This is a genomic window from Enterobacter wuhouensis (genome assembly GCF_035835995.1).
GTDB lineage: Bacteria > Pseudomonadota > Gammaproteobacteria > Enterobacterales > Enterobacteriaceae > Enterobacter > Enterobacter wuhouensis.
This window is the reverse complement of the sequence record NZ_CP142124.1, coordinates 2746403-2803038: the sequence shown is the minus strand read 5'-3', so window position 1 is coordinate 2803038 and position 56636 is coordinate 2746403. Positions and strand designations below refer to the sequence as shown.

The following is a 56636-nucleotide window of genomic DNA, read 5'->3' as shown; positions in this document are numbered from 1 at the left end:
AAACTTCCGCCAAAACAACGTGATAAAGCGCGTTTGATCGGCCTCTCGCTGGCGCTGATCATGCGACTGGGCTTGCTGTCCGTAATTTCGTGGATGGTCACGCTGACCAAACCGCTCTTCTCCGTCATGGATTACACCTTCTCCGGCCGCGATTTGATCATGCTGATCGGGGGGATATTCCTGCTCTTTAAAGCGACAACGGAGCTACACGAGCGGCTGGAAAACCGTCAGCACGATGACGGCCACGGTAAGGGCTACGCCAGCTTCTGGGTCGTTGTCCTGCAGATTGTGGTGCTAGACGCCGTATTCTCGCTGGACGCGGTGATCACGGCAGTGGGTATGGTGAACCATCTTCCGGTGATGATGGCGGCTGTTGTCATTGCGATGGCGGTTATGCTGCTGGCCTCGAAGCCGCTGACGCGTTTCGTCAACCAGCACCCGACGGTCGTTGTGCTGTGTCTGAGCTTCCTGCTGATGATTGGCCTCAGCCTGGTGGCGGAAGGCTTTGGCTTCCATATTCCGAAAGGCTACCTGTACGCCGCGATTGGCTTCTCGATTCTGATCGAACTGTTCAACCAGATTGCGCGCCGTAACTTTATCAAGCAGCAGTCTAATCAGCCGCTGCGTGCCCGTACCGCAGATGCGATTTTGCGTTTGATGGGCGGTCGCCGTCAGGTGAACGTGCAGTCCGATACCGAAAACCGTAATCCGGTTCCTGTGCCTGAAGGCGCGTTTGTGGAAGAAGAGCGCTACATGATTAACGGCGTGCTGTCGCTGGCCTCCCGCTCCCTGCGCGGCATCATGACCCCGCGCGGCGAAATCAGCTGGGTAGATGCTAACCTGAGCGTCGACGAAATTCGCCTGCAGCTGCTCTCTTCACCGCACAGCCTGTTCCCGGTCTGCCGCGGCGAGCTGGATGAAATCATCGGCGTGGTGCGCGCGAAAGAGATGCTCGTGGCGCTGGAAGAGGGCGAAAACGTAGAGGCGATTGCCGCCGCATCGCCTGCAATCGTGGTACCGGAAACGCTGGACCCGATTAATCTCCTGGGCGTACTGCGCCGTGCTCGCGGCAGCTTTGTTATCGTAACCAACGAGTTTGGCGTGGTGCAGGGGCTCGTTACGCCGCTGGACGTGCTGGAAGCGATTGCCGGTGAGTTCCCGGATGCGGACGAAACGCCGGAAATCGTGGCCGACGGTGATGGCTGGCTGGTGAAGGGAGCCACCGACCTGCATGCGCTTTCACATACGCTGGGGCTGGAAAACGTCATCAACGATGAAGAAGACATTGCCACCGTTGCCGGTCTGGTGATTTCCGTTAACGGTCAAATCCCGCGCGTCGGGGACGTTATCGAGCTGCCGCCGCTGCACATTACGATCGTCGAAGCCAACGACTACCGCGTTGATATGGTGCGTATTGTTAAAGAGCAATCAACGCATGACGAAGACGAATAAGCGTTGCTAACGTAACGGCATTAAGGGCACGATGTGCCCGCTGTGATGCGCTGGCGGGGGAGTATTCCCCGCCAGCCATACTGGAAAATCCCTCAGCGGCATTGGCCGCGCATAGAAATACCCCTGCAGAACATGCACGCCGTGAAGGCGTAAATATCGCGACTGCTCCTCCGTTTCGACACCTTCCGCCACAAGCTCAATGTTCAACCGCTGGCCCAGCGCAATGATGATGTCCGTCACCGTTGAGTTCACGGCGTCCGTACCGATAGCGGTGGTAAAGGACTGGTCGATTTTCAGCACGTCCGGGTGGAGTTTCTCAAGCCAGGAGAGCGAGCTGTTCCCGGTGCCAAAATCATCAATGGCAATCTTCACCCCTTTGTGATGAAGCTCGCGCACGATACGATAATCCACATCCAGCAATGCATCGCGTTCCGTCAGCTCAATAATCAGCTGCTGGACGGGACTGGCGCTGAACCAAAGGCGGTTAAGATCCTGTAAAAGCACCGCACGACGGAAATGGCTGGCAGCGACGTTAATACCAATATGAAAATCAGAGTGGGAGGGGAAATAGCCAATCTGACGCACCGTTTCAGCGATGACATACCGGGTTAAAGAGACGATCAGGTTATGCTCCTCGGCCAGCGGGATAAAGACTTCTGGCGATATCCAGCCCTGACGCGGGTTATTCCAGCGGAGCAAAATCTCAACGCCGATACACTCCTGACTGCGCGCGTTCACCAGCGGCTGGCAGAAAAGCTCAAACTCCCGCGCCGCGATCCCCATATTGATTTCCCAGGTAAAGCTCATGCGCTTTGCCGTGGCAAGCCACGCAATGTAGCCCAGCAGCAGGCTGAGCATCAGGGCAAGCGGCATCTGGGCAGGCAGGCTCTTCAATGCCACTTCGCCCGGGCCCGGGCCTCTCAGGGTGATGCTGAACGGGAAGCGCGTCGACGTCTGCACCAGCGAAACGTCATCGTCGTCAACGTTCAGGGTAGGAGTGACCTGCTGCCCGTAACGCAGGGAGTTGTCTCCTACGGTGAGGACGACGTCGGTGATCAGCGGGCGCTGCGGCTCAAGGATCATCCTGGTAATTAAATCGATATTGACGATTTCCATCACGCCATCCTCACCGGCTGGCGAGACGGGGTTCCACTGGATGAGGATTGGGCTGCCTTTCAGGAGAGAGTGGTCGGTAGATAAGAGCAGTTTAGGTTCGGCAGCGGGTAAAAATGGCTGTAAATTATTGACCGGAACGTCGCGGCTGCCGAAGATGCTCGAACAGTAGAGAATACCGTCTTTGACCAGGGCAATGGAGCGGACGGTTTGCAGGATCGCCGCCTGTTTACGCAGCAGGAGATGGGCCTGTTGGCAGGGCTGACCAACAAGCGGCTGCAGAACGCCGCGGTGGTTTTCCAGCGAGAGCAGAACCTTATCCAGCGATCGTACGGTGTGGTTAGCGAAGCCGAGGATGCTTTCCTGGTTCACATTTCTCTGGGAAATAAAGCGAATGCCCAACGTCAGGATGAGCGTAAGGAGCGCAACCGTTAAGCAGACGATAACGCGTTTTCGGCGATAGTCTTTAATGATCGTTTGTGCATTTTGCATGAACGCTTGCCCGATAAGCACCCGCGCCAAAAGCTGGACGCAACAGGAAAAGTGTAGTGGGGAATGCGTAATGAGACGAGACGTGAGGAGAAAATTCGCCCATCCGTTGCAGATGGGCGAAAGGAACTACTAGTCGCACTGCACCTTAATTGCCAGACCGCCGCGTGACGTTTCACGATATTTGGCGTTCATGTCTTTGCCGGTTTCGTACATGGTTTCAATAACCTTATCCAGAGAAACGCGCGGTTCGCTGGTGCGGCGCATTGCCATACGGGAGGCGTTGATCGCTTTCACGGAGGCGATGGCGTTACGCTCGATGCACGGCACCTGAACCTGGCCAGCAACCGGGTCACAGGTGAGGCCAAGGTTGTGTTCCATACCGATTTCTGCAGCCACACACACCTGCTCAGGGCTTGCACCCAGCAGCTCTGCAAGACCCGCTGCCGCCATAGAGCAGGCCACGCCGACTTCACCCTGACAGCCGACTTCTGCGCCAGAGATTGACGCGTTCATCTTGTACAGCGCGCCAATCGCGCCCGCTGCCAGGAAGTAACGAATGTAGATGTCTGGGGTAACGGGTTCGATAAAGTGGTCGTAATAGGCCAGCACCGCCGGGACAATGCCGCAGGCACCGTTGGTCGGTGCTGTGACAACGCGGCCACCCGCGGCGTTTTCTTCGTTAACCGCCAGGGCGAACATGTTTACCCAGTCAACCACGTTCATCGGATCGTTAGAGAACTTGTCGGTCGTCACCAGCATACGGCGCAGCGCGGAGGCGCGGCGCGGCACGCGCAGCGGACCCGGCAATACGCCTTCGGTATTCATCCCACGATCGATACAGGCGCGCATGGTTTGCCACACGTTTGCAAAATAGTCTTCAATCTCTTTTTTGCTGTGCAGCGCCAGTTCGTTCTGCATCACCATGCCCGAAAGCGACAGGCCGGTCTCTTTGCAAAATGCCAGCATTTCGGCGGCAGACTTAAACGCGTAGGGTACGTTTACGTCGTCTGCGCTGTCTTTGCCAAAATGCTCCTCATCAACGATAAAGCCACCGCCGATGGAGTAGTAGGTTTTGCTGTAAATCTCTTTTTCGCCGTTCCAGGCGTGAATGGTCATGCCATTTTCGTGCAGCGGCAGGTTGTCGCTGCGAAAACGCATGCCGTCATCCTGTGGGAAATCCACTTCGCGCTGGCCGTTAGCCAGCAGCAGGCGACCGCGTGTTTCTACGTCGCGGATGAATGCCGGAATGGCATCAATATCAACGGTGTCCGGCATGTTGCCCGCCAGACCCATAATAATGGCGATATCGGTGTGGTGGCCTTTACCCGTTAATGACAGCGAGCCGTAGACATCCACGGCAACGCGGGTAACGCTTTCCAGTAATCCTTTTTCGACCAGATCATCGACGAACTGTTTACCGGCCTTCATCGGCCCTACAGTGTGGGAAGAAGAAGGACCAATCCCCACTTTGAACATGTCGAATATACTAATCACTTTCACACTCCTGACAGGGTTACCGGGGTTCCAGTAACGATGTTATAACTGCGCATAGTGTAAGAGGGAACACCAACCTCGGCTTAACTATTCACATGAATTAAACTAATGGTTAACGATGGTTTTGCTAATAGCGCGACAGCGATCGCAAACCTGACAGAAGAGGGCGGAATGTAAAGTATAGTCAAGGCTTCAGGCCGATTTGCAGAGCCAGCTCACGAATGATGCCCGCCGTCATGCCCCAGACAAAATAATGCTGATACCAGGAAAGCCACACCCGATGATCGTGTCCGCGGCGATGAATATCCAGAGGGTGATAGCGGCTCAGTCGAAGCGCTTCTTCCAGCGGCATTTCAAATACCGCCGACACTTCATCGACGCTGGCGTGATAGTGAAGATCGGGCGGGATAATTCCGACGACGGGCGTAACCTGAAATCCGGTCACGCTGTCGACCGGCGGCAGCACGCCGACGATCTCGACGGATTCAGGTGGGATGGCAACTTCTTCCTGCGCTTCCCGCAGCGCGGCGGCAATCAGCGAGGCGTCGGTGCTGTCCACCGCGCCGCCCGGAAAGGCGACCTGGCCCGCGTGTTTGCGCATATGCGGCGATCGCTGCGTGAGCAGCAGGCCCGGCTGTTCGCGCCGCACCACGGGGATTAGCACCGCCGCCTGCCGCTGATTCAGGGCTTCACGGTTCACCTGTGGACGTAAAAGCTGGAAGCGCGACAGAAAATCATCCAGCGTCAGGTTCTCTTTTTCCACCCGTTAGTTCTCCAGCTGTTGAAGGATACGGTTAACTTTATCAAAGGTTTCCTGATATTCCGCCTCGACCTGACTATCGGCCACGATGCCGCCGCCCGCTGAGCAGTATAGATTGCCGCCGCTGGCCGTCAGGGTGCGGATGGTGATACTGGTATCCATGGTGCCGCACAGGCTCACGTAGCCGATGCTGCCGCACCAGGCGTTGCGGCGGTGCGGCTCCAGCTCATCGATGATCGCCATCGCCCGCACTTTTGGCGCCCCGGTGATAGAGCCGCCCGGGAACGCGGCGCGCAGCAGATCGCAGGCGGTGCGGGACGCAGGCAGACGGGCGGTAATGGTGCTCACCAGATGATGCACCGCCGGGAAGGGCTCCACAACGAACAGCTCGGGAACGCGCACGCTGCCCGGTTCAGCAACGCGTCCGATATCATTGCGCATCAGATCGACAATCATCAAATTCTCCGCGCGGTCTTTCGGTGAGGCCGCCAGCCTTTCAGCCTGCTGCCGATCGGCAGCCGGGTCGGCAAGACGCGGCAGGGTGCCTTTGATAGGGCGCGTCTGAATGGTGCCGTCGGCCAGATGGATAAAACGCTCCGGTGACAGGCTCAGAATGGCGCCCTGTTCCAGACGTAAGAATGCGCTGAACGGTGCCTTATTGCTTGCGTTGAGGCGGGTAAACGCCTGCCACTCGTCTCCCCGATAGGCTGCCTGGAAACGCTGGGCAAGGTTCACCTGATAACAGTCGCCGCTTTGCAGGTACGCCTGAACGCGCGAGAATTTTTCTGCATACTCCTGCGCCGTCATGTTGGAGCGCCAGCCTGAGGTTAGCGTGAACGTCTGTGTCGGCGCAGGCTGTTGCGCCTTAAGCCACGCTAGTCGCGCCTGCACGTCATGATGGCTCAGCAGGGAAACCGTTTTTTTCTGGTGATCGACAATTAACGCCCAGTCATACAGCCCCACGGCCATGTCTGGCAGGGAAATATCAGCCTGCGCATGCTCCGGCAGCGTTTCGAAACGACGCCCGAGATCGTAGCCAAACAGGCCAAGCGCGCCGCCCTGAAAAGGCAGATCGGGATTTGGCGTTGCCGCTAAGCCTAACCCGTCGATCGCCTGCTGCAGCAAGGCCAGCGGATCTTGCGCTGAAGACATGTTTTCGGTGGTCAACGTTTGCACCGGATCGGCGACCAGAATATCAAACCGGCTGTAGGGGTGATCCGCATGGCCGGAGTGGAGCAGCATCGCAAACGGAAGATGGCTCAGGCGAGCAAACCAGAATTCAGCGGCGCCAGCGCGCCAGGGCAAGGTAATAACAGTGGGGAAGCGTAGGTTCATGTGTGGCATACTACCGGGCAGCGTGAAATAATTAGCGCGAATAATTTAGCAGGAGTTGACGATGTTTGCAGGTTTACCTTCTCTCAGCCATGAACAGCAGCAGAAAGCCGTTGAACGTATCCAGGAGCTGATGTCCCAGGGGATGAGCAGCGGACAGGCGATTACGGTTGTCGCTCAGGAGATTCGCGCCAGTCATTCCGGCGAGCGGATCGTGGCGCGATTCGAAGATGAAGATGAAGATCCGGAAGAGTAATCGGGCCTACACCGCCGCGATAATCTTGATCTCAACCTTATACTCCGGCTTCATCAGCGTGGCCTGTACGGTGCAACGTACAGGCGCGTGACCCGCCACCACCCATGCATCCCAGGCTTTGTTCATCGCCGCAAAATCGTCTTTATTGGCCAGGAAAATCGTTGCATCCAGAATGCGGGATTTGTCGCTGCCCTGTTTTTCCAGCACGGCATCAATTTGCGCCAGGGTATTCGCCGTCTGTTCGAACGCATCCGCGTCCAGGTTTGACGGTACACCGGTGTAGTAAAGCGTCTGATTGTGGATCACAACATCAGACCAGCGGGCCTCGGCGTCAATGCGCACAATTGTCATAAAGGTTTCCTCGTTATTTTGCGTAATCAGGCGGCAAGACTGCCATATTGTTCTCCCGTCGTCACTATTTGGGCTGGCACAGGACGGGTTGGGCTGACATAATCCCTGTGCAAAAATACAGTGAGAGAGCAAAGTGGCAGACGATTTTTCCCCTGAAGGTCAATTAGCGCAGGCGATCCCCGGCTTTAAGCCCCGCGAGCCCCAGCGGCAGATGGCGCACGCCGTCGCCGACGCCATCGAAAAGGCGCAGCCGCTGGTGGTCGAAGCCGGCACCGGCACGGGTAAAACGTACGCCTACCTTGCTCCGGCCCTGCGCGCGAAAAAGAAGGTCATCATTTCGACCGGGTCAAAAGCGCTGCAGGACCAGCTCTACAGTCGCGATTTGCCCACGGTGGCAAAGGCGCTGAAGTACAAGGGGCGTCTGGCATTGCTGAAAGGGCGCTCTAACTATCTCTGCCTGGAGCGCCTTGAGCAGCAGGCGCTGGCGGGGGGTGACCTGCCGGTACAAACCCTGAGCGACGTCATCGTCCTTCGGGCCTGGGCGAACCAGACCGAAGAGGGCGATATCAGCACCTGCGCGAGCGTGCCGGAAGACTCTCCCGCCTGGCCGCTGGTCACCAGCACCAACGACAACTGCCTCGGCAGCGACTGCCCGCTGTATAAAGACTGCTTTGTGGTGAAGGCGCGTAAAACCGCCATGGACGCTGACGTCGTGGTGGTTAACCACCACCTGTTCCTCGCCGACATGGTGGTCAAGGACAGCGGCTTCGGCGAGCTGATCCCCGAAGCGGAGGTGATGATCTTCGATGAAGCGCACCAGCTGCCGGATATCGCCAGCCAGTATTTCGGCCAGTCGCTCTCCAGCCGCCAGCTGCAGGACCTGGCGAAAGATTTCACCATTGCCTATCGCACCGAATTAAAAGATACCCAGCAGCTGCAGAAGTGCGCCGACCGCCTGGCGCAAAGCGCGCAGGATTTCCGCCTGCAGCTCGGCGAGCCGGGCTATCGCGGCAACCTGCGCGAGCTGCTGGCAGATAAAAATATCCAGCGCGCGCTGCTGCTGCTCGATGATGCGCTTGAGCTTTGCTACGACGTGGCAAAGCTGTCACTCGGACGCTCCGCGCTGCTGGATGCGGCTTTCGAGCGCGCCACGCTCTACCGCGGGCGGCTCAAGCGGCTGAAAGAAATTAACCAGCCGGGCTTCAGCTACTGGTATGAATGTACCTCCCGCCACTTTACGCTGGCGCTGACGCCGCTCACCGTAGCGGATAAGTTCAAAGAGGTGATGGCGCAAAAGCCCGGCAGCTGGGTCTTTACCTCAGCCACGCTGTCGGTGAATGACGATCTGCACCATTTTACGGAACGTCTGGGCATTGAGCAGGCCGAGTCGCTGCTTCTGCCAAGCCCGTTCGATTATGAAAAACAGGCGCTGCTCTGCGTGCCGCGCAATCTGCCGCTGCCGAACCAGCCGGGCGCGGCGCGGCATCTCGCCGCAATGCTGAAACCGATGATTGAGGCCAACAACGGCCGCTGCTTCATGCTCTGCACCTCCCACGCCATGATGCGCGATCTGGCCGAGCAGTTTCGCGCCACCATGACCCTGCCGGTGCTGCTGCAGGGCGAAACCAGCAAAGGACAGCTGTTACAGCAGTTTGTCTCCGCCGGTAACGCTCTGCTGGTGGCGACCAGCAGCTTCTGGGAAGGCGTAGACGTGCGCGGCGATGCGCTCTCACTGGTCATTATCGACAAACTGCCCTTTACCTCTCCGGACGATCCGCTCCTGAAAGCGCGAATGGAAGACTGCCGCCTGCGCGGGGGCGATCCTTTCGATGAGGTCCAGCTGCCGGATGCGGTGATTACGCTCAAGCAGGGCGTTGGGCGCCTGATCCGCGACGTTACCGATCGCGGCGTGCTGGTAATTTGCGACAACCGTCTGGTGATGCGCCCCTATGGCGCTACCTTCCTGGCAAGCCTGCCGCCGGCCCCCCGCACGCGGGACATTAAACGCGCGGTTCGTTTCCTGGCAAACCCAACGGCGGAGTAATTTGCACCGGAGTGTGCTAAGATGCGCGCCATTTTGTGACTGACCATTGCGAGAGCGCGACAACTGATGCGAATTCTGGCTATTGATACCGCAACAGAGGCCTGTTCCGTTGCCCTGTTGAACGACGGTGCTATCTCTGCTCATTTCGAAGAGTGCCCACGGGAACACACCCAGCGCATTCTGCCGCTGGTGAAAGACATTTTAACCCGCGGCAACGCCTCCTTAACCGATCTCGACGCGCTGGCCTATGGCCGCGGCCCGGGCAGCTTCACGGGCGTCCGCATCGGCATTGGCATTGCGCAGGGGCTGGCGCTGGGCGCTGAGTTGCCGATGATCGGCGTCTCCACCCTGGCGACCATGGCGCAGGGGGCGTGGCGTATGACCGGCGCCACCCGCGTGCTGGCAGCCATTGACGCCCGCATGGGCGAAGTGTACTGGGCCGAATATACCCGTGACGAGCAGGGCGTCTGGCACGGTGAGGAGACCGAAGCGGTGCTCAAACCTGAAGCCGTTACCGAGCGTCTGAAAGCGCTGACTGGCGAATGGGCGACGGTAGGCACGGGCTGGCCTGCCTGGCCGGAGATGGGGAACGACACCGGGCTAACGCTGGTGGACGGCAACATGCTTCTGCCCGCTGCGGAAGATATGCTCCCGATCGCCTGTCAGCTGCTTGCGGCAGGAAAAACCGTTGCAGTTGAACAGGCTGAGCCAGTTTATTTGCGAAACACGGTCGCCTGGAAGAAACTTCCGGGCCGCGAGTGAATCTCAGTAACAGGAACTGAGAAAAAGGAGTCGCATCATGGCGGTTCAGACTAAAGTTGTACGCCTTTTCATGGCAGGCGTTGTTGCCATAGCGTTGAGCGGGTGCGTCACCGTTCCTGATGCGATAAAGGGCAGTAGCCCTGCGCCACAGCAGGATCTGGTGCGCGTAATGAATGCGCCTGAGCTGTACGTCGGCCAGGAGGCGCGCTTCGGCGGCAAGGTGATCGAGGTGCAAAACCTGCAGGGGAAAACCCGTCTGGAGATTGCAACCGTACCGCTGGACAGCGGCGCGCGGCCTGCTTTGGGTGAAGCCTCCCGCGGACGCATTTATGCGGACGTCAGCGGTTTCCTCGATCCGGTCGATTTTCGCGGACAGCTGGTCACCGTCGTTGGCCCCATTACCGGTTCGGTACAGGGTAAAATCGGCAGTACCCCATACAAATTCATGACCATGCAGGTTAACGGCTACAAGCGCTGGCGTATTGCGCAGCAGATTGTGATGCCGCCGCAGCCGATCGATCCGTGGATGTGGGGCCCACACCCCTACCGCTATGGTTATCCGGGCTGGGGCTGGTATAACCCGGGTCCGGCACAGGTTCAAACGATCGTAACTGAGTAACTTACTGTTATTATTAAGAAAGAGACAGCGGCTCAGCCGCTGTCTCTGTTTTTTTACGGATAAAATGAAAAAAAAGAGTGACGCGCTTCGCAACCTGCAATCTGAACAATTAATAAACTGGTACGCTGAGTTAATATAATGTTAACAAACTGTTTATTAACGGGGCTGTGATGACGACGAACACTCATTTCAGAGGTGATGCATTGAAAAAGGTTTGGCTTAACCGTTATCCCGCAGATGTACCTGCAGAGATCAATCCTGACCGTTATCAATCCCTGGTTGAATTATTTGAACACTCGGTTCGGCGCTATGCTGACCAGCCCGCCTTCGTGAATATGGGCGAGGTGATGACCTTCCGCAAGCTGGAAGAGCGTAGCCGGGCGTTTGCTGCGTATTTACAGGAAGGGCTGGGGCTGCAGAAAGGGGACCGCGTCGCGCTGATGATGCCGAACCTGCTGCAATATCCGGTGGCGCTGTTCGGGATACTGCGCGCGGGCATGATCGTCGTTAACGTCAACCCGCTCTATACCCCGCGCGAGCTGGAGCACCAGCTGAATGATAGCGGCGCGGCGGCGATTGTCATCGTCTCTAACTTTGCCCACACGCTGGAAAAAGTGGTCGACAAAACCCAGGTGAAGCACGTCATCCTGACGCGCATGGGCGATCAGCTTTCCACGGCCAAGGGCACGCTGGTGAACTTCGTCGTCAAATACGTAAAGCGCCTGGTGCCAAAATATCACTTGCCGGATGCCATCTCCTTCCGCCGCGCGCTGCATGCCGGCTACCGCATGCAGTATGTCAAACCGGAGGTGGTTTGTGAGGATCTGGCGTTCCTGCAGTACACCGGCGGAACGACGGGCGTCGCCAAAGGCGCGATGCTTACCCACCGCAACATGCTGGCAAACCTTGAGCAGGTGAACGCCACTTACGGGCCGCTGCTGCATCCGGGCAAAGAGGTGGTGATCACCGCGCTTCCGCTGTACCACATTTTCGCGCTGACCATGAACTGCCTGCTGTTTATCGAGCTGGGCGGTCAAAACGTGCTGATCACCAACCCGCGCGATATTCCGGGGCTGGTTAAAGAGCTGGCGAAATACCCGTTCACCGCGATGACGGGAGTCAATACCCTGTTCAACGCGTTGCTGAACAACAAAGAGTTCCAGCAGCTTGATTTCTCCACGCTGCACCTCTCCGCAGGGGGCGGGATGCCGGTTCAGCAGGCCGTTGCCGAACGCTGGGTCAAGCTCACGGGGCAGTACCTGCTGGAGGGCTATGGCCTGACCGAATGTGCGCCGCTGGTGAGCGTTAACCCGCACGACATCGACTACCACAGCGGCAGCATTGGCCTGCCGGTGCCGTCCACGGAAGCCAAATTGGTGGATGATGACGATAACGAGGTCGCACCGGGCGAGCCCGGCGAACTGTGCGTTAAAGGGCCGCAGGTGATGCTGGGCTACTGGCAGCGTCCTGACGCGACGGACGAGATCGTCAAAGACGGCTGGCTCCACACCGGCGATATCGCGGTGATGGATGAAGAAGGCTTCCTGCGCATCGTTGACCGCAAGAAAGACATGATCCTTGTCTCCGGCTTTAACGTCTATCCGAATGAGATCGAAGACGTGGTCATGCAGCACAGCGGCGTGCTTGAGGTCGCGGCAGTGGGCGTGCCTTCCGGAAGCAGCGGTGAGGCCGTGAAGATTTTTGTGGTCAAGAAAGATCCTTCACTCACCGAAGAAGAGCTGGTAACGTTTTGCCGACGCCAGCTGACGGGCTACAAGGTGCCAAAGCTGGTGGAATTCCGCGATGAGCTGCCGAAATCCAACGTCGGTAAGATATTACGACGAGAATTACGTGACGAAGCCCGTGGCAAAGTAGACAATAAGGCCTAAGTTGCACGTTAATCGCCCAGACGCCGGTTAAGCCGGCGTTTTTTATGGGCGCAAACAAAAGAGAAAACGATTTGAATTACCAGATGATCACGACCAACGACGAGCTGGCTTCGCTGTGCGAGGTGACGCGCGACTATCCTGCCATCGCCCTGGACACCGAGTTTGTCCGTACGAGAACGTATTACCCGCAGCTGGGCCTGATTCAGATGTTCGACGGTAAGCATGTCTCGCTGATCGACCCCCTCGGCATTACCGACTGGACGCCAATGCGTGAACTGCTGCTGGATACGAGCGTCACCAAATACCTGCACGCGGGCAGTGAAGATCTGGAAGTGTTTCTGAATACCTTTGGCATCATGCCGCAGCCGCTGATTGACACGCAGATCCTCGCCGCGTTTAGCGGACGCCCGCTCTCATGGGGCTTTGCCGCCATGGTGGAGGAGTATACCGGCCTGACGCTGGATAAAAGCGAATCCCGTACCGACTGGCTGGCGCGCCCGCTCACGGAGCGTCAGCTCGACTATGCGGCGGCCGACGTCTTCTACCTGTTGCCAATTGCCGGTCAGCTAATGAAAGAAGCGGAAGCGTCCGGCTGGCTGGCTGCCGCGCTGGACGAGTGCCGAATGACCCAGCAGCGCCGTCAGGAACTGGTCGATCCAAAAGACGCCTGGCGCGACATCACTAATGCCTGGCAGCTGCGCACGCGTCAGCTGGCCTGCCTGCAGCTGCTGGCCGACTGGCGGCTGCGTAAGGCCCGCGAGCGCGACCTGGCGGTGAACTTTGTGGTGCGTGAAGAGCACCTTTGGGCCGTTGCGCGCTACATGCCGGGCAGCATGGGTGAGCTGGACAGCATTGGCCTCTCCGGGAGCGAAATCCGTTTCCACGGCAAAACGCTGCTCGCGCTGGTGGCGAAGGCGCAGCAAACCGCAGATGAAGACCTGCCGGAACCGCTGCTGAACCTGATGGATATGCCGGGCTATCGCAAGGCATTTAAAGATATTAAAGCGCTGGTGCAGGAAGTGGCTGCTGAAAGCAAGCTGAGCGCGGAGTTACTGGCCTCGCGTCGCCAGATTAACCAGCTGCTGAACTGGCACTGGAAGCTGAAGCCGCAGAATGGCTTGCCGGAGATGGTGGCGGGGTGGCGCGGCGAACTGATGACTGAACGTCTGAATAAATTACTCGAATCCTACCCGCGTTAAGAAACTGTAGCCCCGGTAAGCGCAGCGCCACCGGGGGATTGCCGGGCGGCGCGATGCTTGCCCGGCCTACAAAATCACAAACGATTAACGCGACTCTTCCGCCTCTGGCAACGTAACGTTCAGCTCCAGAATCGAAATATCCCCGTCTTTTTGCTCCAGCTGCACGGTGACCATCTCCGGATCGATCTGCACGTACTTACAGATCACTTCCAGAATGTCCTTGCGCAGCTGCGGCAGGTAATGCGGCTCGGCGTCGCTGCGACGACGCTCCGCAACGATAATTTGCAGACGCTCTTTTGCGATGTTGGCGGTGCTTTTTTTCCGCGAGAGAAAAAAGTCCAGTAATGCCATAACTTATCCTCCGAACAGGCGTTTGAGGAAACCTTTCTTCTCTTCTTCAATGAAGCGGAAAGGACGTTCTTCTCCCAGCAGACGGTCAACGGTATCGGCGTAAGCTTTACCTGCATCTGCCATTGTATCCAGAATCACTGGCTCACCCTGGTTAGAGGCGCGCAACACGGACTGATCTTCCGGGATAACGCCAACCAGCTTGATGCGCAGGATTTCGAGCACGTCTTCCATGCTCAACATGTCACCTTTGTTCACGCGACCCGGGTTGTAGCGGGTCAGCAGCAGGTGCTCTTTAATCGGCTCCTGACCATTTTCCGCACGGCGGGATTTGGAGGCGAGGATACCGAGAATGCGGTCTGAGTCACGTACGGACGAGACTTCTGGGTTGGTAGTGATGATTGCTTCATCTGCGAAGTAGAGCGCCATTAGCGCACCGGTTTCGATACCGGCAGGGGAGTCACAGACGATGAAGTCGAATTCCATCTTCTTCAGCTCGTCGAGGACCTTTTCTACGCCTTCGCGGGTCAGGGCATCTTTATCACGCGTCTGAGAGGCCGGAAGAATGAAGAGGTTCTCGGTGCGTTTGTCTTTAATCAGCGCCTGATTAAGCGTAGCATCGCCCTGAATGACGTTAACGAAGTCATACACGACGCGACGTTCACAACCCATGATCAGGTCGAGGTTACGCAGGCCGATATCAAAATCGATAACGACGGTTTTCTTTCCCTTCTGGGCCAAACCAGTAGCGATGGCCGCGCTGGAGGTGGTCTTGCCAACGCCTCCTTTACCCGAAGTAACAACAATAATGCGTGCCATAGAAATTCCTTGTTAAAAAGGGATCAATTCAACGGTTGAACGGTCAACGCGTCATCTGCCAGCAGCAGACGAGCCGCCTTGCCATAAAATTCGGCTGGGATCTTGTCGCTCAGCCAATATTCACCTGCGATGGACACCAGTTCCGCCGTCAGATGAGTACAAAATATTTGTGCTTCCCGATCGCCACTTGCGCCTGCGAGCGCTCGCCCACGCATCATACCGTAAACGTGAATGTTGCCATCCGCAATCAGCTCAGCGCCTGCGCTGACGTGGCTTGTAACAATCAGATCACAGTTTGGCGCATAAATACGCTGACCGGAACGAACCGGCACATCAATCATTCGCGTTTTTGTGACCGACGTAACGTTCTGCACCGGAGGAGGGGGCGTTGGCACGGCTGCAGGCGCCGGACGCGGGGCTTTTTCTTTTCCCTCGGTCAGAAGCGGTAACCCTGCGCGGTCAATTTCTGCTTTCAGCTCAGCATCTTTGCAGCCGCTGATGCCCACAATGCGCAGCCCGGTTGATGACACCGCCTGCTGGAGACGCGTCCAGTTAACCGGAGCATCCAGACCGCTCACATTGACGACAACGGGGGCATGTTTCAGAAAGGCGGGAGCCTGGGCGATTTTGTCTTCTAACGCCTGACGAATAACCTCGGGTTTTGCATCATGCAAATGAACCACTGATAAGGTGAAGCTACTGCCTTTAAGCTCGATGGGCGTGTTTGACATCCTGGCCTTACTCAATTTGCTATTAACCGCAACAAGTCGATGCGATATTCCGAAGAGTATCAGGCATGTTATAGTCAGGAGTATATTGAGGCAAGCAACCACCCATTAATTCAGAGTAAAAACATGTTTTGTGTGATCTACAGAAGTACAAGCCGCGACCAGACCTACCTTTATGTCGAAAAGAAAGACGATTTTTCCCGCGTGCCTGAAGAATTAATGAAAAGTTTTGGCCGTCCTCAGCTGGCGATGCTGCTGCCGCTGGACGGACGTAAGAAACTGGTCAGTGCCGATCTGGATAAAGTGAAAACCGCATTAACCGAACAGGGCTATTATTTACAGCTTCCACCACCACCCGAGAATTTATTAAAACAGCATCTTGAGGTGAACGGGAAAAAATAGCTCCGGACACAACACATCAACCGTTTAGGGGTCGACCATGTATCAACATCATAACTGGCAGGGTGCATTACTGGATTATCCCGTGAGTAAAGTGGTTTGCGTCGGCAGCAACTACGCAAAACATATTCAGGAAATGGGCAGCGCGACGCCAGAAGAGCCTGTGCTGTTCATTAAGCCTGAAACCGCGCTGTGCGATATTCGACAGCCGCTGGCGCTGCCGCAAGGGCTGGGCTCCGTTCATCATGAGGTTGAGCTTGCGGTACTGATTGGTGCGACGCTGCGTCAGGCCTCTGAAGAGCATGTGCAGAAAGCCATTGCCGGCTACGGCGTTGCGCTGGATCTCACGCTGCGCGACGTGCAGGCTAAGATGAAAAAAGCCGGACAGCCGTGGGAAAAAGCCAAGGGCTTCGATAACGCCTGTCCGATTTCTGGTTTTGTGCCGGTAGGCGAGTTTACCGCCGATCCACAGGACACGCCGCTTGCGCTCAAGGTGAACGGTGAGATCCGCCAGCAGGGGACGACTGCCGATATGATCCACAAGATCGTGCCGCTGATCGCCTACATGAGCCGCTTCTTTACCCTTAAGCCGGGTGATGTGATCCTCACCGGTACGCCCGAGGGCGTTGGCCCGCTCAGCGGCGGCGACGAGCTGGAGGTCAGTTTTAACGGCCTGTCGCTGAAAACCCGCGTGCTGTAAAAGCAACTTGCCGCCTGATATGGGCGGCAAAACTTGCATCAACGTGCCAGACTCGTTATAAGGTGCGCTTTCTTTTGACGTGTGGACATCCTGATGAACGACATTCCTTTCTGGCAAAGCAAAACTCTCGACGAAATGACCGACGCGGAGTGGGAATCGTTGTGCGACGGCTGCGGGCAGTGCTGCCTGCATAAGCTGATGGATGAAGATTCCGACGAGATCTATTTCACCAACGTCGCCTGCAAGCAGCTGAACATCAAAACCTGCCAGTGCCGCAACTATGAGCGTCGCTTTGAATATGAGCCGGACTGTATAAAGCTGACCCGCGAAAACCTGCCGACCTTTGAGTGGTTACCGCACACCTGCGCGTATCGCCTGCTGGCGGAAGGGAACGATCTGCCGACATGGCATCCGCTGCTGACGGGATCTAAAGCGGCGATGCACGGTGAGCGTATCTCCGTGCGCCACATCGCTGTGAAAGAGTCCGAGGTGCGGGACTGGGAAGACCACATCATGAATCACCCTAACCGCTGATAATAAAAAACCCGCCGAGGCGGGTTTTTTATTATGCGCTGTTGTGTCGGGTGGCGCTGCGCTTACCCGACCTACAAAACCGTAGGCCCGCGCAAGCGAAGCGCCGCCGGGCAACTTAGCGCCCAAACAGATCGCGTTTCTTCGGCTTAAACGGCTGGGCAATCAGCACCAGCAGCGCCACGACGAAGTAGGCGACAAAAATGCCCACCAGCCACTGCGGCATCTCCAGCGTCAGGAATTCCCACTGGCGCACGGAGCAGTCGCCGGAGGCGACGAACACCTGCGGCAGCCATTTGTCCAGCGGCAGCCAGCTCGGGAAGCGGGCGGCAAAATCGCAGGTCATAAACGGTGACGGATGCAGCTGCATCATGGTGTGCTGCCAGGACAGCTCAATACCTTTCCAGGCGCTGTACAGCCAGATGGCAATACCGACATAGCGTAACGGTGATTTCGGGGCAATCGCGCCCACCAGACCCGCACCCATGATGCCGAACAGCGCACAGCGTTCGTAGATACACAGCACGCAGGGCTTCAGCCCCATGACGTGCTGGAACCACAGTGCGACCATTTCCAGCGCAAAGGCGGTTAGCGCCATTAACAACCACGCTCCACGACCGCGGGAGCACTGGTTCAAAAATCTCAACATAATCATTTCCCTGGAACATGCTTGGAAAGCGCAGTGTAAACCAATTCTTTTTTCGCGCCAGCGCTACCTGACGAAATAAAACGTAATCGGATGTTTATCATGCGAAAAGGCAAACGGGCAGCGAACTGCCCAATTTACCGGGTTCAATGCGCCGCAAGTATACCCGCTTGCATTAACCAGTGCGTATAAGGAATGAGGGTAAATTTGACGCACAACAAGCCAACGATCGTCAGCACCAGCGTATAGGGCAGCGCCATCCACACCATTCTTCCATAAGAAAGCCGTATGAGCGGCGCAAGGGCGGAGGTGAGCAGGAACAGGAACGCGGCCTGGCCGTTTGGCGTCGCGACCGACGGCAGGTTGGTTCCGGTGTTGATCGCGACCGCCAGCAGCTCAAACTGTTGGATGCTGATAACGCCTTGCTCCATTGCCGCCTTCGCCTCGTTGATATACACCGTGCCCACGAAAACGTTATCCGAAATGGACGACAGCAAGCCGTTGAACAGATAAAACAGAGAGAGCTGTGCGTCGGGCGCGGCCTGCAGAACATAGGCAATAATCGGCGCAAACAGGTGCTGATCGATAATTACCGCGACCACGGCAAAAAACACCGCCAGCAGCGCGGTAAACGGCAGGGCTTCGGTAAACGCTTTGCCGATGGCGTGCTCGTCCGTCACGCCGCTAAAGGTGGTGGCGAGAATAATGACCGACAGGCCAATTAGCCCCACCTCAGCCAGATGAAAAGCCAGGGCGGCGATAAGCCAGACGCCAATGATCCCCTGAGCAATCAGGCGCAGCGTATCCTGACGGGTGCGCTGACGGCGACTTTGCTCGTCGAATTTGTGCAGCTCCTGCCGCACCGTTTCGGGCAGCGTTGTTCCGTAGCCAAAGGCGCTGAATTTCTCGACCAGAATACAGGTAGTCAGGCCGCAGAGCAGCACGGGTAGGCTGACAGGCGCCATGCGGAGGAAAAACTCGCCGAAATTCCATTCCGCCGCTTTCGCAATGATCAGGTTCTGCGGTTCCCCGACCATCGTCATCACGCCGCCCAGCGCCGTGCCCACGCCCGCGTGCATCATCAGGCTACGGAGGAAGGCGCGGAACTGCTCCAGCACGTCACGGTTATGTGCATCGACATGGCTGTCATCCTGCAAATCCTCACCGGGGCGAGAAGAGGCTACGCGATGATAAATCCCGTAAAAACCGACGGCGACGCTGATCACCACGGCCACCACCGTCAGGGCATCCAGGAAAGCCGAGAGAAATGCGGCCGCGAGGCAAAAGGCCAGCGACAGGATCGTTTTCGACGGGATGCTCAACAGCAGGCGGGTGAAGATAAACAGCAGCAACTGCTTCATAAAGTAGATGCCGGCGACCATAAACATCAGCAGCAGGAGCACTTCGAGATTAGACGCCAGCTCGTGCTTAACATGCTCGGCGCTGGTCATACCTATTACCACGGCTTCAAAGGCCAGCAGGCCACCGGGGAGTAACGGGTAGCACTTCAGCGCCATCGCCAGAGTGAAGATAAACTCCGCCACCAGCAGCCATCCGGCAATAAACGGGTCCACGAAAAAAAGGATGGGGTTAACGACCAGGAATACCAGAAGTACCAGTTTGTACCAGTCAGGCGACTGGCCTAAAAAATTGCGCCACAGCGCGCGCCCAAATGAAATTTCCACGACAGACGTCCTTCCCCGTCAGGTGAGACAAAACATCAGTATACGCAAAATCTGGCGGGAGAGGGGCACAAAGCCCGTTTGTAAATTTCACAGAAATGAAACGGCGATCCCTCTTTTCTCTCTCTGCTGCGCTACCTGCGTCTGCACGCCTCTGGTATGATGAGTCCAATTTGCTAAAGCTGTGTAATGGAAATCTCACTATGGTCATTAAGGCGCAGAGCCCGGCGGGTTTCGCGGAAGAGTACATCATTGAAAGCATCTGGAATAATCGTTTCCCTGCGGGGTCCATTCTTCCGGCTGAACGCGAACTCTCTGAACTGATTGGCGTCACTCGCACCACGCTGCGAGAAGTTCTCCAGCGACTGGCGCGCGATGGCTGGTTGACGATTCAGCACGGCAAGCCAACGAAGGTGAACAACTTCTGGGAAACGTCCGGGCTGAATATTCTTGAAACGCTCGCCCGTCTCGACCACGAAAGCGTGCCGCAGCTGATTGATAATCTGCTCTCGGTGCGTACCAACATCGCGACTATCTTTATCCGTACCGCGTTCCGCCAGCATCCGGAAGATGCGCTTGCGGTGCTTGCCAGTGCGAACGAAGTGGAAGATCACGCCGATGCGTTCGCCACCCTCGACTACAACGTTTTTCGCGGTCTGGCGTTTGCCTCCGGCAACCCGATTTATGGCCTGATCCTGAACGGCATGAAAGGGCTGTATACCCGAATTGGTCGTCACTACTTTGCCAATCCGGAGGCCCGCAGCCTGGCGCTCGGTTTTTACCATAAGCTGAGCAAGCTCTGCACCGAAGGTTTACACGACCAGGTCTATGAAACGGTTCGTCGCTACGGCCACGATTCCGGTGAAATCTGGCATCGTATGCAGAAAACCCTGCCGGGCGATTTGGCGATTCAGAGCCGCTAAAGAAAAAACCTCTCATATGAGAGGTTTTTTTCGTCGGGTGGACCCGACCTACGGGTCTTGTAGGCCCGGTAAGCGTAGCGCCACCGGGCAAAAAAACTGCACTAAAGCGTATTCAACCGCGCCGGGCACCGCTCCAGCAGCTCGACGCTGCCGTCTTCGTTCTGCTGCTCCAGCAGCACGTCAAACCCCCACAGACGATGCACATGCTTCAGCACCTCTTTACGCCCCTTATCCAGCGGCGCGCGGTTGTGCGGAATATAGCGCAGCGTCAGGGAGCGGTCGCCGCGCAGGTCCACGTTCCACACCTGAATGTTCGGCTCAAGGTTGCTCAGGTTGTACTGGGAAGAGAGACGAGAGCGGATCTCGCGGTAGCCCTCTTCGTTGTGGATGGCTGAAATCTCAAGGAAGTTATTTCTGTCATCATCCAGCACGGTGAAGAAGCGGAAGTCACGCATGATTTTCGGCGACATAAACTGGCTGATAAAGCTCTCGTCCTTAAAGTCGCGCATGGCGAAATGCAGCGTTTCCAGCCAGTCCGATCCGGCAATGTCCGGGAACCAGTATTTGTCCTCTTCCGTCGGCGACTGGCAGATTCGCTTAATGTCCTGGAACATAGCAAAGCCGAGCGCATAGGGGTTGATGCCGCTATACCACGGGCTGTTATACGCCGGCTGGAACACCACGTTGGTATGGCTGTGCAGGAACTCCATCATGAACCGCTCGGAGACTTTTCCTTCGTCATACAGGTGGTTAAGAATGGTGTAGTGCCAGAAGGTCGCCCAGCCCTCGTTCATCACCTGGGTCTGTTTCTGCGGATAGAAATACTGGCTCACCTTGCGCACGATGCGCAGGATCTCGCGCTGCCATGGCTCAAGCAGCGGCGCGTTTTTCTCCATAAAGTAGAGCAGATTCTCCTGCGGCTCGGATGGATAGCGACGCGCTTCGGCGACCGTTTTCTCCTCCTCACGCTTCGGCAGGGTGCGCCACAGCATGTTCACCTGGCTTTGCAGATACTCCTCGCGGCTTTTCTGACGGGCTTTCTCCTCCTGCAGGGAGATCTTCTGCGGGCGCTTGTAGCGGTCTACGCCGTAGTTCATCAGCGCGTGGCAGGAGTCGAGCAGCTTCTCCACCTCATCAACGCCGTAACGCTCTTCGCAGTCGGTTATGTATTTCCGGGCGAAAATCAGGTAATCGACGATGGAGCTGGCATCCGTCCAGCTGCGGAACAGGTAGTTATTCTTGAAAAACGAGTTGTGTCCGTAGCAGGCGTGCGCCATCACCAGCGCCTGCATGGTAATGGTGTTCTCTTCCATCAGATAGGCGATGCACGGGTTGGAGTTTATGACGATCTCATACGCCAGCCCCTGCTGCCCGTGCTTGTACAAGCGCTCGGTTTCAATGAACTTTTTGCCGAACGACCAGTGGGGATAGTTAATCGGCATCCCCACGCTGGAGTAGGCATCCATCATCTGTTCGGAAGTAATAACTTCGATCTGGTGAGGATAGGTATCCAGACGGTACAGCTTCGCGACACGGTCGATCTCGGCAAGGTAGACATCCAGCAGCTCGAAGGTCCAGTCGGGTCCATCGCTCAGACGTGTGCTGTCCCTGGACATGGAATCAATAGTAGCCATTAGCGCGCCCTCATTGTGGGTGCTCTCTCTGTCTGGAGAGCCTCCTTTCAAGCATAGATCAACGTGTTAAAAAGCGTGCTGTAGCAGAAATTTTTTCTTCGCGATTTTTCATTTTTGATTCGACAAAAAATGCCGCTGGCGCAGGATTTTATGCTGGTTAAAAATGACGCGCAGCACGAGATCGCAAATAAGCACTTTCCCCGTATACAGGGGAAGATGTGAGGTAAGTCACCATAAAAAAGTCGTATGTTGAATAATATTTTCAACTAGGTTATCAATCTGTAATCAGTTGATTGTTCTTTTGCACATTATGGAGTGGCTATGCGTGTTGTCATACTGGGAAGTGGCGTCGTTGGCGTGACCAGCGCCTGGTATTTAAGTCAGGCGGGGCATGAGGTGACGGTTATCGACAGGGAAGCCGGCCCGGCACTGGAAACCAGCGCGGCGAATGCGGGGCAAATCTCACCGGGCTATGCGGCCCCGTGGGCAGCGCCCGGCGTGCCGCTGAAGGCCATCAAGTGGATGTTCCAGCGCCATGCGCCGCTGGCCATCAGCCTGGACGGCACGCAGTTCCAGCTCAGGTGGATGTGGCAGATGCTGCGCAACTGCGACACCCGCCACTATATGGAAAACAAAGGCCGCATGGTGCGCCTGGCGGAATACAGCCGCGACTGCCTGAAGGCCTTACGCACCTCGACCGGCATCGAGTATGAAGGACGCCAGGGAGGCACCCTGCAGCTTTTCCGCACCGAGCAGCAGTATGAAAACGCCACCCGCGATATCGCCGTGCTCGAAGATGCAGGCGTACCTTATCAGCTGCTGGAGGCCAGCCAGCTGGGGCAGGTGGAGCCCGCGCTGGCGGACGTGGCGCACAAGCTGACGGGCGGCCTGCGCCTGCCCAACGACGAAACCGGCGACTGCCAGCTTTTCACCCAGCGACTGGCGCAGATGTGCGAGCGGGCCGGGGTAAAATTCCGCTTCAACACCTCCGTCGACAAGCTCCTGTCGGAAGGCGAAAAAATTTACGGCGTGAAGTGTGGCGAAGAGGTGATCAAGGCCGATGCCTACGTGATGGCGTTCGGCTCTTACTCTACCGCCATGCTGAAGGGCATCCTTGATATTCCGGTCTATCCGCTAAAAGGCTACTCGCTGACCATTCCGGTGAAAGAGGAGAGCGGTGCGCCCGTGTCGACCATTCTTGATGAAACCTACAAAATCGCCATTACCCGCTTCGACAACCGCATCCGCGTGGGCGGGATGGCGGAAATCGTTGGCTTTAACACCGAGCTGCTGCAGCCGCGCCGTGAAACGCTGGAGATGGTGGTGGGCGATCTCTTTCCGCGCGGTGGGTTTGTGGAACAGGCTACGTTCTGGACCGGGCTGCGCCCGATGACGCCGGACGGCACGCCGATTGTCGGGCGCACGCCGTTTAAAAATCTGTGGACCAACACCGGACACGGCACGCTCGGCTGGACCATGGCCTGCGGCTCCGGCCAGCTGTTAAGCGATTTGATTTCGGGGCGCACGCCGGCAATTCCGTTTGACGATTTAAGCGCCGCACGCTATCAATCAGGGTTTACCCCATCGCGTCCACAGCACCTCCACGGCGCGCATAGTTAAGGAGTCGTCATGTCCCGTCCCATTCTGGCCCAGCTGGATCTGCAGGCTCTGAAGGATAACCTGCAGATTGTTCGCCGCGCTGCGCCAGGCTCACGCGTCTGGTCGGTGGTCAAAGCGAACGCCTACGGCCACGGTATCGATCGTATCTGGAGCGCGCTCAGCGCCACCGACGGCTTTGCGCTGCTGAATCTGGAAGAGGCCATACTGCTGCGCGAGCGCGGCTGGAAGGGGCCGATTCTGCTGCTTGAGGGCTTCTTCCACGCCGACGATTTGCCGTTGCTGGATAAGTATCGCCTGACGACCAGCATTCACAGCAACTGGCAGGTTAAAGCCCTGCAGGATGCGAAACTGCAGGCGCCGCTGGATATCTACCTTAAGGTGAACAGCGGCATGAATCGCCTGGGCTTCCAGCCCGAGCGCGTGCATACGGTCTGGCAGCAGCTGCGCGCCCTGAAAAACGTGGGTGAAATGACCCTGATGGCGCACTTTGCCGATGCCGAAAGGCCGGACGGCATTGCCGGGGCGATGGTGCGCGTGGAACAGGCGGCGGAAGGGCTGAACTGCCCGCGCTCGCTCTCGAACTCGGCGGCCACGCTGTGGCATCCGGAAGCGCATTACGACTGGGTGCGTCCGGGAATCATTCTTTACGGCGCATCACCTTCCGGGCAGTGGCAGGACGTGGCCAACAGCGGCCTTAAGCCCGTGATGACGCTGCGCAGCGAGATTATCGGCGTGCAGACGCTCAGGGCGGGCGATACCGTAGGCTACGGCAGCCGCTACCGCGCGGCGGGCGAGCAGCGCATCGGCATCGTGGCGGGGGGCTATGCAGACGGTTATCCGCGTATCGCACCGACCGGGACCCCTGTATGGGTTGACGGCGTGCGCACGGGCACCGTCGGGACAATCTCGATGGATATGATGGCGATCGATTTAACCCCGTGCCCGCAGGCGGGCATCGGCTCGCCGGTCGAGCTGTGGGGGAATGAGGTCAAAATCGACGATGTGGCTTCCGCTGCGGGCACGGTTGGGTATGAACTGATGTGCGCCCTGGCACCGAGAGTGCCGGTTGTGACGGTGTAACGAATGGTTGTGTCGGGTGGCGCTAACGCTTACCCGACCTACGTTCGAGGGTTCTGTAGGCCGGGTAAGGCGAAGCCGCCACCCGGCAAAAAAACAACTACTCGGTTTCCTCTTCCATCGGCCTGACGCCGACCTTGCGCACCGCGTTATCTTCTTTTTCAGCAACGGTCCAGATCATCCCGGCAAACTCAACCTGGTCGCCCACGACGGGCGCCGCGCCCAGCAGCTGCTGAATGATTTCCCCAAGCGTTTGCTGCCGATCGCGGTACTCCATCCCTTCATCCAGGCCGTAAATTAGCGCCACGTCGGCAAACTTCGCGTTGGCTTCCAGAATAAAATCGCCGAAGAAACGCTGGTCCAGCGCCACGGGTGGAGACTGGCTGAACAGCTTGCCGAGCGCGGGGAGATCGCGCTCGCGGCCAATCACGCACAGGATATCGCCTTCACGCAGGCGGGTGCTGCCGGTCGGATGCAGCAGAACGTTATCGCGGAACAGGGCCGCAATGCGCGTTTCTGCGGGCATATGCAGATCGCGCAGCGAGGCGCCCACGCACCATTTATCGGCGCTCAGCTGATACACAAACTGCTCCCACGGATTCTCCGGGTGAATATCCAGCCCCACGCGAGAAACCGGCCAGCCGACGGGCGGGACCACGACTTTGGCTTTTTTCGCCGCCCATCCCAGAGAGGTTCCCTGGAACAGCAGGGAAACCAGCACCACGAAGAACGCCACGTTGAAGAACAGTCGCGAATTATCCAGACCTGCCATCATCGGGAAAACGGCAAGGATGATCGGCACCGCGCCGCGCAAGCCTACCCAGCTGATAAACACGCGCTCGCGCAGGTTAAAGCCGCGGAACGGCAGCAGGCCAGCAAATACCGACAGCGGACGCGCAAAGAAGATCATCCACGCTGACAGAATCAGCGCCGGAACGGCGATCGGCAGCAGGTCGGATGGCGTCACCAGCAGGCCCAGCACGAGGAACATGCCGATCTGCGCCAGCCAGGCCAGGCCGTCGAAGTTCTGCAAAATAGCGTGGCGGTTGCGAATTGGACGGTTGCCCAGCAGGAAGCCGCACAGATAAACGGCAAGAATACCGCTGCCGTCCAGCGCAGTTGTTACGGCAAATATCAGAATACCGCCGCTCAGGGCCAGCAGGGGATAAAGCCCCGCCGGCAGCGAAATCCGGTTGATCATCTGCTGCAGCAGATAGCCGCCGGCCAGACCGATGATAATGCCCAGCCCGAACTGCTGGAGGATATGCCAGGCAAACATCCAGCTCAGCCCGGTTTCGTGCTGCTGGATCATTTCAATCAGCGTGATGGTGAGAAAGACCGCCATCGGGTCGTTACTGCCGGACTCAATCTCAAGCGTAGAGCCCACGCGCTCGTTCAGCCCTTTGCCGCCAAGCAGCGAGAACACGGCTGCCGCATCGGTTGAACCGACAATCGCGCCAATCAGCAGCCCTTCCATCATATCCAACTTAAACAGCCACGCCGCCATCATCCCCGTCAGCCCCGAGGTAATCAGCACGCCGACGGTTGCCAGCGACAGCGCCGGGCCCAGGGCAACGCGGAAGGAGCTCGCCTGGGTGCGCATCCCGCCGTCCAGCAGGATCACCGCCAGCGCGAGGTTACTCACCATGTAGGCGAAGGGGTAGTTATCGAATGGGATACCGCCAATGCCATCGATGCCGGCCAGCATGCCGATGGCAAGAAAAATAACGAGAATGGGTATGCCGAGACGCGATGAAAAGGAACTCAATAAAATACTAAAGGTTACAAGCACAGAACCCAAAATGAAAAGACTGATTATCGCTGCGGCATCCAATGTTTTCTTACTCCCACCTCAATGTTAACGCTGTTATTAAAACCCTAACATATTAACGACAGAAACCGCGTTTTATTAAGGCGTTTAACGGCTTTTTTATGCCTTTATGACAGGATGACCGCTGATGGTTAACCGACTGCCTGAATTATCATGGTTCAGGCGGGCGTGTGCGCCTAGCGCCAGGGTGACGGTCTGCTGCTCATGGCCAAAATACAGTCCCGTAATGACGGGGATATCCAGCCTGGAGCGGATAAAATCAATCATCGTTTCTAACGTGTAGCCTGCATCGTAGTCGTTAGGTGCCGAACCGCTAAAGCTGCCCAGGATAATTGCCGACTGGCGCGCCAGTATCCCGGCATGGTAAAGCTGCAGGAGCATACGTTCTACGCGGAACGGATGTTCGTTGATATCCTCCAGCACCAGTATGCCGTCCTCAATCTGCGGCAGCCAGGGCGTGCCAATCAACGACACCAGCATGGCCAGATTGCCGCCCCACAGCTGGCCTTCACATTCCCACTGCGGGCCGCTGCCTTGCCACTCCACGCTGTAGGTAGGGTTTTGCAGCGCCCGCCAGAAATGATCGCAGGTGAAGGCGTCCAGCTCCGGCGCGCCGAAGTTGCCGGCCAGCATCGGCCCGCTGAAGGTGATGACGTTGTGCAGAGCGAGCAGGCCGAGCTGGATCGCGGTGAAATCGCTGTGCCCGCAAATCAGCAGCGGCTCCTGCTGCTGACGCGTGGCCAGCCCTTGCCAGTCGATGCTCTCCAGCAGGCGGCTTGCCCCGTACCCTCCGCGGACGGCCAGCACGATATTGTCGCTACCCTTCAGGTTCACCAGTGCGTTGATATCATTGAGCCTCTGCGCCTCCGTTCCGGCAAAGCGCTGCTGGCGGCGGGGGATAATTGTCTGATTTTCTACCCGGTGCCCGGATTCCAGTAAGCGCTGAACGCCCCGCTGCGCCGCGTCCTGGTTGATGCAGTAGCCGGACGGCGCGATGAGATGAAACTGAGACATGGCAATTCCTTGCTGAATGAGAAACTAATTGTCTATATCATGCCGCTTATACGCCGCTCGCTTCAAGAGGCGGCGCACCGCGACGATCGGCTATAAGGATAGATGACGTGAAATTGAGATGGTTTGCTTTTTTGGTGGTGTTGCTTGCTGGCTGTAGTTCGAAACATGACTATCAAAACCCGCCCTGGAACCCGGAAGTGCCGGTTAAACGGGCCATGCAGTGGATGCCGATCAGCGAAAAAGCCGGTAAAGCCTGGGGCGTTAGCCCGCGCCTGGTGACGGCAATCATCGCCGTCGAGTCAGGCGGTAACCCAACGCTTGTCAGCAAATCAAACGCGGTGGGGCTGATGCAGCTTAAAGCGTCAACGGCAGGGAAAGAGGTCTATCGCTATATGGGCTGGAGCGGCCAGCCGTCGACCAGCGAGCTGAAAAACCCGGAACGTAACATCTCGATGGGGACCGCCTATCTGAGCATTCTGGAACATGGCGTGCTGAAGGGAATCGACGATCCCGAGGTCATGCAGTACGCGCTGGTGGTGTCTTACGTTAACGGTGCAGGGGCGCTGCTGAGAACCTTCTCGTCGGACCGTAAGGAAGCGATAGAAGAGATTAACGGCATGGATAAAGACGAGTTCTTTGAGCATGTGGTGAAAAACCATCCCGCACCGCAGGCTCCTCGCTACATCTGGAAAGTTCAGAAAGCAATGGATGCCATGTAATGCCGATGTCGGGCGGCGAGCGCGCTGCCCGACGCCGCCTACAGAACCTTGTTTGCCCGTTCCCGGGCTTCTCGTTCCAGAGAGAAAATAATGCGCTGCAGCTCGCGCTCTGCCCCTGGCCCCACGTTCAGAAAGCGGAAGCTCAGGCGCGGCGTGGTGATGGTTTCGTTTTTGCTGTCCACCACTTTACGCTCGCTGATGGCAATCAGCTGCGCATCAAAGTAAAACCGTCCCCAGCCTGCCATATCCAGTTCTATCTGCGTAAAGCGCATGCCTTCTACCAGCCCCTCTGGCTTGGGCGTGTCCATCAGGGCTCCCATACCGCCCAGCGACAGGTCGAAAAGGCGGAAACGGATCTCTTTTTTGTCCGGCATTTTCGCTTTGCAGAAGTAAGCGGGGTGCAGCGGGGCGCTGATGCGGAAGTATTCCCGCCGCTGTACAAACCAAAGGTTATCCGGGAGCGGCGTGACAAAGGCAGGAAGCCCCTGGAATTCGCTCAGCTCCAGCCGGGGAAGAACAAACTCAACCTTCGCGCCATGGGTTTCGGCCATCACCGAGATTTTTTCAGCCCGCAGGGCGGCACGGTTTTCATACTCCTGGCTGCCCAGGTCGATGACCAGACGGTCCGATGAGGCATCAAGGATCTTGCTGATAAACTGACTGGCAGACCAGCTGATGCGCAGCGGTACCTCTCCCTTTTGCAGGTCGCGTAATACCCCTAATACAGCCAGCGGATTTTGCTTCAGGAACTGCTCACTGTAATTACTCACGCCAGATGGCTCCTCGATGTGTGACAGACTGTCTTTGCGTTATCGGCAATCTGAAATGAAACTTAATACAAACCGATGAGTTTTTTTCAGTGTAGCCGCAATTTAAGTCGGTGAGATAAAACCGGTTTTCCAGCGGTCGCCTATACTTAAGTTACCTGCGCGGGAGGGCTTCTGCGCACGCGTTAAACCTTTATGAGGGCATCGCTATGGGTATCATCGCCTGGATTATCTTTGGTCTAATTGCTGGCGCTATCGCCAAACTCATCATGCCGGGAAATGACGGTGGCGGCTTTATACTGACCTGTGTTCTCGGGGTCGTGGGGGCGGTCGTTGGCGGCTGGCTGGCGACGATGTTTGGACTTGGTGGCAGCATTAGCGGCTTCGACCTGCACAGCTTCCTGGTAGCCGTCGTGGGTGCCATTGTTGTGCTGGTGGTATTCAGATTGCTCAGACGAGCATAAGAACGCGTAAAATGGCCCTCCTGCGAGGGCCGTTTTTTTTATGTACGCTGATGAAATGTGGGCCGGGTAAGGCGCAGCCGCCGCCCGGCAATTTTGCCTATTGCGCCACGCGGTTTGTGGCCGCAGCACCGTCATTCGCCGCTGGCGGATTTTCCGGCACCGTATCGCACGGCTTCTCTTTCGGGCAGACGCGATCCAGCATCTTCAGCGTCACGCCGTTGCTCCAGCCAAATCCATCCTGAAGCGGATATTCCCCGCCGCCACCGCCCGTTCCGGTAGACGAAACGTCGTACTTCTCTACCAGCTTCTGCTGGCGATCGTAGGTGTGCTGAACATTTTTCAGGAAGCGCCAGGTCACGTCCATCGCCACCTTATCCTGACCATAGTTTTGCAACCCTTCAGCCGCAACCCACTGTAGCGGTGCCCAGCCGTTTGGCGCATCCCACTGCTGGCCGCTGTTGACGGTGGTCGTGGAAATACCCCCCGGTTTCAGCAGACGTGAGGCCGTGGCGGATGCCACCTTATCGGCGCGGTTTTGCGCCGCCGCCTTCACGTATAGCGGGAAGAGTGCGGCCGCCGTCAGCGGGTTACGGACCTTTTTGCTCTTCAAATCGTAATCGGCGTACCACCCCTCTTTTTCATTCCACAGGTGGGCTTCAATGGCCTTCTGGCGGGCCGCTGCCAGCGCCTCATACCTGCTGGCCCCAGCGGCATCGCCGCCGTCCTGGCTTGCCCGCGCCAGCAGTTTTTCCATCTTAAACATCAGGGCGTTCAAATCCACCGGCACGATGCTGGTCGTACGGATCGTGCCAAGCTTTTGCGGGTCGTCCATCCAGCGGGAGCTAAAGTCCCAGCCTGAGGCGGCAGCCGATCGCAGGTCGCGGTAAATCTCCGCAGCCGGACGGTCTGGATTACTTTTGGCGGTCGTGACGTCATCGAGCCAGGACTCCGGACGCGGCGTATCCCGGTCGTCCCAGTAGCGGTTGAGAATGGCGCCGTCATCCAGCTTCACCACGCGTTTACCGGCTTGTCCAGGCTGCAGCGCATCCGCACCCTCCATCCAGTAGGCATACTCTTTTTCCATCTGCGGACGATATTTTTTCAGGGCATCGCTGTCGTGTGTTGCCAGCAGCTCGACCATCATTGCGAAAAACGGCGGCTGCGATCGGCTCAGATAGTAGCTTCGGTTGCCGTTAGGGATATGGCCGTAGGTGTCAATTTCATACGCGAAATTGTCCACCATATCGTTAATTTTGTCCCAGTGTCCGCTCTCGGCCAGGCCCAGCATGGTGAAATAACTGTCCCAGTAGTACACCTCGCGAAAGCGTCCGCCGGGCACCACGTAGGGCTTCGGCAACGGCAGGAGCGAATCCCATTTACCGGCTTTATCGGTTGTGCGGGTTAATACCGGCCAAAGCCCGTCGATGTGTTCCCGCAGGCTCTGCCCGGAAGGCGGGGTGTATTTTTCGCCCTCGCCGGGGAGGGTAAAATTCACGTCAACAAAGTGGCGCAAATCAAATCCGGACTGCTTACGCTGCATGCGGTAGTCGGCGAGGATCGTCAGCGGATCGCTCTTCGGCACCGCGTCGGCAAAGGTCTTCTGATCGGGGAAAAGTTTGGCGCTCTGAACATCGTTAAAGAGGGGGCCGAGCAAAATATCAGGTGGATTGGTTTGGCCAGATGCCATCTCTTCAGCATAACCCAATGCGGTAACACCGAGTAGTGCGCCCCCCAGCGCAAGCTGTAAAACGGTGGGGCGTAGTGCACGAGGTCTTATCATCGGTTCGTCTCCTGTCTTCACTGAGCAGCGTGACCGCTGTTGTCAATTACCTGAAAACCTTAGACGAATATGGCCGGCTTCGCGTGTCGAATATCCCATTTTTCGAACAACCAGACAATTTACCGTCCCGATAAGCGGTTGCAGCTGTACGGTGAATTAGTCACGAGAATGAATATAAATAAATTATAATCCCCAGAAATAATAAGCGAAGGACAGCCGGGGAATTATGGTGCGCGAAGGGGAGGTAATAATGTGAGATGACCTCCTTTTTAGTCCGTAATATTGCAAGGATTACTCCTCGGCGATCACATAAATTAAAAATCATAATCACAATAGCAAAAAACATAATGGTACGCGCCGCCCCGTTTATACCAAATAGTCACACTCATCGTTTGGGTGTTTATTTTTTATAATCAGGATGGATTCTATGAAATTAAAGAAAACGGTAATTCTGATGAGCGTCCTCTATTCTGGCGCTCTGTTCGCGGCACAATCCTCGACAAGCGTTGAGGAAAAGCTGGCGCAGCTTGAAGCGCAAATTCAGGCGCTGAAGCAACAGCATGCAGCGGCGCAGCAGGCCAAAACGGTGGTCGTGGAGTCTGAAGAGCCGGTAAACAAAGACGCGCCGCCAAAGCTGACGCTTTCAGGTTTTGGTGATATTAAATTCTATGGTGACGTTGAATTCAATATGGATGCCGCCAGTAAAACGGGCAGCCTGACGTCTATTAAACAAAGCGCTAATAACGACTGGGCGCCGGGAGATAAAGAACGCTGGGATATAAACGGACGTATACTGCTCGGTTTTGACGGCTATCGAAAAATGGATAACGGCAATTTCGCCGGGTTCTCGGTACAGCCGCTGGCCGATCTGTCCGGACAAATGAACCTTGATGATGCCGTATTCTTCTTCGGCACGGAAAATGACTGGGAAATTAAAGTCGGACGCTTCGAAGCCTATGACATGTTCCCGCTTAATCAGGATACCTTCGTTGAATATTCGGGTAATACCGCAGACGATCTCTATAGCGATGGCTACGGCTATATCTATATGCTGAAAGAGGGGCGTGGCCGTAGCGACAGCGGCGGAAACTTCCTGATGAGCAAAACGCTGGACAACTGGTATTTCGAACTCAACACCCTGCTTAAGGACGGCAGCGATCTTTACGTCGATCGGCGTTACCACGGCGTGGAGCTTGAAAACGACAAAAACGTGGCCTACGTGCGCCCGGTGATCTCCTGGCAGGAAGGGGCCTTCTCCACGGCGGTCGCCATGGAGACAAACCTGGTCAACAACGCGTACGGATACCGCGACGATGCAGGGCGATGGGTAGATCAGTCCGAACGCACCGGGTACGGCTTTACCCTGACCTGGGACGGGCTAAAAGACGATCCTGAAGACGGTATTGTCACGAACCTCAATACCGCGTATCTGGATGCGATCGGCGAAACTGACTTCACCGCCGGGATTAACGGCCTGTGGCATAACTTCGAGCTGGGCTATATCTACGCCCACAACGAAATCGACGAGTTCAACGCCTCAACCTTTGATGCTGACTGTGAAAACGACTGCTGGATCGCCGATCCCGGCGAGTATGATATTCACACCATCCACACCTCGTACCTTATTCCTGACGTGATGAAGATGAAAAACTTCAACATTTATCTGGGGGCGTATGCCTCATGGGTGAATGCTTCGCCGAAAGAGGGTAAGGATAAAAACGACGATCGCTACGGCGGCCGCGTGCGCTTTAAATACTATTTCTGAGGGATCACGCCGGTCAGACCTCTTCCGGGGTCTGACTCACTTCCCGCAATGTACCCGGCGCCTGTCCGATAATACGCTTAAAGGCCCGGCTGAAGGCCGCCAGCGAGCCGTAGCCCAGACGTAAGGCCACGGTTTCGATAGGCTGATGTTCATGGCGAATGTACTGAATCGCCAGGCGCATTCTCAGTTCGCTGAGATATTTCGCCGGCGTTGTGCCCGTCGCCGCGAGAAACCGTTCGGCAAATACGGAACGCGACGTGCCGGCTTCCTTCGCCAGGTCTGCCACGCTCCAGTTCAGTCCCGGCTGCTGGTGCATGGCGTAAATCGCCCGGCTGAGTCTGGGGTCGCGCAACACCTGTACCCAGCCGGTGGCTTTTCCGCATCCTGCCTCCACCCAGCCGCGCACGATCAACGCTGCGACCACGTCGGCAAGGCGGGCAAGGATCCCGGCATAGCCAACCTGACGGGTCATGGATTCTCTCTCCATCGCCGCCAGCAGCGGGTGAATTTCCGGCCAGGTCGACATCAACCGGCTGACCATCATCACCTCCGGCATCGCCTTGATCAACGGCTGCATGCCACCCAGTTCAAAATCCATGCATCCGCTGAAAATGACGGTGTTGTCACTCTCCGGGCACGGCTCGCAGGTGATGGCGCATACCGAGCTGCAGATAGGCTCACTCGGAAATGCGTTGACCGGCGTGAGGGTGGCCTGTTCGTCGGAAAGCAGGGCATGGGCGTTACCGTTCGGGATAAAGAGCGCATCACCGCCGCTTAACGCAAACGTCGCGCCGCTCTCCGTGCGCAGGATCGCGCTGCCGTGGCTGACGAAGTGGAATTGCGCCTTGCCGGGAGCCTGATGAAACGCAACGCCAAACGGCGCGCTGGCTTCGATCCGGCGATATTTGACGCCTGACAGGCGCATGCCGCGCAACAGCTCGCTGATTAAATCGGGTGACTGGACGGTCATCGACGCAACTCCGGACGAATAATCAATAAGTGGAGATTATATGTCATAGATCGTCCACGGTGAACCCACTATTCTTTTGCGACATTAGTCACATTTTTATAACGGGAGTACAACAGATGAATTCATGTGTCGCGGCGAGAGAGGCTGTAGCGCCCGCAAAACCCGCCTGGCGGGCCGTCTATTCCCTGGGGCTGGGCGTCTTTGGCCTGATTACGGCTGAGTTTTTGCCAGCGAGTTTGCTTACGCCGATGGCGGCCAGCCTGGGCGTAACCGAGGGGATGGCCGGGCAGGCCGTGACCGCGACCGCGCTGGTGGCGCTGGTCACCGGGCTGCTGATTACCTCGGCCACCAAAAGCATCGATCGCCGCTGGGTACTGATGTTCTTCTCGGTGCTGCAGATTATCTCCAGCCTGCTGGTCGCGTTTGCGCCCACGCTGAACGTCCTGCTGATGGGGCGCCTGCTGCTGGGGATCGCCATCGGCGGATTCTGGGCCATGTCGACCGCCACGGCGATGCGGCTGGTGCCTGCCGACAAGGTGCCGAAAGCGCTGGCGGTGATCTTTTCCAGCGTGTCGATAGCAACGGTCGTGGCTGCACCGCTGGGCAGCTATCTGGGCAGCCTGATCGGCTGGCGCAACGTCTTTATACTCTGCATCGTGCCGAGCATGGTGGCGCTGCTGTGGCAGCTCTGGGTCCTGCCGTCGATGAAGCCCGAAAGCAGCGGTAGCCTGGGCACGCTGTTCCGCGTGCTGCGACGTCCGGGCATGATCGGCGGTATGCTGGCGACCATCCTCATCTTCAGCGGCCACTTTGCCTTCTTCACCTACCTGCGCCCGTTCCTGGAAACGGTCGGGCAGGCGAGCGTGGAGAGCATATCGCTGATCCTGCTAGGCTTTGGCCTCGCGAACTTTGTCGGGACCTCTATCGCCGGACATCTGCTGGCTCGCAGCCTGCGCCTCACGCTGGCGCTCGTGCCGTTCGTGATGGGCGTGCTGGCGCTGACCATGGTGGCGTTTGGTCATCTGGCGATGCTTGATGGGCTGCTGGTCGCGCTGTGGGGCTTTGCCTTCGGCCTGGTGCCGGTGGGGTGGTCTACCTGGCTTGCCACCACGGTTCCTGATGAAGCGGAAAGCGCAGGCGGCCTGCTGGTGGCCTCCATTCAGTTTGCCATCGGTGCCGGAGCGGCAGGCGGCGGGGCGGTGTTCGACCTCAACGGCGCCAGCGGCGTGTTTGCCGGCAGCGGGCTGCTGCTGGTGACCGCAATGGTGATTGTGTTGATGGGCGTGAAGGTGAAGGCGGAGTGAGGAATTTTCCTTTGTGATTGGTAGGCCGGGTAAGCGCAAGCGCCACCCGGCTTCGGTTTACAGTCCTTTATTCTCCATCAGCACCGCCAAATCAACGAGGCGGTTTGAGAATGCCCACTCGTTGTCATACCAGGCCAGGATCTTAACCATGTTGCCGCCAATCACCAGCGTCGACAGGCCATCAATAATGGAAGAGCGCGGATCGCCCTGGTAATCGCTCGACACCAGCGGTTCATCGCTGTAGCCCAGAATACCCTTCAACGGGCCGCCGGCCGCAGCCTGACGGAAGGCGTTGTTCACCTCGTCGGCGGTCACCTCCCGGCTCAGCGTCACGGTCAAATCCACGATGGATACCACGGGAACCGGAACGCGCAGGGAATAGCCGGTCAGCTTGCCGTCCAGGGACGGGATCACTTTCCCCAGCGCCTTAGCGGCACCGCTGGAGTAAGGCACAATCGACAGCGCTGCCGCACGCGCGCCGCGCAGATCTTTCTCCGGCTGGTCGTGCAGCGCCTGGCTGTTGGTGTAGGCGTGCGTGGTGTTCATCAGGCCGTGTTCGATACCAAACTGCTGATGCAGCACCTGCGCCGCCGGAGCCAGCCCGTTGGTCGTGCAGCTCCCGTTACTGACAACGTAATGTTGAGAAGGATCGTACAAATCGTGGTTCACGCCCATCACTACCGTCAGGTCATCATTCTTGCCGGGGGCGGAGATGATCACGCGCTTAGCCCCGCCGCGGGTGATATGCACGGCCGCTTTCTCACGCTCGGTGAAGAAGCCGGTGGCTTCAATCACCACATCGACGCCCGCGTCTCGCCACGGGATATTCGCCGGATCGCGTTCGCTAAATACGGTAATGCGATTGCCGTCAACCTGCAGCGCGCCGTCCGCCGCTTCAACGGGCACCGGCAGCGTGCCGAGCAAAGAGTCATATTTGAGCAGATGGGCGAGGGTTTTGCTGTCCGTCAGATCGTTTATCGCCACAATCTGCAGATCCGCGTTGCCCAGCGCCGCGCGCAGGACGTTACGTCCGATACGGCCGAAACCGTTAATACCGACCTTAACCATAATGCACTCCTTATCTGTGTTGTCTGGAGTCACTGTAGGCTTCGGGAGGTGTGGCGTAAATGACAAAAAAGGATCAGATTACGCCATCCTGCGGCAGTGGAAGCGCTGGCGATACTCGCCCGGCGTGAGGTGGAGCTGTTTTTCAAACACGCGGCGCAGGTTGATGCTGGTACCAAACCCGCTTTTCTCCGCAATCGAATCAAGCGGTTCCCGGGTCTGCTCGAGAAGCTGACGGGCGGCAGCGAGGCGAGCCTCGGATACGTAGCGGGCGGGTGAGGCACCGGTTTCACGGGTAAACACGCGGGTGAAGTTGCGCGGGCTCATGGCGACTTTTTCCGCCAGCTTTTCAACGCACAGGTCGGCGGTCAGGTTTTGCAGGATCCAGCCCTGCAGCTCGCTGACAGGGCCGCTTGCGCCAGACTGCTGCAGGTTATAGCGGCTGAACTGCAGCTGACCGCCGGGGCGGCGCAGATACATCACCATATCCTGCGCCACGTCGCGGGCGAGGGAAAAGCCATAGTCATCTTCAACCAGCGCCAGCGTCAGGTCAAACCCGGAGCTGACGCCGCCGGAGGTCCAGATGGGGCCATCCTGAATATAGAGCGGTCCCCCCTCCACCCTGATGGACGGGTAGGCGGCCTGCATGGTCTCCAGCAGCCGCCAGTGGGTCGTCGCGCGTCGGCCATCGAGCAGGCCCGTCTGGGCCAGCAGCATCGCGCCGCCGCAGATGGAAGCAACGCGGCGGGCGTGCGGGGCAGCAAGATGCAGCCAGTCCACCACGGCGGTGCTCTCCAGCGCGTTCATGCCGCGCCCGGTAATGATGATGGTATCCAGCGGTTCACGCGGATCAAGCTCCGGCAGGCGGTAGTCCGCGAGCAGGTTCAGGCCAGACTGGCCGTGTATCACCTGATGGGGCTGCGTGGTGGCGATGATAATACGGTAGCAGGGACGCGCGAGGCCTTCCGGGTGCAGCCGGTTGGCCTGCATCAGTATGTCGGCGATACCGGCGGCTTCGAACAGCATGCCGCCGTCAGGAACGATAATCAGGATTTTCTTCATGTCCTGAAAAGTATCTTTATTGCAGAATAAGTCAAGCGGCAGGTGAGGGGGCTGGCTCCTGCGCGTGAACCTTTTTCATTGGAATAACGGCAATAATCACCGCGCCCAGCACCAGGAACCCGGCCACCATAAAGATCCCGGCGTTAAAGTTCCCCGTGACGTCCTTCATCCAGCCCATCAGCAGCGGACCCAGCGCCGCGCCGGTCATCCCCGTGGCGTTAATCACCGCGATCCCTACCGCCCGGGCGCGCAGGGAGATATAGCGGTCCGGCGTGGTCCAGAAAATCACCATCGCGGCAAAGGCGCCCGCCGAGGCCATGACGATTCCGGTGAACTGGAGCAGGGGATTGACGCTGGTGGCGGTCATGATCCAGCCTGCGGCGGCAAACAGGTACGGCAGTAGGGTATGCACTTTACGCTCGTTCAGGCGATCCGAACGCTTGCTCCACCACACCATGGCGACAATGGTGCACACCTGCGGAATAGCGCTGAGAAGGCCGATGGTCACGTTGCTGCTGGTTTCGTTAAAGCTGCGCAAAATCAGCGGCGTCCAGACGCTGAGCGCGCTGAGGGTGTTAGTTAAGCAGAAGTAGGCCACGGTGTAGAGGATGATGACTGGCGTGAACAGCTCGCGCGCCAGGCTGCGCTGCGGCAACGCCGACGCGCTTGCCGCCTGCTGCGTTTTCTGCAGCGCGATTTTGTCGGCTTCCAGCATCTCGTGCAGGCAGGCCTTATCGTCCTCGGTTAACCATTTTGCCTTTGAAGGACTGTCATCCAGCCAGAACCACACCACCAGCCCCAGCAGCACGGACGGGAATCCTTCCAGCAGGAACAGCCACTGCCAGCCCTTCAGGTTGAGCAGGCCGTCCATATTCAAAATGTAGCCTGAAGCCAGCGAGCCGAGCGCCATAGTGACCGGCATCGCAATCATAAACAGGGCGTTGGCGCGGGCGCGGTAGTGGGCCGGGAACCAGTAGGTTAAATACAAAAGTAGCCCAGGCAGAAAGCCGGCTTCGGCAATCCCCACCAGCATGCGCAGCACGTACAGGCTGTTTGGTCCGGTGGCGAACATGGTGGCGGTAGAGGCAATGCCCCAGATCACCATCAGGACGGCAATCCAGCGCCGCGCGCCCACGATGCTCAGCATGATGTTGCTCGGAATACCGCAGATGACGTACATCACGTAGAACAGGGTGGTCGCCAGGCCAAACATGGTGCTGGTGAGGCCCAGATCTTTACCCATCGTCAGGCCGGCAAAGCCAATGTTGATACGGTCCAGGTAGGAGAAAACAAACAGAATGAATAAAAATACGATGAGGCGACGGAACAGTTTCTTAATAACGGCTTGCTGACGCGGATCCAGAGGCGATTGAGCAGGAGGTGCGTTCATGAAAAGCTCCACATTGCGATTATTAGTATGAGCGTGCAGGTCGGCTAAACGTATAGAAAACAGCCAGCCCTATCGTCAATTTATTGTTCAATAAATGATACGTAATTGTTAATTAGATAGCATTTATGAATCATATTGCGATCGGGATCTCTACTCGCTGACGGTAAGTGGCTGAAACCGCTTTCAACGCCCCAATGCTGCTATAGCCGTCACCGCTTCACAGGGTATAATCCCTTCATCTGCCGCCTGTTTTGGTAAGGAAACGCATGAGCACGCAAAAAAAAACCACTGAGGATCGGGACACCGACCCTGCCTTTCATCGCGAGGAGTTTCCGTTTTACTGGATCGTTAACGTCTACGCGCGCTACACGCAAATTATGGAAATCACGCTGAAAAAAGCCCAGCTGGACGTCTCCGGGTTTCGCGTGCTGATGGTGACGCACCAGTACGGTAAGGCCAGCATTTCCCAGATTGCCGAGTACGCCATGGCGAAAATGCCAACCGTGACCAAAATTGTCGGCCGCCTGCGCGATGATGGTCTGGTCACCACCGCCAGCAGCGAACAGGACGCCCGGGTAACGGAGGTGATGCTCACCGACGCGGGACGGCAAAAAGTCGAAGAAGCGATGGCCCAGGCGAGCAAGGTTTTTGAGAAAGGCTTCAAGGGAATGAGCAGCAGTCAGGTGGCAAAAATGAACCTGTCGCTCTCAAAAGTGCTGGATAATCTCAACGAACTTTGACGGCAAAAAGGCCGAATAACAAATTTGTGACCCGCGTAGACCTTTCGTCTAATCCACTGAAATAACTCAATTTTATCCCGCGCGTCGCGATGAGGCTTCATCGCGTACGCCCGCGTCCGCGTGACCTCTTTTGCTTTATTTTTCATCACTCTGTGCGATTAACCATGACAGGATAAAGGTTAATGGAGTGTTGCGTATTGGTAAAATTAACGTGAAACATTACTTGAATTTTCATCTAATTCTTCCATGATTGACCTAACGTTAGTCAGGACAAAAAGAGAGCAACGACTCTCGGCCTGAATGTGATTCGTTTTTTCTGGTTAAGGTGTTAATCATGAAGCCAGTCTTAAAAAGCAATGGTTATGTTGAGCAGTTTACCCTCGGTTCGGGCGATCTCAGCTTTGCGGTGAAAGATACGCTCGACGTCGCCGGACATCGCACCCGGGCGGGATGCCCTGCGCTGGCAGACGCACCCGTTGCAGAACGGCATGCGGACGTTGTCGCCACGCTGCTGGAAGCGCGCTGCGTGCTGACCGGCAAAACCACGCTGCACGAGCTGGCCTTCGGCGTGACCGGCATTAACCCGCGCTGCGGCACGCCGGTTAACCCGCTGTACCCGGCGCTGATCCCCGGCGGCTCCTCCAGCGGCTCGGCGGCGGTAGTGGCGTCCGGCGAGGTGGACTTTTCTCTCGGCACCGATACCGGCGGCTCGGTGCGCATGCCTGCCGCCTGCTGCGGCGTGATTGGCCTTAAGCCGGGCTACGGCGTGCTAAGCCGTAACGGCGTCATGCCCGAACAAAGTTCGCTTGACTGCGTGGGCGTGTTTGCGGCGCAGGCAGGCGTGCTGCGTCAGGCGATGACGCGCCTGGCAGTCCCCGTTGGGGAACCTCTTACCGAACTCCCTGCGATGGCTTTTGTGCTGGCAGCAGAGCTCGATATCGACGCCTGTCTTCTTGATGTCCTCTCTCTGGCCGGGATTACGCCTTGCGAAGCCACGCTGCCGCTGCTGGAAGACGCGCACCGCGCCGGACTGACGCTGATAAGCCACGAAAACTGGCGGGCGCTGGGGCCGATTCTGGCAAGCAATGCGGTCTCACCCGACGTTGCCTCGCGTATCCGCGCAGGGGCAGACGTCAGCGCAGAGGCGCTGCGGCGCGCCGAGCGCATCCGCACCGATTTTACCGCCCAGGTGGATGCGCTGCTTGCCGAGAACCCGCTGCTGGCGCTGGCAACGCTGCCGGAACTGCCGCCAACGCTGCGGGAGGCGGAAGATCCGCTGAGCGTGGTTAACCTGACGCGCCTGGTGCGGCCGTTCAACCTGAGCGGCCACCCTGCAGTTACCTTACCCGTCGGCGAAATCGACGGTCGTCCGGTCGCCCTGCAGCTTATCGCCCGCAAAGGGAACGACGGCTTGCTGGTGCAGGCTGCCGAATGGCTTAGCCAGCGACGACGTCACTAGCCCTCGCATTTCTTTTTTTAGCCTGATGACTCAGTGAGATCGACTCATTGCGGCCTCGCTCGCCCCAGGCGCGCCGCAGAAAACTATCTGGAGGATGCTATGTCTGCCGTACATGTCCGTGAGGAGCTGGTTCCGCTGCTGGGTGATGTTGCTACCCGCAGCCACGAATTTGAGCATCAGCGTCATATTTCTGACGATGTCATTTCCCGCTTTAAGCAGGTCGGGGTGTACCGCGCGCTGGTTCCCAAACTGTACGGCGGAGACGAATGCACCCCGGCGCAGTTTTGTGAACTGATCGAACAAATCTCGACCGCCGACGGTTCGGCGGGCTGGGTGGCAAGCTTCGGCATGAGCCCGTTTTATCTCGGCGCGCTGCCGCCGGATACCCTCAGGGAGCTGTATTGCGACGGGCCTGACGTGGTGTTTGCGGGCGGCATCTTCCCGACGCAAAAAGCGCGGCAGGCAGACGGCGGGTATCGCGTGAGCGGCCGCTGGAGCTTCGCCAGCGGCAGCATGGGGGCATCGGTGCTCGGCGTCGGCATTTTGCCGGAAGGTGACCAGCCGTTACCCCGCATGGCGGTGCTTCCGCGCGCCAGCGTGCAGATTGACCCGGTGTGGGACACCGTCGGCCTGGCCGGCACCGGCAGCCACGATCTGGTTGTCGACGATGCCTTCGTGCCCCACGAGTGGACCTTCGTGCGCGGCGGATCGCTGAACCTTGAGGGGCCGCTCTACCGTTATCCGGTGCTGTCCCTCGCCACGCAGGTGCTGTCCGTAGTCGCGCTTGGCGTGGCACGCGCCGCGCTCAATGAAATCTACGCTATCGCCCATCGCCAGCAGTCGGTCACCGGCGCGCCGCGCCTCGCGGAGCGACCGCAGGCGCAGATGCAAATCGCCCACAGCGAAGCCGAACTGCGCTCCGCCCGCGCCTGGTTCTATGACGCCATCGACGAGGTCTGGCAGTGCCTGCTGGCGGGGGACGATCCGAGCTGCGAGCAGATCAACGCCCTGCGCCTCTCGTCCACCCACGTGACCCGCGTGGCCGCCGAGGTGGCGCGTCAGGCGCTGGCGCTGAACGGGATGGGCGGCGTCACCATGACCAGCCCGCTGCAGCGCTACGTGCGCGACACGATGGTGATTACCCAACACGCCTTTATGGGCGACCTCTCGTACCTCAACGCCGGGACGGTCTTTTTTGGCGGCAAACCGCTGCCAGGTTACCTGTGATGTTTAACCCAAGGAGCAAAAGATGAGCCAGCTTTCAACCTTACGCGTGCTGTTTTGCATCGGCGTAAACCAGAACTTTTTTGACGCAGGCCAGGCCGAGGCCAAACAGGTGTGGGCCGCATTCGGCGTGATGATGAAGGGCATTGAAGAGACGCAGGGCATCCGCGTCATCGGCAACATGGACGATGACCAGCTGATGGTCGGGCCGTCCACCGCCGCGCCGTGGACCACCTACGTGCTGGCCGACGCCGAGCGTCTGGAAAACGTGGCCGCCGTGTGCAATCTGTTCCGCACCACGCCCGTGGGCGACGGCGGCAGCAGGCTGTGGAAGTACTGCAAAATCGAGGCCCGCGTGGGTCGCGAACTGATTATTCAGAGCTAGCCATGAACGCCCTGGATGCGCTGCGCTTGCAGCAGCTTGAAGATTGCCAGGCCGCCCGCGTCTGCATCAGCGACTACATGCGCCTGTGCGACAGCCTCGACGCTCCCGAAACCGTGCGGGCGATTGGCGCGCTGTTTACCGCTGACGCCTGTTGGGAAGGGGTGGGCGAGCCCTACGCTTCGCGGCTCGGTCGACATCAGGGGCGAGAGGCCATCGAAGCGATGATGGCGGGCTATGTTCGCCAGCCCGCGCATTTTGCCCTCAACGCTCATTTTCTCTGCTCTGAGGCTCTGCGGCACGCGCCGGACGGGCAGCTCAAAGGCCGCTGGCTGATGCTGCAAACCTCGGCCTTTAGCGCGGGCGGCGCGCACCTGAACGCGGCAGAAATTTGCGTCACCTTTGTCCGCGGCGAAAACGGAATGGCGATGGACCACTTCACCACCCGCAATCTGTTCAGCAGGCCGGTCGATCGCTGGCACGCCGCGGATGCCTTACCCGTACCGGATAAAACATGACTGGCAGGAGACTGGATATGCAATGCGACCACCTCATTAACGTAAAAAATATCGATACCGTGCCGGCACGTTCAGAGATTGCCGCGCTGGTGAAGCACGACCGCGTGCACACCTCGCTCTACACCTCGGACGACCTGTTCCAGCTGGAGCTGGACCGGATCTTCGGCAAGACCTGGGTCTGGGTGGCGCACGCCAGCGAGATCCCTGAAACCGGCAGCTTTAAAACGACCGAGATCGGCACGCAGCCGGTAATTGTTGTGCGCGACCGTAAAGGCACCGTCCATACGCTGCTGAACCGCTGCCGCCACCGGGCGGCAACCGTCTGCGAACACCGCAGCGGCAAAACCAACAGCTTTGTTTGCCCGTATCACGGCTGGGGCTACGCGCTGGACGGCAGCCTTCGCGGCGTGCCGCACCCGGAAAGCTATGCCGACCAGCTGGAAAAAGGCGAGCTTGGGCTGGTATCCCTGCGCACCGAGCAGTACGCGGGCATGATCTTCGCCACCTTTAACGACCAGATTGAGCCGCTGGAGGATTTCCTCGGCGCGGCGAAAAAGTGGATGGATCTGTTCATGAAGCAGGGGGCGGGCTACCCGATCAAAACCGGGCCAGCGCACCGCTTTCGCTTCCCCGGCAACTGGAAAATCCAGCTGGAAAACACCACCGACGGGTATCACTTCCCGGTGGTTCACCGCTCGTTTTTAAGCTCCGTCGATAAGCAAACCGAAGAGATGCTCAACTTCGTGGACGGCAGCGGCTACGTCGAAGACCTGGGCAATGGCCACAGCGTGATGGTGATGATCCCCGAGCTGGTGGATCTGGAGGCCAACCTCGATGCGCCGATCCCGGAACGCTTCAGCGAGCTGGCCGACGCGCTGCGCGCCGAGCACGACGAAGCGCAGGTGCGCCGCATCGTGCGCGCGGTCGGCGGCTCCGGCTTTAACCTCAACATCTTCCCGAATATCGCCTGTTCAATGGCCTTCTTCCGCGTCCTCCAGCCGGTGTCCGTCAGTGAAACCGAAATTCACCACGCGGTAATCACGATGGACGGCGGGCCGGACGTTGCTAACCAGGCGCGCCTGCGCCTGCACGAGCACTTCCAGGGGCCGATGGGCTTCGGCACGCCGGACGACTCCGAGGCCTGGGAGCGCGTTCAGCGCGGAGCCACGTCGGGGGAGGATCTCTGGATCATGCTCAACCGCGGGCTGGCGGGGGAGTACCGCACCGACGACGGGCTGCGCAGCGACGTCAGCGCCGAAACCGGGATGCGCGCCGCCTACCGGCAGTGGAAAAAGCTCATGACGGAGAACGAACAATGATGACGTCAGATTCTGCACTCTTTACCGCGATGGCGGTGGTCAACCTGGAGGGCGATCTGCTCGACCAGGGCGAGTTCAACGCCTGGCTGGATCTGTGGCAGCGCGACGGCCTGTACGTCGTGCCTATTGACCCGGCTGAAACCGATTTTAAAAACACCCTCAACTACGCCTGCGACGACCACCACATGCGCGAGAAGCGGGTGACGCGCCTGTACAGCGGCGAATCCATCTCCACCACGCCGCGCGCCCGCACGCTGCGCACGCTGTCGCGCTTTCGCGTGCTGGAGGCGAATGACAACACGATTGTGGTGCGCGGGGCGCAGTCCCTGTGGGAGCACCGCAAAGGCCACAGCCGCCACTACGCGGCGGATATCACCTGGCATCTGCGGCAGCAGGGCGAGCGCTGGCTGATCCAGCAAAAAGTGATCCGCCTGGTGAACAGCGACGATGTGCTGCACAGCATCGGCTACATCCTTTGAGGAAATACGCATGACGCAAACCGTATTAGTGACCGGGGCGGCGGCCGGTCTCGGCAAGGTTATTGCCGCCAGCCTTCTGGAGCAGGGTTTTCAGGTGGTGCTGACCGACGTCGACGCCGCGCGCGCGCAGCAGGCTGCGGACGAGCTGGATAACGGCAGCGTGCTGGCGCTGGGGCTGGATATCCGCCAGCCGCAGGATTTCGACCGCGCGCTGGACGCCACCGTGGCCCGGTTCGGCAGCCTTGACGTGCTGGTGAACAACGCCGCGCTCACCCTCGCCACGCCGGTGATGGAGATCGGGGTCGACGAATTCGACCGGGTGCTTTCCACCAACCTGCGCGGCACCTTTGTCGGCTGCCAGACGATGGGGCGCTATTTCGCCAGCCGCGGCTATGGCCGAATCATCAACTTGGCCTCGCTCGCCGGACAAAACGGCGGCACGGCGTCGGGTGCGCACTATGCGGCCTCTAAGGGCGGCATTTTAACGCTCACCAAGGTCTTTGCCCGCGAGCTGGCTAAATCCGGCGTGACGGTTAACGCCATTGCGCCGGGGCCGATGGATCTGCCGGTGGTGCATGCCCTGGTGCCGGAAGAAAAAATGGCCGGACTGCTGGCGATGATCCCGGTGGGCAAGCTCGGCGAAGCGGAATTTATCGCGCAGGCCGTGGCGCTGCTGGCTTCACCTCAGGCGTCGTTTGTCACCGGGGCGACCTGGGACATCAACGGCGGCCTGTTTATGCGTTAAGGAGCCACCATGCTGACTTTGCAGATTATCAGACGTGAGCTGCAGGGCGATGTTGTCCTGCTGACGCTGGCGCACGCTGAAGGGTTGCCGCTTCCGGCGTTCAGCGCCGGAGCGCATATCGACCTGCATCTTGCCGACGATTTGATTCGCCCGTACTCCCTGTACGGCGACCCGCAGGACCGCCATCACTACCGGCTGGGCATCCTGAAAGAGGGAGGCTCAAAGGGCGGATCCTTGGCCGTACACGCTCTGCAGGAAGGGGATGCGATTGCCGTTAGCGAACCGCGCAACCTCTTTGCGCTGGACGCGGGCGCTGCGCATACCCTGCTGATCGGCGGCGGGATCGGCATTACCCCGATGCTGTCGATGGCCGCCGAGCTTCATGCCGCCGGGCGCAGCTTTGCGCTGCACTACTGCGCCCGTTCGCGCGCGCAGGCGGCCTTTGTTTCACACCTGGACGCGTCGCCGTATTCGCCCCATCTGCACTTCAGCGATGAGCAGCGCATGGATCTTGCCGCCGTGCTGCGCGACGTGCCGCCCAACACCCACGTGTACGTGTGCGGCCCGTCGCGGCTGATGGAGGCGGTGAACGCGCAGGCGTTAGCCAGCGGCTATGCGCCGGAGCAGATCCATCAGGAGTGCTTTAGCGCCGAGGTCGAAACCGGCGGGGAAGCCTTTGAGGTGGTCGCTGCCGCGAGCGGCATCACCGTGACGGTGCTGGAAAACCAGACCATCGTCGAGGCGCTGGCGCTGGCCGGGCTAAAGGTCAACGTTTCCTGCAGGCAGGGGATCTGCGGCAGCTGCCTGACTGACGTAATCGAGGGTGAGCCGGATCACCGCGATCGCTACCTCACCGACGAAGAGAAGGCCGAAGGCGACCAGATGTTGCTCTGCTGCTCCCGCGCGAAGTGCGGGCGTTTAGTCATCGATCTGTAAGGGGACTCCCATGACACTGCAAACTGAATTTCGTAATGCGATGGCCCAGCTCGGCAGCGCCGTGTCGGTGATCACCACCGACGGCCCGGCGGGCAAGTTCGGCTTTACCGCCTCTGCCGTCTGTAGCGTGACCGACCAGCCGCCAACCCTGCTGGTCTGCATGAACCGCAACTCCTACGCGCACGAACACTTCCGCCGCAACGGCGTGCTGTGCGTGAACGTCCTCTCCAGCCACCATCAGGCGCTGTCGGGGGTCTTTGCCAACGCCAGCCTGCGGTCTGAGGAGCGCTTTCTTCACGACAGCTGGCAGGTGATGAACAGCGGCGCGCCGGTGCTCAGCTCGTCCGTCGCCAGCTTCGACTGCCTGATTGCCGACTGCCACGAGGTCGGCAGCCACTCGGTCTTTTACTGCCAGGTGCAGGCCATTCGCATCAGCGAGCAGCCGCGCGGGCTGGTCTACTTCAACCGTCGTTACCATGCCGTCGGGCATGACATTGAGGCGTAGCTTTTTTCCTGACCACAGGGGTAATGCGTAATGAGCAATGTCGTCACAGAACAAAAAATCACCGCGAAGGTGGGTCAGGATGCCAGCCAGATGCGCAGGCTGGTGATTGCCTCCGTGCTGGGGAATGCGCTCGAGTGGTATGACTTTTTCCTCTACGGCACCGCCGCGGCGCTGGTGTTTGGGCCGCTGTTCTTCCCGGTCGGGGGCGATCCGCTGCAGGGCACGCTGCTGGCGTTTTCCGGTTTCGCGGTGGGCTTTTTGGCCCGTCCGCTGGGCGGCATCGTTTTCGGCCACATCGGGGACAGATACAGCCGCAAGATGACGCTGATCATGACCCTGACGCTGATGGGCGCCACGACCTTCGTCATTGGCCTGCTGCCGACCTATGCGCAGATCGGATTCTGGGCGCCGCTGACGCTCATCATCCTGCGCTTCTTGCAGGGCGTGGCCTCCGGCGGCGAGTGGGGCGGCGGGGTGCTGATGCTCAGCGAGAACGCCCCGGCCTCGCGCCGTGGCTACTACACCGCCTGGAGCCAGATGGGCGTCTCCGGCGGGTTTGTCCTCTCGGCGTTTGCCTTTTACCTGGTGCAGCAGCTGCCGGAATCCGATTTTATGCGCTGGGGCTGGCGCGTGCCGTTCCTGCTGAGCATCGTCATCTTTTTAGTGGGCGTCTATATCCGCAAAAACATCCGCGAGAGCAGGGCGTTCACCGAGGCGAAGCCGGAAAAGAAGCACGAAAAAATTCCGCTGCTGATCCTGGTGCGCGACCACCCGAAAGCGCTCCTGCAGGCTATCGCCCTGCGCCTTCCGGAGAACGGCGCGTCATACATCTTCTTCACCTTCTCGGTGGTCTACGCCAGACATATCGGCATCAGCACCGGGGACATTATCAGCGCCGTCACCCTGGCGATGCTGGTGGAGTTCTTCTCGATTCTGTTCTGGGGGGCGCTGTCGGATCGCATCGGCCTTAAGCCGGTCTATTACATCGGCGCGATCGGCCTGCTGGTGATGGCCTTCCCGTTCTTCTGGCTGCTCTCTACCGGCAGCTACGGCTGGATCATGCTCGCCATGTTCCTCGGCCTGCCGTTCTGCCACGGGGCGATGATCGGCACCCAGCCCTGCATTATGAGCGATCTCTTCCCGGTGCGGGTGCGCTACTCCGGGCTGGCGCTGGGGCACGAGGTCGGGTCGATCTTCTCCGGCGGCCTGGGCCCGATGCTGGCGGTGGCGCTGCTGATCGAATTTGACGCCTCCTGGCCGGTCTCCCTTCTGCTGATGGTTTACGCGCTTCTGGCGTGGATTGCGCTGCGCAGCCTGCCGTCCCAACACGAGGAAAAACAATGATTGATAAAAGGATAACGGACATTGACCGCGCGGTGGCGGACGTCTTTGACGGCGCGGTGGTGATGGTGGGGGGCTTTGGTCCCGCCGGACAGCCGGCGGAACTGCTGGACGCGCTGATCCGCCGCAGGCCGCGCGAGCTGACCCTCATCAGCAACAACGCCGGAAACGGCGACTACGGCCTGGCGGCGCTGCTGAAGGCCGGATGCGTGAAAAAGGTCGTGTGCTCCTTCCCGCGCCAGGTGGACTCCTGGGTGTTTGACGATCTCTATCGTCGGGGGGAGGTCGCGCTGGAGCTGGTTCCACAGGGCAATCTCGCCGCGCGCATTCAGGCCGCAGGTTCGGGGCTGGGCGGGATCTTCACGCCGACCGGCTTCGGCACGCAGCTGGCCGAGGGCAAAGAGACGCGCCGCATCGACGGCAAGGATTACGTTTTCGAAACGCCGCTGAGGGCCGACTTCGCGCTGATCAAGGCGCTGAAGGCCGACCGCTGGGGCAACCTGGTGTTTGACAAAACCGGGCGCAACTTTGGCCCGATCATGGCGACAGCCGCCGCCTGCACCATCGCGCAGGTGAGCGAGACGGTGGCGCTGGGCGAGCTGGACCCGGAAGCGGTGGTGACGCCGGGGATTTTTGTCCAGCGCGTGGTGCAGGTCGCGACCGCACGCAAGGAGTCCGCATGAACACATTAACCCCACAGCAGCTGGCGCAGCGCATTGCGCGGGACATTCCGGAAGGGGCGTACGTCAACCTCGGCATCGGGATGCCGACACGCATCGCCAATTATCTTCCAGCAGACCGCGAAATCTTCCTGCACAGCGAAAACGGCATCCTGGGCATGGGGCCCGCGCCTGCGCCCGGCGAAGACGATCCCGAGCTCATCAACGCCGGCAAGCAGCCCGTCACGCTGCTGGCCGGGGGCTGCTATTTCCACCACGGCGACTCCTTCACCATGATGCGCGGCGGCCATCTCGATATCTGCGTGCTCGGTGCCTATCAGGTTTCCGCGCGCGGCGATCTGGCGAACTGGAGCACCGGGGAACCCTCGTCGATCCCGGCCGTGGGCGGGGCGATGGACCTGGCGATTGGCGCGAAGAAGGTGTTTGTGATGACCGAACACCTCACCAAAAGCGGCGTCTGCAAAATCGTCGAAACCTGCACCTATCCGCTGACCGGGATGGCCTGCATCGACCGGATCTACACCGACATGGCGGTGATGGACATTACGGAACAGGGCGTGGTGGTGCGGGAACTGTTTGGCGATATCACGGCCGACTATCTGCGGTCAGTCACGCCCGTGACGCTGACCTTCGCGCTGTTTAATGACGATGCTACGGCATAAGGCGGGAGAGCCTATGGATCTGGAATACCGACTGGACGGCCCGAGCGATGCCCCGCTGCTGGTGCTGTCGAACTCCCTCGGCACGACGTACGGGATGTGGGAAGCGCAGATGCCTGCGTTTACACAGCATTTTCGCGTGCTGCGCTACAACACGCGCGGGCACGGGCGTTCTCCGCTGCCGCCGGGGGGCGTAAGCCTGGCGTCGCTCGGCAACGATGTTATTGCTCTGCTGGATCGCCTGGGCGTGGAGCAGGCTCATTTTTGCGGGATATCGCTGGGCGGCATGACGGGGCTGTGGCTGAACCGCCATGCGCCGGAACGTTTTCATCGTCTGGCGGTTGCCAACACTGCCGCAAAAATTGGCGAGCCGGAAGGCTGGCGGCAGCGCGCCGCGCTGGTGCGTCAGCAGGGGATGGCCCCGGTCGCCGCCACGGCGGCCGATCGCTGGTTTACGCCCGCTTTCCGTCAGCGCCACCCGGAAGCGGTGCAGCCGCTGATCGACGCCCTGGGTGAAACCTCGCCTGAGGGCTACGCCGCCTGCTGCGACGCGCTGGCACTCGCCGACCTGCGGAACGACGTGCAGGCCATGCCGCGCCCGATGCTGGTGATTGCCGGAGACGAGGACCCGGTCACTACGCTACGCGACGCAGAACGGCTGGTGGAGGATGCCCCGCAGGCGCGCTGCCTGGCCCTGCCCGCCTCACATCTTTCTAACGTGGCCTGCGCCGGGGCGTTTAGCCAGCACGTCATCACCTTCTTAAATGCAGGAGCACAGCATGAGCATCACCGTTGAATCCATCGCCTGTTGGCTGGTGGATATCCCAACCGTTCGCCCGCACAGGCTGTCGATGGCGACCATGGGCTGCCAGACGCTGGCCCTCGTGCGCATGACCTGCGCAGAGGGCGTGGTGGGCTGGGGCGAAGCCACCACCATCGGCGGCCTGAGCTATGGGGCGGAAAGCCCGGAGGCGATCAAATCCGCCGTCGAAACCTACCTGTCACCGCTGCTCTGCGGCAAGACCTTCAGCGGCCCGGCGGCGCTGGCGCACGTTATGAACGCCAGCGTGAAGGGCAATACGTTTGCGAAGTCAGCCCTTGAAACCGCGTTTCTGGACGCGCAGGGAAAAGCGCTGGGCGTGCCCGTTAGCGCGCTGCTCGGTGGGGCGCTGTGCGAGCGGCTGCCGGTGCTCTGGACGCTGGCCAGCGGCGACACGGAAAAAGACATCGAGGAGGGCAGGCGCCTGCTGGCGGAAGGGCGGCACGACGCCTTCAAGCTCAAGATTGGCGCGCGGGATCTGGCGACGGATATTCGTCACGCGCTGGCCATTAAGTCTGCGCTGGGCGACGAGGTCAGCATCCGCGTGGACGTCAATCAGGCCTGGGATCTGACGACCGCCGTAAAAGGGATGCGTCAGCTTCAGGACGGCGGTATCGACCTGGTGGAACAGCCGATCCCGCTCTGGGACCGGCAGGGCCTCATTACCCTCAGCCAGCGCTTTGAGGTGCCGATTCTGGCGGATGAGGCGGTCGGCACCAGCCACGACGGCTACGCCCTGGCAAACGGCGGGTTTACCGGCGCGTACGCCCTGAAAATTGCGAAAGCAGGCGGCCCCGCGCAGGCGCTGAAGCTGGCGCACGTCGCGCAGGCGGCGGGCGTGGCGCTTTACGGCGGCACCATGCTGGAAGGCACCGTCGGAACCCTGGCCTCTCTGCACGCCTGGTCCACGGTCCCGATGCGGTGGGGGACAGAGATGTTTGGCCCGCTGCTGCTAAAAGACGACGTCGTGGTGCGCCCGCTCGACTTTAGCCGGGGACAGGTCACGCTGCCCTCCGGCCCGGGTCTGGGCATCGACATCGACACCGATAAATTGCGCCACTACGCGCGCCCGTAAGGAGCTTTCATGCTGTTCAAAGTCGAAATGACCGTCAACATACCGGCCTCGCTGCCGGCGGAGCAGGCAGATGAGATCAAAGCCAAAGAGAAAGCCTATTCGCAGCGCCTGCAGCGTGAAGGCAAGTGGCTGCACATCTGGCGGGTGGTCGGGCAGTACGCCAACGTCAGCATTTTTGACGTGGCGGATAATCAGGAGCTGCACCTGCTGCTGACCGGGCTGCCGCTCTATCCGTACATGGACATCAGCGTGCAGCCGCTCTGCGCGCATCCCTCATCAATACATAACGCATAACAGCCCATACCCTACACAACCGAGGAACCTGCAATGTCAAAGAATCCTGCACATCAGTCCGAACTGGAAACCCTGCTGGCGATCGGCAGCGGCCTGAACGCCGACGGGGGCAACGAACGCTTCAAGGCCATCATGCACCAGCTGTTGAGCGACCTGTGCAATACCATCAAAACGTTCGACATCACCGACGAAGAGTTCTGGATCGCCGTTAACTATCTCAACGAGTTGGGCGAGCGTAAAGAAGCGGCGCTGCTGGCGGCGGGCCTGGGCCTGGAGCACTATCTGGACATGCGCGCCGATGAAAAAGAGGCGGCGGCCGGAAGCGAAATCGGCACGCCGCGCACCATCGAAGGACCGCTCTACGTTGCCAACGCGCCGCTGAGCCAGGACTTTGCGCGCATGGATGACGGCAGCGAGAAGGCCGAGGCGATGTGGCTGCACGGCAAGGTGACTGACCTTGCGGGGAACCCGGTGCCCGGGGCGATTGTGGATATCTGGCACGCCAATACCCATGGCGGTTATTCGTTCTTCGACCCGTCGCAGAGTGAATATAACCTGCGTCGTCGCGTTAAGACGGCAGCCGACGGCACCTACGCTGCGCGCAGCATTGTGCCGTGCGGCTACGGCTGCCCGCCGGATGGCCCAACGCAAAAATTGCTCAACGGTCTGGGCCGTCACGGCAATCGTCCGGCGCATATCCACTTTTTCGTCTCTGCGCCGGGCTTTAAGCATTTGACCACGCAAATCAACCTCAGCGGCGACCAATACCTGTGGGACGATTTTGCCTTTGCTACCCGCGAAGAGCTGATTGCCGATCCGGTGAAAATTACCGACGGCACCGTTGCCCGCGAGCGCGATATCCATGGGCCGCATACGGAAGTGCGTTTTGATTTTGTCCTGGTGTCGGCGGCGGGAAGCGCCGACGAGGAGCGCGGCAAGCGCGCCCGCGTGAAGGAGTAACGATAGCGGGCAGCGTATCAGCGCTGCCCCTGTTTTTGGCAAAGCAAAGCGATTTAAGTTCTTTGTTATTTCAGGCGTTTTCGCAGATCGTCAGCACATATCATGACTGACGAAAATGGCGTCTGAAAGAATGGGTAAACGAAGTACGCTCTATCTAAACGAAGGCCAGCGGGAACATATTCACCGCCTCTCGGCCTCGCTGCTGTGGCGAAGCGAGCTGCCGACCTGGCTGTTAATTATCGCTGTTTATGGCGGCTGGTTTACCACCCTGATGTTCTGGCAAACGCTCGGCCTGCTGCCCGCCACGCTGTTGCTTATCTGGTTTACCGCCTGGTATATGTCGCTCCAGCATGAGCTGATCCACGGGCACCCAACCCGCATCGCCTGGCTTAACGCGCTGTGCGGCGCGATGCCGCTGGCGGTCTGGTATCCGTATGGCCTGTACCGCGATTCGCACCTGGCGCACCATCGCCACGATAGTCTGACCGTGCCGGTGGACGACCCGGAGTCCTACTATTTCACCCGCGAGAGCTGGGCGCGCTTTTCCCCCTGGCAGAAGCGTGTTATCCATGCGCGCAATACTTTCGTCGGACGGCTGCTGCTGGCCCCGCTGCTGGATATTCTGCAGACGCTGGGCGGCGCGGCGGGGGCGTTTCGCCATCGGCGATGGCGCGCGATGGGAATGTGGCTGACGCACGGACTGCTGCTGGCGGGGCTTTTCGCCTGGATGATCGGCGTCGGTTTCTCGCCCGTCTGGTTTGTGCTGGCCGTAAGCTATCCCGCGCTGGCGCTCACCAAAGTGCGCTCTTTTCTTGAACACCGCGCGGCGGACGATCCGCTGGCGCGCTCGGCGATCAACGAGGCCGGGGTATTCTGGCGGGTATTGTTTCTGAATCTTAACTACCATTCAGTGCATCACGACTTACCCGGCATTCCCTGGTACGGGCTGAAGACGATCTACCTCCACGGCCGGGAGGCTTACCAGCAGCGTAACCACGGCTTTCTGGTTAAGGGATACGGCGAATGGCTGCGCCGATTCTGGGTCAGGCCGGTAGACGTCACCGTTCATCCGGGCGTTAAGCGAGGAGAGGAGCATGAGTAAGCTGATGGCGTTTCCGATGTATGACGTCAATCGGGCCGATACCGACGCGCTATGGCGGACGATACAAAGCCTGCTGTTGGCGCGCGGCATAACGGTGGCGGCGTCGCCGGAGCAAGATCTGCTCACGCTCTGGCAGCAGCCCGATCTGGCGCTGAGCCAGACCTGCGGCTACCCGCTGATGACGACGCTGCCGGACGTGCAGGTAGTCGGCTGTTTTCACTACGCCGCGCCGGGCTGTGAAGGGATTCACTACCGCAGTTTTCTGGTCGTGCGCGAGGAGGATAAGCACCGGACGCTGGCTGACTTTCGCGGGCGACGCGCGGTGTGTAATTCGCCGGATTCGCAGTCGGGCTACAACGTGCTGCGCAAAAAGATCGCGCCTGCTGCGGTAAACGACTATTTCTCATCAGTGACGTTCAGCGGCAGCCACCGACAGTCTCTGGTCGACGTAGGGCGTGGGGCAGGCGATATCGCCGCCATTGACTGCGTGACCTATGCCCTGCTGCAGCGTCATGAACCGGCGCTGCTGGCGGGGCTGGCCGTGATAGAGCGTACGCCGCTGACCCCCGGGCTGCCGCTGATTACTGCCCGTCAAACCTCTCCCGCGACGCTCCAGGCTATTCGCGACGCGCTTAACGAGCTGGTCAACAACCCGGAATACCGGGAAGAGTGCAGCGCGGTGCTGATCGGCGGGTTTAGCGAGGTGACGCGCCAGGCCTATTACCAGCTGCTCGACTGACGCGTTTATCGGAGGACTAGAGCGGACGAATGTCCTTTGAGCGCAGCCTGACGTTTACGGGCACCGATTTATAAGAGGGTGTTCCGCTCTCTTTATCAAGGTAATCAAGCGGTACCAGAACGTTCGCCTCCGGATAGTAGGCGCCCACGGTGCCGGGCGCAATGCTGTACTCCACCACGGTAATATCATTAAGACGCTGAACGCTGCCCGGCAGCGCGGTTTCGATATCCACCCGGTCCCCGTGCTCCAGTCCTAACCGCGCCATATCCTCTTCGTTCATAAACAGCACGTCGCGGCGGCCAAACACGCCGCGGTAGCGGTCGTCCAGAGCATAAATGGTGGTGTTGTACTGGTCATGGCTGCGCAGCGTAATCAGGCGCAGAAGGTTATCGCCTACGCCCCGCGCATTTTCGTCCACGCCGTCAAACACGGAGAACATCGCTTTGCCCGTAGCCGTGGGCCAGACGCGCTGCGTGGGCGGCAGCGGCATCCGGAAGCCACCCGGGATGCGAATGCGCGCGTTGTAGCCCTCAAATCCCGGAATGGTTTGCTCAATCAGGTCGCGGATCAGATCGTAATCCGCCACCAGATCCATCCAGCCCACTCGGGTGTGGCTGAGGGTGGCTTTTGCCATCCCGGCCACGATAGCAGGCTCAGCGCGGATCGACGGTGAGGCGGGCTTCAGCTTCCCGGACGACGCATGGACCATCGACATGGAGTCTTCCACGGTAATGGACTGACGTCCCGTCTCCTGAATATCCAGTTCGGTGCGGCCAAGACACGGCAGAATATAGGTTTCTTTGCCAACCAGCAGGTGCGTGCGGTTCAGCTTGGTGCCGATGTGAACGCTCAGATCCAGCGTGTTCATCGCCGGAAATCCCCTCTGGTGATCGGGCATCGCCACGGCGAAGTTACCGCCCAGGCAGATCAGCGCTTTTGATCGCCCGTCGATCATTGCCTGCGTGGCTGCCACCGCATCGTGACCGTGTTGCGAAGGGGGTTCAAAGCCGAAAACCGCCTTCAGGCGACCCAGAAAAGCGGGCGTCGGTTTCTCGGTGATGCCAACGGTTCGGTTTCCCTGCACGTTGGAGTGGCCGCGCAGGGGGCAGATCCCCGCGCCTGGCTTGCCGATATTGCCGCGCATCAGCAGCAGGTCGGCAATCAGGCGGACGTTTGCCGTGCCTTTGTTATGCTGGGTGATCCCCATGCCGTAGGTAATGATGGTGGCGTTCGATTTGGCGTACGCATCGGCGACGGTTTTCAGCTCCGCCCTGGCTAAACCGGACTCGCGTTCGATGGCTTCCCACGTCGTCTGCGTGATGTCTGCGGAAAACGCGTCGAAGCCCTGAGTGTGGGCGGCGATAAAGGCGTTATCCAGCGTGCCGCCCTGCGCCGCTTCTCGTTCCAGCAGGTGTTTGGCGATCCCCTTCAGCGCCGCGGCATCACCGCCCGCCTTGACCTGAAAATAGGTTGAGGCGATATCGGTTGAGCTGTAGGTGGCCATTTCAATCAGGCTTTGCGGATCGGCGAACCGTTCCAGGGCCCTTTCACGCAGCGGATTGAAAACGATAATCGGCACGCCGCGGCGCGACAGCTCGTGCAGGGTGCCCATCATGCGCGGATGGTTAGTACCGGGGTTGTGCCCGATGGAAATCACC

56 protein-coding genes and 1 pseudogene (2 of these 57 running past the window's edge) are annotated in these 56636 nt (G+C 59.0%); 37 read left to right on the top strand and 20 right to left on the bottom strand.

Annotated elements, in window-relative coordinates:
* Positions 1–1452: the 3' portion of a CNNM family cation transport protein YoaE gene (gene yoaE / locus VPX56_RS13485; protein WP_326466950.1), read on the top strand. Its footprint begins 108 nt before the window's first position; 1452 of the gene's 1560 nt are visible here — the last part of the coding sequence; its start codon lies off the left edge, out of view; the stop codon is at positions 1450–1452.
* Positions 1453–1458: 6 nt separating this feature from the next.
* Here the strand turns inward: yoaE and VPX56_RS13480 are convergent, their stop codons facing one another.
* From VPX56_RS13480 to pabB, 4 genes are all read right to left on the bottom strand, one after another.
* On the bottom strand, positions 1459–3057 hold the full coding sequence (locus VPX56_RS13480) for an EAL domain-containing protein (protein ID WP_131632304.1): 1599 nt from the start codon (positions 3055–3057) through the stop codon (positions 1459–1461).
* 129 nt (positions 3058–3186) lie between these two features.
* Positions 3187–4551, bottom strand: a complete 1365-nt coding sequence (gene sdaA, locus VPX56_RS13475; RefSeq protein ID WP_131632305.1) for an L-serine ammonia-lyase — start codon at positions 4549–4551, stop codon at positions 3187–3189.
* A gap of 184 nt (positions 4552–4735) precedes the next feature.
* Entirely contained in the window at positions 4736–5314 is a 579-nt protein-coding gene (locus tag VPX56_RS13470) for a CoA pyrophosphatase (RefSeq protein WP_263610101.1), read from the bottom strand.
* Positions 5315–5317: 3 nt separating this feature from the next.
* Complete coding sequence (gene pabB, locus VPX56_RS13465) at positions 5318–6646, bottom strand: aminodeoxychorismate synthase component 1 (RefSeq protein WP_326466945.1); 1329 nt, start codon at positions 6644–6646, stop codon at positions 5318–5320.
* Between the two features lie 61 nt (positions 6647–6707).
* Here pabB and VPX56_RS13460 point away from each other — a divergent pair, with 61 nt between their 5' ends.
* A complete protein-coding gene (locus VPX56_RS13460; RefSeq protein ID WP_023336068.1) occupies positions 6708–6899 on the top strand; it encodes a YoaH family protein in 192 nt (63 codons plus the stop codon).
* 6 nt (positions 6900–6905) lie between these two features.
* Here VPX56_RS13460 and VPX56_RS13455 read toward each other — a convergent pair whose 3' ends face one another.
* Positions 6906–7250 (bottom strand): RidA family protein, encoded by a 345-nt coding sequence (locus tag VPX56_RS13455; protein WP_028013528.1) that lies wholly within the window; start codon positions 7248–7250, stop codon positions 6906–6908.
* A gap of 133 nt (positions 7251–7383) precedes the next feature.
* On the opposite strand from VPX56_RS13455, the gene VPX56_RS13450 reads away from it, so the two are divergent.
* From VPX56_RS13450 to rnd, 5 genes are all read left to right on the top strand, one after another.
* Positions 7384–9294, top strand: a complete 1911-nt coding sequence (locus VPX56_RS13450) for a DNA repair helicase YoaA (RefSeq protein ID WP_131632308.1) — start codon at positions 7384–7386, stop codon at positions 9292–9294.
* A gap of 66 nt (positions 9295–9360) precedes the next feature.
* Positions 9361–10056, top strand: a complete 696-nt coding sequence (gene tsaB / locus VPX56_RS13445) for a tRNA (adenosine(37)-N6)-threonylcarbamoyltransferase complex dimerization subunit type 1 TsaB (RefSeq protein WP_263610098.1) — start codon at positions 9361–9363, stop codon at positions 10054–10056.
* 37 nt (positions 10057–10093) lie between these two features.
* Complete coding sequence (locus VPX56_RS13440; RefSeq protein WP_131632310.1) at positions 10094–10675, top strand: Slp family lipoprotein; 582 nt, start codon at positions 10094–10096, stop codon at positions 10673–10675.
* 203 nt (positions 10676–10878) lie between these two features.
* Positions 10879–12564 (top strand): long-chain-fatty-acid--CoA ligase FadD, encoded by a 1686-nt coding sequence (gene fadD, locus VPX56_RS13435; protein ID WP_131632311.1) that lies wholly within the window; start codon positions 10879–10881, stop codon positions 12562–12564.
* Positions 12565–12647: 83 nt separating this feature from the next.
* The gene (gene rnd / locus VPX56_RS13430; RefSeq protein WP_131632801.1) at positions 12648–13763 is read left to right on the top strand and encodes a ribonuclease D; all 1116 of its coding nucleotides are present in this window, start codon (positions 12648–12650) and stop codon (positions 13761–13763) included.
* Positions 13764–13847: 84 nt separating this feature from the next.
* On the opposite strand, the gene minE is transcribed toward rnd, so the two are convergent.
* From minE to minC, 3 genes are read right to left on the bottom strand one after another with little or no spacing between them, the layout of a single operon-like run.
* Positions 13848–14114 (bottom strand): cell division topological specificity factor MinE, encoded by a 267-nt coding sequence (gene minE, locus VPX56_RS13425; RefSeq protein WP_003859937.1) that lies wholly within the window; start codon positions 14112–14114, stop codon positions 13848–13850.
* 3 nt (positions 14115–14117) lie between these two features.
* A complete protein-coding gene (gene minD, locus VPX56_RS13420) occupies positions 14118–14930 on the bottom strand; it encodes a septum site-determining protein MinD (protein ID WP_131632312.1) in 813 nt (270 codons plus the stop codon).
* 23 nt (positions 14931–14953) lie between these two features.
* On the bottom strand, positions 14954–15661 hold the full coding sequence (gene minC / locus VPX56_RS13415; RefSeq protein ID WP_131632313.1) for a septum site-determining protein MinC: 708 nt from the start codon (positions 15659–15661) through the stop codon (positions 14954–14956).
* Between the two features lie 123 nt (positions 15662–15784).
* On the opposite strand from minC, the gene VPX56_RS13410 reads away from it, so the two are divergent.
* From VPX56_RS13410 to VPX56_RS13400, 3 genes are all read left to right on the top strand, one after another.
* Positions 15785–16060, top strand: coding sequence for a YcgL domain-containing protein (locus VPX56_RS13410; RefSeq protein ID WP_263610097.1), 276 nt, complete (start codon positions 15785–15787; stop codon positions 16058–16060).
* Between the two features lie 37 nt (positions 16061–16097).
* Positions 16098–16757, top strand: a complete 660-nt coding sequence (locus tag VPX56_RS13405) for a fumarylacetoacetate hydrolase family protein (RefSeq protein WP_131632315.1) — start codon at positions 16098–16100, stop codon at positions 16755–16757.
* Positions 16758–16850: 93 nt separating this feature from the next.
* Positions 16851–17291: a YcgN family cysteine cluster protein gene (locus VPX56_RS13400; RefSeq protein ID WP_131632316.1), complete on the top strand. Its 441-nt coding sequence runs from the start codon at positions 16851–16853 to the stop codon at positions 17289–17291.
* Between the two features lie 115 nt (positions 17292–17406).
* Here VPX56_RS13400 and dsbB read toward each other — a convergent pair whose 3' ends face one another.
* A complete protein-coding gene (dsbB, locus tag VPX56_RS13395; protein WP_263610094.1) occupies positions 17407–17937 on the bottom strand; it encodes a disulfide bond formation protein DsbB in 531 nt (176 codons plus the stop codon).
* A gap of 143 nt (positions 17938–18080) precedes the next feature.
* Complete coding sequence (nhaB, locus tag VPX56_RS13390) at positions 18081–19619, bottom strand: Na(+)/H(+) antiporter NhaB (protein ID WP_326466911.1); 1539 nt, start codon at positions 19617–19619, stop codon at positions 18081–18083.
* 200 nt (positions 19620–19819) lie between these two features.
* Between nhaB and fadR the strand changes: the two genes are divergently transcribed.
* Positions 19820–20539, top strand: a complete 720-nt coding sequence (gene fadR / locus VPX56_RS13385; protein WP_014884259.1) for a fatty acid metabolism transcriptional regulator FadR — start codon at positions 19820–19822, stop codon at positions 20537–20539.
* A 101-nt stretch (positions 20540–20640) separates the two neighbouring features.
* Here the strand turns inward: fadR and VPX56_RS13380 are convergent, their stop codons facing one another.
* Entirely contained in the window at positions 20641–22173 is a 1533-nt protein-coding gene (locus VPX56_RS13380; protein ID WP_263611090.1) for a SpoVR family protein, read from the bottom strand.
* A 321-nt stretch (positions 22174–22494) separates the two neighbouring features.
* Between VPX56_RS13380 and VPX56_RS13375 the strand changes: the two genes are divergently transcribed.
* From VPX56_RS13375 to VPX56_RS23075, 3 genes and pseudogenes are all read left to right on the top strand, one after another.
* Complete coding sequence (locus VPX56_RS13375; protein WP_131632320.1) at positions 22495–23793, top strand: D-amino acid dehydrogenase; 1299 nt, start codon at positions 22495–22497, stop codon at positions 23791–23793.
* Positions 23794–23802: 9 nt separating this feature from the next.
* Positions 23803–24873 (top strand): catabolic alanine racemase DadX, encoded by a 1071-nt coding sequence (dadX, locus tag VPX56_RS13370; protein WP_263611092.1) that lies wholly within the window; start codon positions 23803–23805, stop codon positions 24871–24873.
* Positions 24874–24889: 16 nt separating this feature from the next.
* A pseudogene (locus VPX56_RS23075) lies at positions 24890–25036 on the top strand (hypothetical protein); the annotation flags it as partial.
* On the opposite strand, the gene VPX56_RS13365 reads toward VPX56_RS23075, so the two are convergent.
* Complete coding sequence (locus tag VPX56_RS13365) at positions 24971–26704, bottom strand: potassium/proton antiporter (protein WP_131632322.1); 1734 nt, start codon at positions 26702–26704, stop codon at positions 24971–24973. The pseudogene VPX56_RS23075 and the gene VPX56_RS13365 overlap by 66 nt on opposite strands.
* Before the next feature lie 96 nt (positions 26705–26800).
* The gene (gene ldcA / locus VPX56_RS13360) at positions 26801–27715 is read right to left on the bottom strand and encodes a muramoyltetrapeptide carboxypeptidase (protein ID WP_326466905.1); all 915 of its coding nucleotides are present in this window, start codon (positions 27713–27715) and stop codon (positions 26801–26803) included.
* A 107-nt stretch (positions 27716–27822) separates the two neighbouring features.
* Between ldcA and emtA the strand changes: the two genes are divergently transcribed.
* The gene (gene emtA, locus VPX56_RS13355; protein WP_131632324.1) at positions 27823–28434 is read left to right on the top strand and encodes a membrane-bound lytic murein transglycosylase EmtA; all 612 of its coding nucleotides are present in this window, start codon (positions 27823–27825) and stop codon (positions 28432–28434) included.
* A 38-nt stretch (positions 28435–28472) separates the two neighbouring features.
* Here emtA and ycgR read toward each other — a convergent pair whose 3' ends face one another.
* Complete coding sequence (gene ycgR / locus VPX56_RS13350; protein ID WP_131632325.1) at positions 28473–29204, bottom strand: flagellar brake protein YcgR; 732 nt, start codon at positions 29202–29204, stop codon at positions 28473–28475.
* 206 nt (positions 29205–29410) lie between these two features.
* Between ycgR and VPX56_RS13345 the strand changes: the two genes are divergently transcribed.
* The gene (locus VPX56_RS13345) at positions 29411–29665 is read left to right on the top strand and encodes a GlsB/YeaQ/YmgE family stress response membrane protein (RefSeq protein ID WP_131632326.1); all 255 of its coding nucleotides are present in this window, start codon (positions 29411–29413) and stop codon (positions 29663–29665) included.
* 97 nt (positions 29666–29762) lie between these two features.
* Here the strand turns inward: VPX56_RS13345 and VPX56_RS13340 are convergent, their stop codons facing one another.
* Positions 29763–31445 carry an alpha,alpha-trehalase gene (locus VPX56_RS13340; protein ID WP_326466899.1) on the bottom strand — a complete coding sequence of 561 codons (1683 nt, stop codon included), beginning with the start codon at positions 31443–31445 and terminating at the stop codon, positions 29763–29765.
* Positions 31446–31872: 427 nt separating this feature from the next.
* On the opposite strand from VPX56_RS13340, the gene VPX56_RS13335 reads away from it, so the two are divergent.
* The gene (locus VPX56_RS13335; protein WP_326466897.1) at positions 31873–33210 is read left to right on the top strand and encodes a carbohydrate porin; all 1338 of its coding nucleotides are present in this window, start codon (positions 31873–31875) and stop codon (positions 33208–33210) included.
* 13 nt (positions 33211–33223) lie between these two features.
* Here VPX56_RS13335 and VPX56_RS13330 read toward each other — a convergent pair whose 3' ends face one another.
* Positions 33224–34180 (bottom strand): AraC family transcriptional regulator, encoded by a 957-nt coding sequence (locus tag VPX56_RS13330; protein WP_131632329.1) that lies wholly within the window; start codon positions 34178–34180, stop codon positions 33224–33226.
* Positions 34181–34296: 116 nt separating this feature from the next.
* Between VPX56_RS13330 and VPX56_RS13325 the strand changes: the two genes are divergently transcribed.
* Positions 34297–35484 carry an MFS transporter gene (locus VPX56_RS13325; protein WP_326466894.1) on the top strand — a complete coding sequence of 396 codons (1188 nt, stop codon included), beginning with the start codon at positions 34297–34299 and terminating at the stop codon, positions 35482–35484.
* A gap of 57 nt (positions 35485–35541) precedes the next feature.
* Here the strand turns inward: VPX56_RS13325 and gap are convergent, their stop codons facing one another.
* From gap to hpaX, 3 genes are all read right to left on the bottom strand, one after another.
* Entirely contained in the window at positions 35542–36552 is a 1011-nt protein-coding gene (gene gap, locus VPX56_RS13320; RefSeq protein ID WP_326466893.1) for a type I glyceraldehyde-3-phosphate dehydrogenase, read from the bottom strand.
* Between the two features lie 78 nt (positions 36553–36630).
* A complete protein-coding gene (locus VPX56_RS13315) occupies positions 36631–37611 on the bottom strand; it encodes a GlxA family transcriptional regulator (RefSeq protein WP_326466891.1) in 981 nt (326 codons plus the stop codon).
* 31 nt (positions 37612–37642) lie between these two features.
* The gene (gene hpaX, locus VPX56_RS13310) at positions 37643–39001 is read right to left on the bottom strand and encodes a 4-hydroxyphenylacetate permease (protein WP_326466889.1); all 1359 of its coding nucleotides are present in this window, start codon (positions 38999–39001) and stop codon (positions 37643–37645) included.
* A gap of 266 nt (positions 39002–39267) precedes the next feature.
* On the opposite strand from hpaX, the gene VPX56_RS13305 reads away from it, so the two are divergent.
* The 19 genes from VPX56_RS13305 to VPX56_RS13215 all read left to right on the top strand — a co-directional run bounded on the left by VPX56_RS13305 (position 39268) and on the right by VPX56_RS13215 (position 54978).
* Positions 39268–39741 carry a MarR family winged helix-turn-helix transcriptional regulator gene (locus VPX56_RS13305; RefSeq protein ID WP_131632334.1) on the top strand — a complete coding sequence of 158 codons (474 nt, stop codon included), beginning with the start codon at positions 39268–39270 and terminating at the stop codon, positions 39739–39741.
* Positions 39742–40075: 334 nt separating this feature from the next.
* On the top strand, positions 40076–41200 hold the full coding sequence (locus tag VPX56_RS13300; RefSeq protein ID WP_326466887.1) for an amidase: 1125 nt from the start codon (positions 40076–40078) through the stop codon (positions 41198–41200).
* Positions 41201–41299: 99 nt separating this feature from the next.
* Entirely contained in the window at positions 41300–42427 is a 1128-nt protein-coding gene (locus tag VPX56_RS13295; protein ID WP_326466885.1) for an acyl-CoA dehydrogenase family protein, read from the top strand.
* 22 nt (positions 42428–42449) lie between these two features.
* On the top strand, positions 42450–42809 hold the full coding sequence (locus VPX56_RS13290) for an IacB protein (RefSeq protein WP_326466883.1): 360 nt from the start codon (positions 42450–42452) through the stop codon (positions 42807–42809).
* A gap of 2 nt (positions 42810–42811) precedes the next feature.
* Positions 42812–43324 (top strand): nuclear transport factor 2 family protein, encoded by a 513-nt coding sequence (locus tag VPX56_RS13285; protein WP_131632338.1) that lies wholly within the window; start codon positions 42812–42814, stop codon positions 43322–43324.
* A 17-nt stretch (positions 43325–43341) separates the two neighbouring features.
* Positions 43342–44643, top strand: coding sequence for an aromatic ring-hydroxylating oxygenase subunit alpha (locus VPX56_RS13280; protein WP_326466880.1), 1302 nt, complete (start codon positions 43342–43344; stop codon positions 44641–44643).
* Positions 44643–45122 carry an aromatic-ring-hydroxylating dioxygenase subunit beta gene (locus VPX56_RS13275; protein ID WP_131632802.1) on the top strand — a complete coding sequence of 160 codons (480 nt, stop codon included), beginning with the start codon at positions 44643–44645 and terminating at the stop codon, positions 45120–45122. The genes VPX56_RS13280 and VPX56_RS13275 overlap by 1 nt, the downstream gene beginning before the upstream one ends.
* A 10-nt stretch (positions 45123–45132) precedes the next feature.
* The gene (locus VPX56_RS13270; RefSeq protein ID WP_326466878.1) at positions 45133–45867 is read left to right on the top strand and encodes an SDR family NAD(P)-dependent oxidoreductase; all 735 of its coding nucleotides are present in this window, start codon (positions 45133–45135) and stop codon (positions 45865–45867) included.
* A 9-nt stretch (positions 45868–45876) separates the two neighbouring features.
* Entirely contained in the window at positions 45877–46803 is a 927-nt protein-coding gene (locus VPX56_RS13265) for a PDR/VanB family oxidoreductase (protein ID WP_326466876.1), read from the top strand.
* A 10-nt stretch (positions 46804–46813) separates the two neighbouring features.
* Entirely contained in the window at positions 46814–47308 is a 495-nt protein-coding gene (locus tag VPX56_RS13260; protein ID WP_131632342.1) for a flavin reductase, read from the top strand.
* A 30-nt stretch (positions 47309–47338) separates the two neighbouring features.
* Positions 47339–48652, top strand: coding sequence for an MFS transporter (locus VPX56_RS13255; RefSeq protein WP_326466873.1), 1314 nt, complete (start codon positions 47339–47341; stop codon positions 48650–48652).
* The gene (locus VPX56_RS13250) at positions 48649–49332 is read left to right on the top strand and encodes a 3-oxoacid CoA-transferase subunit A (RefSeq protein ID WP_131632344.1); all 684 of its coding nucleotides are present in this window, start codon (positions 48649–48651) and stop codon (positions 49330–49332) included. Before VPX56_RS13255 ends, VPX56_RS13250 begins: the two co-directional genes overlap by 4 nt.
* Entirely contained in the window at positions 49329–49991 is a 663-nt protein-coding gene (locus VPX56_RS13245) for a 3-oxoacid CoA-transferase subunit B (protein ID WP_131632345.1), read from the top strand. The genes VPX56_RS13250 and VPX56_RS13245 overlap by 4 nt, the downstream gene beginning before the upstream one ends.
* A gap of 13 nt (positions 49992–50004) precedes the next feature.
* Positions 50005–50784 carry a 3-oxoadipate enol-lactonase gene (gene pcaD, locus VPX56_RS13240; protein WP_326466867.1) on the top strand — a complete coding sequence of 260 codons (780 nt, stop codon included), beginning with the start codon at positions 50005–50007 and terminating at the stop codon, positions 50782–50784.
* Positions 50768–51883, top strand: a complete 1116-nt coding sequence (locus VPX56_RS13235; RefSeq protein WP_263611111.1) for a muconate cycloisomerase family protein — start codon at positions 50768–50770, stop codon at positions 51881–51883. Before pcaD ends, VPX56_RS13235 begins: the two co-directional genes overlap by 17 nt.
* Positions 51884–51892: 9 nt before the next feature.
* Positions 51893–52177 (top strand): muconolactone Delta-isomerase, encoded by a 285-nt coding sequence (gene catC / locus VPX56_RS13230; RefSeq protein ID WP_131632348.1) that lies wholly within the window; start codon positions 51893–51895, stop codon positions 52175–52177.
* Between the two features lie 33 nt (positions 52178–52210).
* Positions 52211–53137, top strand: a complete 927-nt coding sequence (gene catA, locus VPX56_RS13225) for a catechol 1,2-dioxygenase (RefSeq protein WP_326466862.1) — start codon at positions 52211–52213, stop codon at positions 53135–53137.
* A 130-nt stretch (positions 53138–53267) separates the two neighbouring features.
* Entirely contained in the window at positions 53268–54239 is a 972-nt protein-coding gene (locus tag VPX56_RS13220) for a fatty acid desaturase (protein WP_326466860.1), read from the top strand.
* Complete coding sequence (locus VPX56_RS13215; protein WP_326466858.1) at positions 54232–54978, top strand: phosphate/phosphite/phosphonate ABC transporter substrate-binding protein; 747 nt, start codon at positions 54232–54234, stop codon at positions 54976–54978. Before VPX56_RS13220 ends, VPX56_RS13215 begins: the two co-directional genes overlap by 8 nt.
* 16 nt (positions 54979–54994) lie before the next feature.
* On the opposite strand, the gene VPX56_RS13210 is transcribed toward VPX56_RS13215, so the two are convergent.
* Positions 54995–56636, bottom strand: the 3' portion of a protein-coding gene (locus VPX56_RS13210; protein ID WP_326466856.1) for an FdhF/YdeP family oxidoreductase. It continues 647 nt past the right edge of the window; the window shows 1642 of its 2289 coding nt (coding positions 648–2289); the start codon falls outside the window, past its right edge; its stop codon occupies positions 54995–54997.

Coding starts and splice junctions, on each gene's coding strand:
- dsbB (WP_263610094.1), bottom strand. CDS start 17,937: ATGTTGAGATTTTTGAACCAGTGCTCCCGCGGTCGTGGAGCGTGGTTG.
- fadR (WP_014884259.1), top strand. CDS start 19,820: ATGGTCATTAAGGCGCAGAGCCCGGCGGGTTTCGCGGAAGAGTACATC.
- pcaD (WP_326466867.1), top strand. CDS start 50,005: ATGGATCTGGAATACCGACTGGACGGCCCGAGCGATGCCCCGCTGCTG.
- VPX56_RS13300 (WP_326466887.1), top strand. CDS start 40,076: ATGAAGCCAGTCTTAAAAAGCAATGGTTATGTTGAGCAGTTTACCCTC.
- VPX56_RS13265 (WP_326466876.1), top strand. CDS start 45,877: ATGCTGACTTTGCAGATTATCAGACGTGAGCTGCAGGGCGATGTTGTC.
- catC (WP_131632348.1), top strand. CDS start 51,893: ATGCTGTTCAAAGTCGAAATGACCGTCAACATACCGGCCTCGCTGCCG.
- VPX56_RS13295 (WP_326466885.1), top strand. CDS start 41,300: ATGTCTGCCGTACATGTCCGTGAGGAGCTGGTTCCGCTGCTGGGTGAT.
- VPX56_RS13375 (WP_131632320.1), top strand. CDS start 22,495: ATGCGTGTTGTCATACTGGGAAGTGGCGTCGTTGGCGTGACCAGCGCC.
- rnd (WP_131632801.1), top strand. CDS start 12,648: ATGATCACGACCAACGACGAGCTGGCTTCGCTGTGCGAGGTGACGCGC.
- VPX56_RS13285 (WP_131632338.1), top strand. CDS start 42,812: ATGAACGCCCTGGATGCGCTGCGCTTGCAGCAGCTTGAAGATTGCCAG.
- VPX56_RS13275 (WP_131632802.1), top strand. CDS start 44,643: ATGACGTCAGATTCTGCACTCTTTACCGCGATGGCGGTGGTCAACCTG.
- VPX56_RS13440 (WP_131632310.1), top strand. CDS start 10,094: ATGGCGGTTCAGACTAAAGTTGTACGCCTTTTCATGGCAGGCGTTGTT.
- VPX56_RS13220 (WP_326466860.1), top strand. CDS start 53,268: ATGGGTAAACGAAGTACGCTCTATCTAAACGAAGGCCAGCGGGAACAT.
- hpaX (WP_326466889.1), bottom strand. CDS start 39,001: ATGAACGCACCTCCTGCTCAATCGCCTCTGGATCCGCGTCAGCAAGCC.
- gap (WP_326466893.1), bottom strand. CDS start 36,552: ATGGTTAAGGTCGGTATTAACGGTTTCGGCCGTATCGGACGTAACGTC.
- VPX56_RS13335 (WP_326466897.1), top strand. CDS start 31,873: ATGAAATTAAAGAAAACGGTAATTCTGATGAGCGTCCTCTATTCTGGC.
- ldcA (WP_326466905.1), bottom strand. CDS start 27,715: ATGTCTCAGTTTCATCTCATCGCGCCGTCCGGCTACTGCATCAACCAG.
- VPX56_RS13405 (WP_131632315.1), top strand. CDS start 16,098: ATGTATCAACATCATAACTGGCAGGGTGCATTACTGGATTATCCCGTG.
- VPX56_RS13270 (WP_326466878.1), top strand. CDS start 45,133: ATGACGCAAACCGTATTAGTGACCGGGGCGGCGGCCGGTCTCGGCAAG.
- VPX56_RS13400 (WP_131632316.1), top strand. CDS start 16,851: ATGAACGACATTCCTTTCTGGCAAAGCAAAACTCTCGACGAAATGACC.
- VPX56_RS13260 (WP_131632342.1), top strand. CDS start 46,814: ATGACACTGCAAACTGAATTTCGTAATGCGATGGCCCAGCTCGGCAGC.
- dadX (WP_263611092.1), top strand. CDS start 23,803: ATGTCCCGTCCCATTCTGGCCCAGCTGGATCTGCAGGCTCTGAAGGAT.
- pabB (WP_326466945.1), bottom strand. CDS start 6,646: ATGAACCTACGCTTCCCCACTGTTATTACCTTGCCCTGGCGCGCTGGC.
- VPX56_RS13305 (WP_131632334.1), top strand. CDS start 39,268: ATGAGCACGCAAAAAAAAACCACTGAGGATCGGGACACCGACCCTGCC.
- VPX56_RS13480 (WP_131632304.1), bottom strand. CDS start 3,057: ATGCAAAATGCACAAACGATCATTAAAGACTATCGCCGAAAACGCGTT.
- VPX56_RS13255 (WP_326466873.1), top strand. CDS start 47,339: ATGAGCAATGTCGTCACAGAACAAAAAATCACCGCGAAGGTGGGTCAG.
- VPX56_RS13325 (WP_326466894.1), top strand. CDS start 34,297: ATGAATTCATGTGTCGCGGCGAGAGAGGCTGTAGCGCCCGCAAAACCC.
- VPX56_RS13245 (WP_131632345.1), top strand. CDS start 49,329: ATGAACACATTAACCCCACAGCAGCTGGCGCAGCGCATTGCGCGGGAC.
- VPX56_RS13290 (WP_326466883.1), top strand. CDS start 42,450: ATGAGCCAGCTTTCAACCTTACGCGTGCTGTTTTGCATCGGCGTAAAC.
- VPX56_RS13340 (WP_326466899.1), bottom strand. CDS start 31,445: ATGATAAGACCTCGTGCACTACGCCCCACCGTTTTACAGCTTGCGCTG.
- VPX56_RS13215 (WP_326466858.1), top strand. CDS start 54,232: ATGAGTAAGCTGATGGCGTTTCCGATGTATGACGTCAATCGGGCCGAT.
- VPX56_RS13330 (WP_131632329.1), bottom strand. CDS start 34,180: ATGACCGTCCAGTCACCCGATTTAATCAGCGAGCTGTTGCGCGGCATG.
- minE (WP_003859937.1), bottom strand. CDS start 14,114: ATGGCATTACTGGACTTTTTTCTCTCGCGGAAAAAAAGCACCGCCAAC.
- tsaB (WP_263610098.1), top strand. CDS start 9,361: ATGCGAATTCTGGCTATTGATACCGCAACAGAGGCCTGTTCCGTTGCC.
- VPX56_RS13250 (WP_131632344.1), top strand. CDS start 48,649: ATGATTGATAAAAGGATAACGGACATTGACCGCGCGGTGGCGGACGTC.
- VPX56_RS13460 (WP_023336068.1), top strand. CDS start 6,708: ATGTTTGCAGGTTTACCTTCTCTCAGCCATGAACAGCAGCAGAAAGCC.
- VPX56_RS13315 (WP_326466891.1), bottom strand. CDS start 37,611: ATGAAGAAAATCCTGATTATCGTTCCTGACGGCGGCATGCTGTTCGAA.
- VPX56_RS13280 (WP_326466880.1), top strand. CDS start 43,342: ATGCAATGCGACCACCTCATTAACGTAAAAAATATCGATACCGTGCCG.
- minC (WP_131632313.1), bottom strand. CDS start 15,661: ATGTCAAACACGCCCATCGAGCTTAAAGGCAGTAGCTTCACCTTATCA.
- minD (WP_131632312.1), bottom strand. CDS start 14,930: ATGGCACGCATTATTGTTGTTACTTCGGGTAAAGGAGGCGTTGGCAAG.
- VPX56_RS13235 (WP_263611111.1), top strand. CDS start 50,768: ATGAGCATCACCGTTGAATCCATCGCCTGTTGGCTGGTGGATATCCCA.
- VPX56_RS13455 (WP_028013528.1), bottom strand. CDS start 7,250: ATGACAATTGTGCGCATTGACGCCGAGGCCCGCTGGTCTGATGTTGTG.
- VPX56_RS13410 (WP_263610097.1), top strand. CDS start 15,785: ATGTTTTGTGTGATCTACAGAAGTACAAGCCGCGACCAGACCTACCTT.
- catA (WP_326466862.1), top strand. CDS start 52,211: ATGTCAAAGAATCCTGCACATCAGTCCGAACTGGAAACCCTGCTGGCG.
- VPX56_RS13345 (WP_131632326.1), top strand. CDS start 29,411: ATGGGTATCATCGCCTGGATTATCTTTGGTCTAATTGCTGGCGCTATC.
- VPX56_RS13380 (WP_263611090.1), bottom strand. CDS start 22,173: ATGGCTACTATTGATTCCATGTCCAGGGACAGCACACGTCTGAGCGAT.